Origin of the sequence: Microcoleus sp. MON1_C5 (assembly GCF_036701875.1) — a bacterium.
In the GTDB taxonomy this organism is placed as follows: domain Bacteria; phylum Cyanobacteriota; class Cyanobacteriia; order Cyanobacteriales; family Microcoleaceae; genus Microcoleus.
This window is the reverse complement of record NZ_JAUBRN010000003.1, coordinates 53710-111380: the sequence shown is the minus strand read 5'-3', so window position 1 is coordinate 111380 and position 57671 is coordinate 53710. Positions and strand designations below refer to the sequence as shown.

At 48.4% G+C, this 57671-nt stretch carries 25 protein-coding genes and 1 pseudogene; 9 read left to right on the top strand and 17 right to left on the bottom strand.

Translation table 11 applies throughout. The annotated features are described in order from the left end of the window. Window positions 1–156: 156 nt before the first annotated feature. Both QUA71_RS02620 and QUA71_RS02615 read left to right on the top strand, forming a co-directional pair. Entirely contained in the window at window positions 157–930 is a 774-nt protein-coding gene (locus QUA71_RS02620; protein ID WP_190658091.1) for a BMC domain-containing protein, read from the top strand. 450 nt (window positions 931–1380) lie between these two features. Beyond that, window positions 1381–2421 carry a tetratricopeptide repeat protein gene (locus QUA71_RS02615; protein ID WP_333281827.1) on the top strand — a complete coding sequence of 347 codons (1041 nt, stop codon included), beginning with the start codon at window positions 1381–1383 and terminating at the stop codon, window positions 2419–2421. A gap of 85 nt (window positions 2422–2506) precedes the next feature. Here the strand turns inward: QUA71_RS02615 and QUA71_RS02610 are convergent. The 12 genes and pseudogenes from QUA71_RS02610 to QUA71_RS02555 form a co-directional block, all read right to left on the bottom strand. Further along, window positions 2507–2884: pseudogene (locus QUA71_RS02610) on the bottom strand (IS701 family transposase); the annotation flags it as partial. A 193-nt stretch (window positions 2885–3077) separates the two neighbouring features. Next, entirely contained in the window at window positions 3078–4235 is a 1158-nt protein-coding gene (locus QUA71_RS02605) for an aldo/keto reductase (RefSeq protein ID WP_333281825.1), read from the bottom strand. A gap of 123 nt (window positions 4236–4358) precedes the next feature. Further along, the gene (locus QUA71_RS02600; protein ID WP_333281821.1) at window positions 4359–8732 is read right to left on the bottom strand and encodes an amino acid adenylation domain-containing protein; all 4374 of its coding nucleotides are present in this window, start codon (window positions 8730–8732) and stop codon (window positions 4359–4361) included. Between the two features lie 64 nt (window positions 8733–8796). Next, the gene (locus QUA71_RS02595; RefSeq protein WP_333281818.1) at window positions 8797–14553 is read right to left on the bottom strand and encodes an amino acid adenylation domain-containing protein; all 5757 of its coding nucleotides are present in this window, start codon (window positions 14551–14553) and stop codon (window positions 8797–8799) included. Next, the gene (locus QUA71_RS02590) at window positions 14550–17789 is read right to left on the bottom strand and encodes an amino acid adenylation domain-containing protein (RefSeq protein ID WP_333281815.1); all 3240 of its coding nucleotides are present in this window, start codon (window positions 17787–17789) and stop codon (window positions 14550–14552) included. The genes QUA71_RS02595 and QUA71_RS02590 overlap by 4 nt, the downstream gene beginning before the upstream one ends. 22 nt (window positions 17790–17811) lie before the next feature. Next, on the bottom strand, window positions 17812–18861 hold the full coding sequence (locus QUA71_RS02585; protein ID WP_333281813.1) for a TauD/TfdA family dioxygenase: 1050 nt from the start codon (window positions 18859–18861) through the stop codon (window positions 17812–17814). Window positions 18862–18927: 66 nt separating this feature from the next. Then, window positions 18928–20469, bottom strand: a complete 1542-nt coding sequence (locus QUA71_RS02580) for a condensation domain-containing protein (RefSeq protein ID WP_333281810.1) — start codon at window positions 20467–20469, stop codon at window positions 18928–18930. Next, the gene (panP, locus tag QUA71_RS02575; RefSeq protein ID WP_333281806.1) at window positions 20459–22147 is read right to left on the bottom strand and encodes a pyridoxal-dependent aspartate 1-decarboxylase PanP; all 1689 of its coding nucleotides are present in this window, start codon (window positions 22145–22147) and stop codon (window positions 20459–20461) included. Before panP ends, QUA71_RS02580 begins: the two co-directional genes overlap by 11 nt. Before the next feature lie 97 nt (window positions 22148–22244). Beyond that, the gene (locus QUA71_RS02570) at window positions 22245–25520 is read right to left on the bottom strand and encodes an amino acid adenylation domain-containing protein (protein ID WP_333281803.1); all 3276 of its coding nucleotides are present in this window, start codon (window positions 25518–25520) and stop codon (window positions 22245–22247) included. 1 nt (window position 25521) lies between these two features. After that, entirely contained in the window at window positions 25522–30240 is a 4719-nt protein-coding gene (locus QUA71_RS02565; protein WP_333281800.1) for an amino acid adenylation domain-containing protein, read from the bottom strand. A 37-nt stretch (window positions 30241–30277) separates the two neighbouring features. Further along, window positions 30278–38848 (bottom strand): amino acid adenylation domain-containing protein, encoded by an 8571-nt coding sequence (locus QUA71_RS02560; protein ID WP_333281797.1) that lies wholly within the window; start codon window positions 38846–38848, stop codon window positions 30278–30280. A gap of 498 nt (window positions 38849–39346) precedes the next feature. After that, entirely contained in the window at window positions 39347–39643 is a 297-nt protein-coding gene (locus tag QUA71_RS02555; protein ID WP_333281796.1) for a hypothetical protein, read from the bottom strand. 5 nt (window positions 39644–39648) lie between these two features. Here QUA71_RS02555 and QUA71_RS02550 point away from each other — a divergent pair, with 5 nt between their 5' ends. The 3 genes from QUA71_RS02550 (at window position 39649) to QUA71_RS02540 (ending at window position 45244) form a co-directional block, all read left to right on the top strand. After that, window positions 39649–42438, top strand: coding sequence for a TonB-dependent receptor domain-containing protein (locus QUA71_RS02550; RefSeq protein WP_333281793.1), 2790 nt, complete (start codon window positions 39649–39651; stop codon window positions 42436–42438). Window positions 42439–42709: 271 nt separating this feature from the next. Continuing rightward, window positions 42710–43891 carry a PepSY-associated TM helix domain-containing protein gene (locus tag QUA71_RS02545; RefSeq protein ID WP_333281790.1) on the top strand — a complete coding sequence of 394 codons (1182 nt, stop codon included), beginning with the start codon at window positions 42710–42712 and terminating at the stop codon, window positions 43889–43891. 90 nt (window positions 43892–43981) lie between these two features. After that, entirely contained in the window at window positions 43982–45244 is a 1263-nt protein-coding gene (locus tag QUA71_RS02540; RefSeq protein WP_333281788.1) for an MFS transporter, read from the top strand. Between the two features lie 81 nt (window positions 45245–45325). On the opposite strand, the gene QUA71_RS02535 is transcribed toward QUA71_RS02540, so the two are convergent. From QUA71_RS02535 to QUA71_RS02525, 3 genes are all read right to left on the bottom strand, one after another. Beyond that, window positions 45326–47413: an acylase gene (locus QUA71_RS02535; protein ID WP_333281785.1), complete on the bottom strand. Its 2088-nt coding sequence runs from the start codon at window positions 47411–47413 to the stop codon at window positions 45326–45328. 368 nt (window positions 47414–47781) lie between these two features. Further along, window positions 47782–48855 (bottom strand): hypothetical protein, encoded by a 1074-nt coding sequence (locus QUA71_RS02530; RefSeq protein WP_333281782.1) that lies wholly within the window; start codon window positions 48853–48855, stop codon window positions 47782–47784. Window positions 48856–48957: 102 nt separating this feature from the next. Beyond that, the gene (locus QUA71_RS02525) at window positions 48958–50532 is read right to left on the bottom strand and encodes a TonB family protein (RefSeq protein WP_333281779.1); all 1575 of its coding nucleotides are present in this window, start codon (window positions 50530–50532) and stop codon (window positions 48958–48960) included. Window positions 50533–51286: 754 nt separating this feature from the next. Between QUA71_RS02525 and QUA71_RS02520 the strand changes: the two genes are divergently transcribed. Together QUA71_RS02520 and QUA71_RS02515 are read left to right on the top strand one after the other, a co-directional pair. Further along, the gene (locus QUA71_RS02520; RefSeq protein ID WP_190732534.1) at window positions 51287–51946 is read left to right on the top strand and encodes a MotA/TolQ/ExbB proton channel family protein; all 660 of its coding nucleotides are present in this window, start codon (window positions 51287–51289) and stop codon (window positions 51944–51946) included. After that, window positions 51930–52331 carry a biopolymer transporter ExbD gene (locus QUA71_RS02515; protein WP_333281776.1) on the top strand — a complete coding sequence of 134 codons (402 nt, stop codon included), beginning with the start codon at window positions 51930–51932 and terminating at the stop codon, window positions 52329–52331. Before QUA71_RS02520 ends, QUA71_RS02515 begins: the two co-directional genes overlap by 17 nt. A gap of 237 nt (window positions 52332–52568) precedes the next feature. Here QUA71_RS02515 and hemL read toward each other — a convergent pair whose 3' ends face one another. Next, a complete protein-coding gene (gene hemL / locus QUA71_RS02510) occupies window positions 52569–53867 on the bottom strand; it encodes a glutamate-1-semialdehyde 2,1-aminomutase (protein WP_333281773.1) in 1299 nt (432 codons plus the stop codon). 356 nt (window positions 53868–54223) lie between these two features. Between hemL and hisIE the strand changes: the two genes are divergently transcribed. Next, the gene (hisIE, locus tag QUA71_RS02505) at window positions 54224–54874 is read left to right on the top strand and encodes a bifunctional phosphoribosyl-AMP cyclohydrolase/phosphoribosyl-ATP diphosphatase HisIE (RefSeq protein ID WP_333281770.1); all 651 of its coding nucleotides are present in this window, start codon (window positions 54224–54226) and stop codon (window positions 54872–54874) included. 175 nt (window positions 54875–55049) lie between these two features. Here hisIE and QUA71_RS02500 read toward each other — a convergent pair whose 3' ends face one another. Continuing rightward, complete coding sequence (locus tag QUA71_RS02500) at window positions 55050–56306, bottom strand: MFS transporter (RefSeq protein WP_333281767.1); 1257 nt, start codon at window positions 56304–56306, stop codon at window positions 55050–55052. Window positions 56307–56628: 322 nt separating this feature from the next. Here QUA71_RS02500 and QUA71_RS02495 point away from each other — a divergent pair, with 322 nt between their 5' ends. After that, window positions 56629–57135 (top strand): hypothetical protein, encoded by a 507-nt coding sequence (locus tag QUA71_RS02495; protein ID WP_333281766.1) that lies wholly within the window; start codon window positions 56629–56631, stop codon window positions 57133–57135. Window positions 57136–57671 lie beyond the last annotated feature (536 nt).

Sequence of the window (57671 nt, the reverse complement as noted above, 5' to 3'; positions counted from 1 at the left end):
TAAATAGGTAATCTCATATTATTGGTAGCTCAGCAATTTGTCAGGCCTTGCAGCAGCAATCAGTGTATTGTAGCTCGTGCAGTCTGTCTTCTCATCTGAGAAACTATAAACTATCAACAAATTTTTATTTTGGGAAGTTTCTAAGGGTAATAGAAGATGGACGGACAAACAGATCGTAACAGTCACGAAGAGCGATCGCAGCGCCAGGAATACTTCAAAGACACTGCTTTGGGTTTGGTATCCACCAAGAGTTTTCCGGCAATTGTGGGGACTGCTGACATGATGCTGAAGTCGGCAGGGGTGATTTTAGTAGGATACGAAAAAATTGGTTCCGGTCACTGTACGGCGATCGTCCGGGGCAGAATTTCGGATGTGCGTTTGGCTGTGGAAGCTGGAGCTCAAACTGCCGAACAGTTCGGGCAGTTTGTTTCTAAGTTGGTGATTGCTAGACCTTTGGCTAATTTGGAAGTGGTTTTGCCGATCGGCTTTCGCCTGACTCAACTGTCGGAAAAAGGCAGTTATTCTCGGCTTAGCAATCAGGCGATCGGTTTGCTCGAAACCCGGGGATTTCCGGCAATGGTCGGCGCTTGCGACGCTATGCTCAAATCCGCAGACGTACACTTGGCAGCTTACGAGAAAATAGGCGCCGGTTTGTGTACGGCAATTATTCGCGGTGCAGTAGCAGATGTAGCAGTAGCCGTAGAGGCCGGGATGTACGAAGCTGAGCGAATTGGCGAGTTGAACGCGGTGATGGTAATTCCGAGGCCTTTGGAAGATTTGGAACAAACTTTACCGCTGGCGAGTTGCTGGATCGAGCAGCGTCAACCTGTGATGATGCCCGTGTCGGTTAAGGAAAAGGAACAAGAATTGATCGAACTTCCAGATTTGGAGAAATTGACTGTTTATGTGGAAGAGGAAATCAATCGGTAATTGGTAATTAGGCAACAAAAGTTTGTAGAGACGTACTACCGCAAATACTGAGACGAAGTTTGTCAAAAAAATATAGAGTTTACTCGGTAGGACTGCTGGCAACAATTTATACTGAGTAGCGGTATCAAACTTAATTTGCCGATCGAGCCGATCGCCGCCGCATCAAGAGACACAGAACACCAAGTAAAACTAGACTTTTGAGATCAAGTCGATCGTCGGGTAAACAATCGAACTGACTAAGTAAATCCAGGCGAGGTGCAGATCCTTTCAACAGGATTTAACTACTGTTAAAATAAACCAAAAAGCCTGTTTAGGGTAGATTGCCGGGAATTATTTAAGAGTTACTCTGACCGCAGGTGGCTGCTCTTTCAACAGATTAACGGCTGTCGAACTCAAAACTGACTGTACAGGAATCAACCCCCAGCATCAAGCAATCCTGAAAGTTGACCTATGAACCTCAAACAATTTTACAAGCGCGGTTTGCACAGCGCCAAGAAAGGAAACTATGAAGCGGCACTTGAGGACTTCGATCAGATACTGCAAGTCAATCCCGCCGATGCCAAAGCCTATAACAATCGCGGCTTGGTTTACTATTACATGAAAGACTACCAAAAAGCGATCGCAGACCTCAGCCAAGCCCTAGATATCAATCCTAATTTCTTCGAGGCTTACTTGAATCGAGGCAATGCTTGGCGTCATCTCGGAGAACACGAAAAAGCAATTGATGATCTAAACTGTGCTTTAGCAAATAAGCCTAACAGCCACGCTATCTACAACAACCGGGGACTTGTACTTGCTAATTTAGGAAATTACGAAGAAGCAATAGAAGACTACAATCGAGCTCTATCTCTCAATTCCCACAATTATAAAACCTATTACAACCGGGGGCGCGCTTACTACCTTTTGGGAGAAAAAGAGGCAGCAACGGAAAACTTTAACGAAACGCTGCGGTTGAACCCTAAATATATCAAAGCTTACATAAATCGAGGTCTCTGTTACCACCAATTAGGAGACAATACGCAGGCGATCGCCGATTACAACACTGCACTCGGCATCGATCCACAAAATGTTTATGCCTATTATAACAGAGGTTGTGTTCGCTATAAATTAAAACAAATGCAGCTTGCAATTGAAGACTTTGACAAAGCAGTAAAACTCGATCCCAACTATGTTAAAGCTTATCTCAACCGGGGTTTAGCGCTGTATAAACTTGGAGATGTTACCGCAGCAAATCGAGATTTTTACCACGTAATGTGCATTAATGCTGAAGCTTATTTATACTACCAGGCCCAGCGGTGCACGCCTGATATTAATTCATACTTCAAGGAAGCGCCACAGGTAGAACTTAATAATGGTGCCGAATACTACAACACAACCTTAAATACGATGTCAACTTCCTTAAGTTCCGCAGCATTAAACGCGGTCTGGAATCAAGAAGATTTGGAGAACCGAGACTCGATTATCTGTGAAAGTGAATTTATCAATAATTGAATTAGTCAGTAATCAGGGTTCTTCCGTACTTAATGGGCTAAAATGTTACAATAATATCCAATTATAGCACACTAAGTACGGAAGAACCATAAACATTAACTGAAACTATTCCATTATCTACTTTTCCTACACTTCCCAGATATTGTGTAGCTACATAGTCAGTTTTCCCCCCTTTTTTTTATTTATCTCCTGTTTCATTAATTACTAGGGGAATTTTCTTGCCCTTTAATTATTTGAGAATTTTTATTAATCTTTTTGGCTTCATTTCAATTACCGACCCAGGTGATTTGGTAATAAAATGATGCAACCAATGTGCAGATTTTATTGCTACTACTTTACCTATTGAGGGTAAGGGTTTTCTTTCGAGGGGTGCAATTATTCCTAAATGTAAATAGTTACAACTTTCATAATTTCTTACTTCTTTAAATATGTCTTTATACTGTGCACAATAGTCCTCTATCACTCTCGTTGTTGATTATGCGTCTCTCGCCAAATGTTTGAGAACTTGTAACCCTACATCCATTGCTAGGCCTCATTTGTAGCGTTTTTATCTTTTCACACTTTTATTTTAATACTCGGAGAGTGACAGAAGAGGGGTAAGGTTCGGTAACGCCATTCAAGATTTTAAGTTCAGCCGTTCTCCGGCAAGGAGAACTTCAATTTCCGTTTAACACTTGAACAATTGAATCAGTAAGTTCCTGAAAGCTTGCTCTCCCAAGCTGCGGGACAGCAGCGAGGGCTAAGTTCTCTTCTATATGTTTTGGCGCTTTCATCCCTACAAGGGCACTCAAGAGGCCAGGGGCGCTGCGGGTATATTGGAGCGCCCGCTGGCAGTCTGTCCGCAAGCGATCGCCAAAGGCAGAAGCAATCTTTTCTGGGATCTGACCAATAACCTGCGCTTCACAGATCGACCTACTGGCGATCGCGGAAATGCCTAAGCGATCGGCAGCTTCCAATACAGAGACTTGTTCTCCTTTGATTGTTTGAGTTGGGGTTAGCACCGCTTCCGGCATCCCCATATTCAAAGGAAGCTGGATAAACCGAAACCGATCTTCTCTGTTCCCAGCTACTTCCCGAGCAATGGACTTCGCGCGCGCCAGATCGATATGGTTTCTTTCAGTTGGAGGTACGCGGAAAGCATTCCAAGTTGCCAGACCGTAATTGGCAATTTTCCCAGCTAAAACTGCCTTTTCAAATACCTCAAAAACCTCTCGCAACCGATTGTAAAAAGTATTGGGTTCAACTTGCGAAAGTAGCTTTTCTGGATTGTGAAGATAGTAGACATCGATTGTCTCAATGCCGAGGTTGGCGAGGCTCCAATTAAGCTGATCTTGAATGTATTCTGGGTGGATGCAGTAACGCTCCTGGGCCAAATCTGCCATGCTGACAGTAGAGTTGTTTGGCTCGACGTACTGCTGATAAAACCACTCTACATGGTTGGGAGTTGGATGCGGAACAACGCCGCCTTTCGTGCAGATAATTAGTTCATCTCTTGAGGCTTCTCCCGATTCCAGGAGACGCCGGATAGCCTTTCCGACACTCCGCTCTCCGTACTGGTAGCGGTAGTTGATTGCTGAGTCAATTACGTTGGCACCCCGCCGAACCGATTCAACTACAGCGGACGCCACAAGAGTGTCAGTATACTCATCTGGTTCGCCAAGGTAGGTGCCAATTCCAATCGAGCTGGCAACGAGCGAACCAGTTTCTCGGAAGTGATCGGCTGCACAATTTTTGTTGTGCCGTTCCCTGTAACGCCGCGTTCCTTCTGCGGTAGCTCTGCCTGCGATCGCGATCGCATTACTACTTCCTAACATAAAAATCTTTTGCCTTCTGTTAAATAAACTAATCAGGAATTCCGCAAGTCTAAGTGATGCTTGATTTACAATTCTCCTCAAAGTGAGCAAGGTAGAAACGCGAGCGATCGCGCCTCTACATTTTTAGACCAGATGTTTGGGAGCCTCTATTAACTGGCGATCGACGAGATAGGAAAAATAAGTCCGAAACAAACTCGCATCCGCTTGCGGGCAGATAATGTCCGTGCCAGAAAGTCCCTTCAACGCATTCTGGCAATCGAATTGCAGCGTGGCAGATTTAGCCATTTCTGCTTCCGAAACTTTTTCGGAGAAAAGACCGACAAGCGGATACAACGCATTTTCTGGAGAATATCCAGCGCGATTGATTATTTCTGCTTGCCAAGTCTCAGAAGAAACTCGTTTGATTGGATAACCCATTGAGCAAATCCAGCCAAGCAATTCACTCATCTGAAAGGACTGAGGGTTGACTAAATGAAAAGTCTTTCCGAGCAATTCTTTTTGGCTCGAAAGATGAACGATCGCTCGGCTCACATAGTCAACAGGCGCTACATTCATCAGCTTATCGTCATCGGGCGCACATCCAAGTTGCACGCAACCAGCGATTAACCTGTACAGCAAGTCGCTGGGATTGCAGGCCCCTGTTTGGCTGTCCCCAGAAATGCGGCCTGGCCTGTAAATGCTAACAGGAATTCCGCGATCGCGCGCGACCTCTACTAACTTTTCTGCCACCCACTTAGTCTGAGTGTAAGCGCCTTTTAGATCCTCTCCCGGAGTGAGTTCATCCTCCTCTCGCACGAGCTTAATCCCAGATTCTCCCATTGCCGAGAAAACGGAAATCGTAGAAATTAAATGGACTGGTTTTAGCTTACTTTGACTCGCCAATCTCAGAACTTCCTGCGTCCCCAAAACGTTAGCGGGTTTGAGAACCGAGTAGGGATAAGTAAACTTGACAAACGCGCCATTGTGGTAAATGACATCAATTTTACTGGCTAAAACTCGGAACTGCTCCTCGGAAAGCCCCAAAAGCGGTTGAGACAAATCTCCAGCAATTGGGATAATGCGATCGCTGCTGCTTTCATCCCAAATTAAATAGGATTCGAGGCTGCTTTGAATCCGCTTTTTAGCTGATTCTGCATCGGCAGAACGGACTAGGCAATAAATTTCTGCTTGAGTTTGTTGCAAGAGGTCGCGGAGTAAAAAGGCTCCCAAAAAGCCCGTCGCCCCTGTTAAGAAAATGCAAGCTGGTTCAGTTTTTGGCTCGCTCAATGGAGTTGCAGGGCGAATTGCCGGGTCTAAAACAACTTCAGCGTTAATATCGAAACTTGCAGTGCGATCGCCCGCAGAATCCGCCCCATGCTTCACCTCAATATTCTTTGCTAAAGCAGCGATGGTAGGCGCTTCAAAGAAACGGCGCAAGGGCAATTCCTTTTGGAAAGAATCTCTTACCTTTGCTAGCAACTGAGTAATCAGTAATGAATGTCCCCCCAAATCAAAGAAATTGTCATAAATTCCCACTTTTTCCAGCCCTAGCAGCTCAGCCCAAATCTCAGCAAGCATTTTCTCAATGGGAGTGCTAGGAGCGACAAAAGTATCTGCTAAATCGGCTCTCGCCGCCTCCGGCGCTGGCAGCGCCCGCCGGTCTATTTTTCCATTAGCCGTGAGGGGCAATGCTTTCAGTACGACAAAAGCAGAAGGAACCATGTAGTCGGGCAGTTTTTCTTTTACAAATGACCGCAGCTCGTTAATAGCGATCGCTGATTCCCTCGCGGGTACAACATAGGCCACTAAACGCTGATTCCCCGGTTCATTTTCCAGTAGCAAAACTACTGCTTCGCGCACAGCGGAATGTTGAGATAGCGCTGCTTCTATTTCCCCCAATTCAATGCGGAACCCTCGCAGTTTAACTTGGCTGTCGATCCGCCCTAAAAACTCAATATTTCCGTCCGGCAAATACCGAGCCAAATCTCCTGTTTTATAAAGGCGATTTGAAGGTATAGCTAAGGAATCAGAAGGAAGAATGCCTTCGGCATTTCTCAAAGGGTTGATGATGAATTTTTCTTCTGTTAATTGGGGTTGGTTTAGATAGCCGCGAGCTAAAGAAGCACCGCCGATGTATAACTCGCCGGACACGCCAATGGCAACTGGCTGCAAGTGCGAATCAAGTAAATAAATCTGCGCGTTATTGATAGGGCGACCGAGAGGAACTGTCTCAGAAATGTAATTTTCTCGGTCTTCGATGGGATAAGCCAGCACGCCTACGGTTGCTTCTGTGGGCCCGTAATGGTTGAAGACTGAACAGTCTGGGGCGTATTTCTGAATAGTTTCGAGCAAATTCCAACTTAAGGCCTCGCCGCCAAGGATTAATCGCTTTTTCGGCAAAACCTGCGCCGGATTAGAAGCAGTTAATAAAGCTTTTAGATGGGAGGGAACGATTTTGAGACAGTCAATGGAATGCTGCTGAAAGTAAGCAGCGATCGCCTCTGGATCGGTGGCGCGTTCCTGGGAAATTATGTGAAGGCTTCCTCCGGTACATAAAGCTGGAAAAATTACTGTATTTCCTAAGTCTGCTGCCAAGGTAGAAACGGTTGCGAAACTGGCACCTGATGGCAGGTTTAGCCGTTCCTGAATGCTGTAGAGGTAATTGACGAGCGATCGGTGTTCAATTGCCACTCCCTTTGGCGTGCCAGTGGAACCGGAAGTGTAAATGACATAAGCTAAATTTTCACCAGAGAGAGGGGGAGAGGGAGAGGGGGAGACAGAGGGAATTTCTGCGTCTAAGCAAACGATTTTTGCCTGAGTTTTTGGCAATTTTTCGATTAGCTGTTGTTGCGTTAATAGCACTGCCACTCCGGCATCCTGCAACATCAAGGCGAGGCGCTCTTTTGGCATAGCCGGATCGAGTGGCAAGTACGCGCCGCCTGCTTTGAGAATGCCTAGAATTCCAGCGATCGCCTCTAAAGAGCGATCGACGCAAATGCCGACAATCACCTCTGGCTTGACACCTAATTGCTGCAAGTAATGGGCGATTTGGTTAGCGCGGGCGTTGAGTTCGCTGTAGGTAATTTGCTGATTTTCACAAACAGCAGCTATACGGTTGGGCGATCGCTCTGCTTGTTCTTCAAATAGCTGGTGCACGCACTTATCGAGCGGGTAATCTGCTTTGGTGCTGTTGAATTCTAGTAATAATTGATCTCGGGCGCGATCGCTCAGCATTTCGAGCTTGCCGATTGCGGTTTGTGGGTTGCTGGCTACACTTTGCACCAAGGCGTAAAATTGCTCTGCCAAGCACCGGATACTGTTGTCTGCAAGGAAGATAGGATCGTAGTGAAACTCAGCAGCGAGCGAGTCTTTTTGGCGGTGGCAAGAGAGTTTAACTTTGAAGCGATCGCAGCACGCATACTGCTTGTAAATCGAAAAAAATACGCCACTAGCCGAATGCTTTTCGAGCTGTTCCTCAAACTCGAAACCAAATGGAAAGCCGGAAGAGTTGCCTAGATATTCGGGGGAGAAATATTCTTGATACTTGTATGCTTCGCGTTCTTCCTGCTGAATTTGCTGCAAGGTTTCCGCGAAGGAAAAGTTTTCTGTTAGTTGGCCCCGCAGCGGTAAAAATTTGGCAAACAGCCCAAGCGCTGGCTCTAGTTCTTCGTATTTTCGACCGTCGAATGCCACGCCAACAGCGATCTCTGATTGGCCAATCAGCCGCCAGAGCAAAATTTTCCAGCAAGCGAGCAAGAATGTAGAAAGTGAGGTGTTGTACTGGCGGGCGATCGCTTCCACTTGAACCAGCAACGCTAACTCTAATTTGACCTCAAAAGCTTGGGGAGTAAATTGAGCTGGCGCGTTAATTAATCTATTTTCAAACGGCAACCTTAAACTCGCTAGCGCTGAATAATTATGCCCAGTCCAGTATTCTTTGCCCTCCGCCGCTTCCTCATCTTCGAGCAATTCATTTTGCCATTCGGAAAATTGAATGTATTGCACAACTTCATCGGTAATTTCTTCGCCGTGAAGGCAGGCGGCATAGCACTGGCTGATTTCTTGAACCAGATTTTTTAGTGTGCGACTATCGGCGCACAGTGCGGGCAAACTAACCAGTAAAATATGCCTCTCAGATGAAAGTGTAATTAAAGACAAGTGCCAAACAGGATTGCGATCGAAGTTGAATAAAGCGCTCTTTTCTTGCTGAAAAATATCTTCGAGTTTGGCTTCTTGCTCCTGGGGAGTCGCTTCACTTAAGTTAACGCAGTTCCACGAAACAGAGCTATGTTCGGAGATAACTTGTATAGGAATTTTTAGCCCGGCCTTTCGCTGAAAGCTTGTCCGGATAATTTCGTGGCGATCGCTAACTTTTTCTAAAGCTTTCTTTAGGCGATCGGTTTGAAGACTTCCCTCGATCAAAATAGCAGATTGAACGCGATAAGCAGAGCTGTCTTGCTGCAACAGCCACAGATATTTTTGCTGGGGTGAAATCCGAAATCCATTAATTGTTTGCATTGTTCCTCTTTATCAAAGCACTATTTTATTCTCGTTACCTTTGCCTGGAAGAGATGAGAGGGAATTAAATTACTGATTCAGGAATCATTTCGCCCATCGCTACAACAATTTTTCTCGAACCGATAAATGGATTGCGACTGTGAGCGACAAGCATATTATCTAGCATTAAGATGTCTCCTGCTTGCCAGGGAAAACTAACAGCAGCTTCCCTGTACACTGCCTGAATTTCTTCCATTACCGAGTCTTCAATAGGAGTGCCGTCACCGTAATAGACATTGCGGGGGAGGTTCTCTTCTCCAAAAACAGAGAGCAAGGAAGCGCGGGTTGCCGCATCTAAGCAGGAAATGTGGTGCAAGGGAAGTTGGTTAAAAAATACCATCTCTTGGGTTTTTGGGTGCTTGGCAATTGCGGGGCGAATTTTGCGAGTTCTCAAATTATTTCCTGCTTTCCACTCAAATTCCATCCCAGCTTGCCGGCAGTATTCCTCAACCACGGATTTGTCTTCCGTTTTGAAAAAATCTTTCCAGCTTACATCTAGTCCGTCTGTGTAGTTACGAACGTACATAATTTGCTTTTGGGCAAATTTTTCTCTGAGTTTCGGGTCTAGCAACTGGTAAATTTTACGGCAGTCAACAATCGGCGTTTCTCCGCCTTGTGGCGCTGGCTGAACGCAGAAAAACCAGATTTTCATCGGCCAGCGGTGCAGGTGCGAACTCTCGCTGTGAAATAAGATAGCTTTATCTGCTGGGTAAGGAGTTGAACCGTAAACTTTTCCGCTAACTCCTTCGCGTGGCAAATCCCCGTACTCCCCAAATAATTCCGAACAAATTGAGAGAGCAAACTCCTCGAATGCGGCAACCACAGGGTCGATGAACCCTCGAAAAAGAATCCCTCCATGCTGTAGCAATTTTGCTTCTATAAATTCGCGGTTATTTTTCGCCCAGTCTGCGAGATCGACATCGGCTACTGCGGGTTTTGCCACTAAAGGAAAGAGTTCGTCGGGGTGCAGGTACTCGGTTTTTATTAATTCGCCCTGCGGCAAAGCCACTACTTTCGGCTTGACGCTTTTGAACTTACTAAAATTGCTTTTTTCACGCTTTAATTCTTGCATGGCTTGTTTCTGCTTCTGGGCTTCTGTGAGAATTTCTAAAGTGTTCAAACGACTGTCAGGCTGCGCCGCAATGCTGCCTAGGAGGGTTTCAAAGCGATTTGACATTTGAGCGATCGTCTCTCTGTCAAATAGGTCGGAATTATACTTCCAACTGCCGACAATTCCTCTCTCTGTTTCCGACACAAATAGCGCCAAATCAAATTTAGCCGTACCGCTATCAATGGCAACCGGGATTAAAGTTAAACCCGCCATTTCTAAAGCCGGCATAGGCGCATTTTGCATGACGAATAAAACTTGAAATAGCGGTGTTTGACTCAGGGTGCGATCGGGACGCAGTTCTTCTACCAGTTTGTCGAAGGGCAAATCTTGGTGAGTGTAAGCTTTTAATGTCACCTCGCGGACGCGATCGAGCAGTTGGCGGAATGTAGGATTGCCGCGCATATCGGTTCGCAAGACGAGGATATTGACAAAGAAACCAATTAAAGCTTCAGTCTCAACTTGTGTGCGGTTTGCCAAATCAGTACCGACGACAATATCTTCTTGATTTGTGTAGCGATAAAGCAGCGTTTGAAGTGCTGCCAACAAGGTCATAAATAAGGTGACATTTTGTTGCCGACTGAGTGCGTTTAGGGCTTCGGAAAGTTGCCCAGAAAGCTGGAATTCTTGAATCTCAGCTTGATTGCTAGAAACAGCAGAACGCGGTTGTTTTGCTGGCAATTGCAGCGGGGGCAAAATTTGACCCAACTGCTGCTTCCAGTCAGCGAGTTTTGCTTCGAGAACTTCGCCTTGCAGCCAATTTGTTTGCCAAACAGCATAGTCTGCGTACTGTACAGAAAGTTCGGGTAGGGGAGAAGGTTTGCCACTGCCGAAAGCTTCATAAAGCGCCGCCACTTCCCGCACGAGTACCCCCATCGACCACCCATCAGCTACGATGTGGTGTACTGTCAGTAACAGCAGGTATTCTGTGTCGTCAAGATGTAACAAAGTGACGCGCAGTAACGGCCATTTTGTTAGGTCAAAAGGCTGTCGCGCTTCTTCAGCGGCGAGTCGCATTGCCTCGGCTTCTCGTTCAGCTTGCGATAACTCTCTTAAGTTTACGCTCGGCAATGTGAAATTAAAAGATGAAATAATAACCTGAGCGGGTCGTCCTTCCACCGAATTAAAAGTTGTCCGCAATGCTTCGTGTCGCTTGATAATCTCCTGAAAAGTTTGCTCTAGAACCGCTACATTGAGCGCCCCCTTCAAGCGCACGGCTGCTGGGATATTATAGGCAGGATTCCCCGGCTGCAATTGGTCGAGAAACCACAGCCGTTGTTGTGCAAAAGAAAGGGGCAATTCTCCCTGCCTTGACGCCCGCTTGATGGGGGGTGCTTTCAGTTTTTGCTCGGCGCGATATTGCAAGAGGCTTTCGGTGACTGTTGCGACGGTAGGCGATTCAAAAAGAGAGCGCAAGGGTAATTCAACTTGAAAAGCTTCTCGCAGGCGAGAAATCGCCTGAGTAGCCAGCAATGAATGGCCTCCCAATTCAAAGAAGTTATCGTGAATTCCAACTCGCTCTAAACCGAGAACTTCAGCCCAAATTTCTGCTATTAATTGCTCGTCGGGAGTTCGAGGCTCGGCAAAATTGCTCTCGAATTCTGCTGTCTTTGTGTCAGGTGCAGGTAGCGATCGCCGATCAATCTTTCCGTTAGGCGTTAAAGGCATTGCTTCCAGCAGCACAAACGCTGACGGCATCATGTACTGCGGCAGTTTTTGTTTGAGAAAGACGCGCAAGTGATTAATAAATTCTGAATGCGTAGGAGTAGTGTCTCCGTGTCCGCCCCGGAGTTCTGAGTTAGCAACGATATAAGCTACTAAACGCTTGTCGCCCGGATTGTCCTCTCGAACCAGTGCGATCGCTTCTCGCACGGCTGGGTATTGGCTGAGTACCGCTTCTATTTCGCCTAATTCGATGCGAAATCCGCGAACTTTCACCTGGTGGTCGCTGCGCCCCATAAATTCAATGTTTCCATCTGGGAGATAGCGAGCCAAGTCCCCGGTTTTATAGAGGCGTTCTGAAAGAATAAACGATGAAGGATGAAGGATGAATGAAGCATGAATTCCGTCCTCTGCAAAGGGGTTAGGAATAAACTTCTCTGCGGTCAGTTCCGGTCGGTTTAGGTAGCCTCTAGATAAGCCGGCACCGCCGATGTGCAGTTCGCCAAATACGCCAACGGGCACCGGCATTAAATAGCGGTCTAATATGAAAATTTGAGTGTTAGCAATCGGGCGACCGATGGAAACTGATTCATCTTTGCAATCAACCTGATAGAGAGTAGACCAGATAGTGGTTTCTGTAGGGCCGTATAAATTCCACACAGAAGCGCCGCGCAAAAGCAACTGATTGGCGAGCTGTCGGGGTAAAGCTTCTCCCCCGCACAGTATTTTTAATTGATTGTTTCCCTGCCATCCTGCTGCTAAAAGCATTTTCCAACTGGCTGGAGTAGCTTGCATGACTGTCGCGCCAGAATTTGTTAATGTTTCTAAAAGCTTTTCCCCGTTAGATGCCACTTCTCGGCTGGCTACAACAACGCGAGAACCTGTTGTAATAGGCAGGAACAGTTCCAGCGCTGCAATGTCAAAAGATAAGGATGTTACTGCTAGCCAAACATCTCGGTCTGCGATCGCGAGTTGTTGGCGCATAGAACTCAAGAAGTTAACGGCAGAGGCGTGGGAAATTTGCACTCCTTTGGGTTTACCTGTTGAGCCTGAAGTATAGATGACATAGGCTAAATTGGACGAATTTTGTAAACCCACGACTGGCTCGTCGCAGCTCGATATGCCTTCCCCATCTGCATCCAGAAACACGAGGGAGGCGCTATTTGTGGGCAGGGTTTCTAATAGCTTTTTCTGAGTGAGTAACACTGAAATTTTCGCGTCTTCCAGCATGAATGCAAGGCGCTCTGGTGGATACGCTGGATCGAGGGGAACATAAGCACCACCGGCTTTGAGAATGCCGAGAAGCCCTACCATCATTTCTAGGGAACGCTCGACATAAATTCCCACCAAAAATTCTGGGTTGACACCGATTTGTTGCAAGTAACTTGCGAGATTATTTGCTTTTTGGTTCAGTTCCCGGTAAGTCAGATATTCATTTTTAAAGACGACAGCGATCGCATCCGGCGTCCGCTCTGCCTGCGCTTCAAATAATTCGTGTACGCACTGATTTTTAGGAATTTCCGATTGAGTATTGTTCCACTCGAATAGTAGTTGCTGCTGTTCAGGTTTCGTCAACATTGGCAAACTTGAAAGGCCCTGTTCGGGATTAGCAGCTATACTTTCTAGTAAGGTTAGAAAATGTCCGGCTATCCGTCGTGCAGTGCTAGCGTCAAACAAATCTTCGCTATACTCAAGCGTTGCATTAATACCCTCTAATCCTTCCTCCAGGTCAAGCGCTAAATCAAATCTCGCCGTTTTCTGTTCTATTTCCAAACTGCTCAACGTCACTCCTGGCAATTTTATCTGCGGCGTCCGAACATTTCGCAGAGAAAACAATACCTGAAATAGCGGATTATGGCTTAAATCTCGTTCGTGGTGGATGATTTCTACCAGTTTCTCGAAGGGCAAATCCTGGTGGTTATACGCGCCGAGAGCTACTTCTCGCACGCGACCCAGTAACTCTTTAAAAGTCGGGTTGCTCGATAGATTCGTGCGGAAAACTAAGGTGTTAGCAAATAAGCCAATTAAGTCCTCGATTTCGCGTCGGTTGCGGTTAGCAATGGGGGAGCCGACTAAAATATCTTCTTGCCCGGTGTAGCGATAGAGCAACGTTTTAAACGCTGCCAGCAGGGTCATAAATAAAGTAGCTTTTTCCCGCTGGCTTAATTGGGCGATTTCCTCTGCGATTGCCTTGGGAATGGTGAATTTATGCACCGCACCTCGGAAGGTTTGTACTGCCGAGCGGGGGCGATCGGTTGGCAAATTTAGTACAGGGAGATTGCCTCCAAGCTGTTTTTTCCAGTAAGCAAGCTGCGTCTCTAAAACTTCTCCCTGCAACCACTGGCGCTGCCAACTTGCAAAGTCTGCGTACTGTACCGACAGTTCGGGAAGCGGACAAGGTTTGCCAGTGCAAAAGGCTTGATAAAACGTGGCGAGTTCCTGGATGAATATTCCCATTGACCAGGCATCGGAAATGATGTGGTGCGTACTTAATAGCAGCACCCAGTTTGAATCGCTCAAGTGCAGCAATTTGGCACGCAATAAGGGTGCTTGTGACAAATCGAAAGCAAGCTTTGCTTCTGCGGCGATTAACCGTTCAACTTCGCGAGATCGTTCAGTTTCAGGAAGCGATCGCAAATCTATTTCTAAAATTTTCAATTCCAGATTGGAAGCGAGCGCCTGAACGGGTTGCCCGTTTATTGTCTTAAAAGCCGTTCGCAAAACTTCATGACGCTTGACAAGTTCGTTGAGACTGCGATCGAGAGATCTCGCGTCGAGTGTTCCCGTCAAACGCACGCCGGCGAGGATGTGATAGGTAAAGTTGCCTGGAGTTAGTTGCTCAAAAAACCACAACCGCTGTTGAGCAAACGATAGAGGAAAAGTGTTAGACTCTCGACTTTGAGGCAGAATTTTTTCTAGCGAAACGCTTTCTTTTTTCTGGTTTAGTCGCTGCAACAGCAACTCGCGCTTTTCAGGAGAAAGAGCCGCGATGCGTTCGATTAAATCACTCATTTGCTGACTCCTTGCTGGGCGAGAATTTCCTGAATTTGTGCTTCTGACAGTTGTTCGAGGTCTGCTAACACCTGAGCGAGCATTTCATTGTCTGTTTGTTCGACTTGCTTTTGCGCGATCGCTACTGCAAAATCGGCGACAGTGGCCGACTCAAATAAACGGTGCAAAGGCAACTCGACCTGAAATGCTTGGCGCACTCGGGAAATTACTTGAGTTGCTAATAGGGAATGCCCTCCTAATTCAAAAAAGTTGTCGTAAATGCCGACTTTTTCAATTTTGAGAACTTCAGCCCAGATAGCGGCTAAAACTTCCTCGATATTTGTGCGAGGCGCGACAAAGTTTCCTGTCAACTCCGGTCGCATTTCGTCAGGTGCGGGCAGCGCTCGTCGGTCTACTTTTCCGTTAGAAGTTAAAGGCAAACTTTTGAGTATCACAAAAGCAGAAGGCACCATGTACTCCGGCAATTTTGACGTTAAAAAATTGCGAATTTCCTTGTGGGTAGGTGCTTGTTTCTGCTCGGAAACCAAATAAGCCACGAGACGCTTTTGTGCCATCTCGTCTTCCCGCGCCACAACTACAGCCTGCGCGATATCTGGATGTTGCCCCAGCACCGCCTCAATTTCTCCCAATTCAATGCGGAAACCGCGAATTTTTACTTGGCCGTCAATTCGCCCGATAAATTCGATGTTTCCGTCTGGCAAATAGCGAGCCAAGTCGCCGGTTTTGTACAGTCGCGTCTTTGCTTGCGTGTCAAATGGATTGGGAATAAATTTTTCTGCGGTTAATTCAGGGCGGTTAAGATATCCGCGTCCCAAATTATCACCGCCGATGTACAGTTCACCAGGTACGCCTATCGGTACCAACTGCAAGTAAGAATCCAAGATATAAATCTGAGTGTTGGCAATCGGATGACCGAGTGGAACTGTGTCAAAATCGCACCCTATTTTATCAAATTCGACTTGATAAGTCAGGACACCTACAGTTGTTTCTGTTGGCCCGTAGTGATTGAATACTGAGCAACTGGGAGCAAGATTGCGAAGTGTTTTAATTAAGCTCCAGTTGGCAGATTCACCTCCTAAAATAAGCCTTTTACCAGGCAAAATTGACTTGGGTTGAGAGGAATTTAAAAGGGCGGCTAGGTGAGAGGGAACTATTTTGAGGCAGTCGATGGGATTGCGGCCGAAATATTCACCCAGTGCCTCTGGATCGGTGGCGCGTTCTTGGGAGATAATATGCAGGCAACCGCCGAAACAAAGGGCGGGAAAAATCACTGTGTTTCCTAAGTCTGCGGCGAAGGTGGAAACAGTGGCGAAACTGGCACCTGATGGCAGGTTTAATTTTTCCTGAATACTGTGTAGGTAATTGAGGAGTTGCCGGTGTTCGATCGCTACTCCCTTGGGCGTGCCAGTGGAACCGGAAGTATAGATGACGTAAGCTAAATTGTCAGAAGAGCCGCGAGGCGTGTAAGAGGCAGAAACAGTGGGAATGTCTGTATCGATGCAAACAATATTTGCCTGAGTTTTCGGCAAGCTTTCGATGAGCCGCTGTTGTACCAGCAAAACCTTCACCTGGGCGTCTTCTAGCATTAGCGCCTGGCGCTTTATTGGGGTCGTTGGATCGATCGGTAAATAGGCACCACCGGCTTTGAGTACGCCCAGCATTCCTACGATTGTTTCTAAAGAGCGATCGAGGCAAATGCCAACAACGACCTCTGGTTCAACTCCCAAGTTTTGCAGGTGATTGGCGAGTTGATTGGCGCGATCGTTAAGTTCTCGGTAGGTGATTTGTTCACTTTCAAAGACAACCGCAATGTTTTCTGGGTTGCGTTCTGCTTGTTCTTCAAAAAGCTGATGAACGCATTTATTTTTCGGATAATCTTTTTGAGTTTGGTTAAAGTCAATGAGAAGCTGCAGCCGATCGCGATCGCTCAGTATGTCTACCTGACTGATAGCGACTTCTGGATTTTTGACTATGCTTTCTAAGAGCGCCTGAAAGTGTTCTGACAAGCGCTTTATATCTGCCGCAGCAAATAAAGCGGAATCGTAGTGAAATTCAGCGCTTAGGGAATTGCAGAGGCGAAGGCAGGAGAGCTTGAGTTTGAATGGCTCTAGGCAGGCATCTTGCCGAACAAGGGAAAATGAAACGCCTGAATTACCATAGTTCTTAGGCTCTCCTTGGAACTCAAAGCAAACGGGCCAAAAGCTGCTGCTTTTTTCGTTTCCTAGGATTTGTTCCCAGTTAAAATATTCTTGCCAGTTGTACATCTCGTTGAGATTAAGCTCAACTTGCTGCCTCGCTTGTGAGAAATTTAACTCGTCTTGCACTTGCCACTGTAGGGGTAAGTATTTGCCCAGCAGCCCCAGAGAGTGTTCTAATTCTTCATATTTTCTGCCGTCAATCGCTACGGCGATTATCAGGTTGGGCTCTCTAGTAAGCCGCCCAATCAGAATTTGCCAGCAAGTCAGCAGAAATGTAGAAATATCGCTCTGGTGTTTTTGCGCGATCGCTTCCAAGCTGTTCAACAAATCACCCCGAATTTCCACCCTTTCTACTAGCGGCTTAAATTCCGTTTCGGAATTCTTCTTTTCCCAAGGAAGCGTTAATAAATCCCAAGATTCAATGTTCAGCTTTCGCCAGTATTCTTGGCCGATTGCCGTTTCTTCTGATTCGAGTAACTCATTTTGCCACTCAGCAATATCAGCATATTGCATTGGCTCATCAGAGAACTCTTCCCCGCACGCGCAGGCTGAGTAGGAAAGACTGAGTTCTCGGGTGAAATTTTTCAGGGTGACGCTATCTGCAATTAAGGCAGAGAAGTTCGCCAGCAATAGGTGCTTGTCTTGGGCGAGAGTGGCTAAAGAGATGTGCCAAAGTGGGCCGCGCTCAAAATCAAAAGGAAGCAGGTTTAGTTGCTGAAAAAGCACTGCGATTTTAGCTTCTTGTTCTTCGGGAGACAAACCGCTGAGATTGTATTCCGAGATAGAAACTTCACCAGTGCTGGCGATCGCTTGCAGGGGTAGTGTCATCCCAGAAAAGCAGTGAAAGCTGGTACGCAGGATTTCGTGCCGATTCACGACATTTTGCAGCGCACTTTTAAGCATCTCTTTGTCGAGATTTCCGGTAATTAAAATTGCACCTCGAACGCGATAAGTCTGTTGGCTTTTATTTTGCTGTAACCCCCACAAATGCCGTTGCTGTGGAGAGATTCTAAACCCTTCGATTGTTTCGTTTTGCATTTCTAAAGATCCTTTAATAAGCCTAAATATCTTGACAGGTAAACGCTTCTGCCATACCTACAACAACCCGACGCGAACCCGAAAATGGCGTGCGTCCGTGCGCGGCTAGCATATTATCTAACAGCAAGACATCTCCTTCTTCCCAAGGGAAAACAATCGTTTCTTGCTGGTAGCAGCGACGAATTTCGTCTAATATAAAATCTTCAATGGGCGAGCCATCGCCGTAATAAGCATTGCGGGGTAAATCTTCCTGTTTAAAAGAAGTTAAAAGCTCTTTGCGAACGGCGGGTTCGAGATTGGAAATGTGGAAGAGGTGAGCTTGATTAAACCACACCATTTCCTGAGTTTTTGGGTGCTGAGCGACGGCTTGACATATTTGCCGAGTTCTCAAGCGATCGCCATTTTTCCATTCTAACTCAATTCCCGCTTTTTTGCAATACTCTTCTACCTCTATTTTGCTATCAGTATTGAAGACATTTTGCCAGGGCAAATCTACGCCACCGCCGTAATTTCGCACATACATAACCTTTTTTTGGGCAAACTTTTCTCTAATCTTTAAATCCAGGCTTTCAAACACTTTGCGACTGTTAGCAATCGGAGTTTCTCCTCCCTCTTCTGCTTTCTTGACGCAGAAAAAAGCGATTTTCAGCGGCCAATTGCGAGAATAAGCCATTTCATTGTGCAGGGGGATGAATTGCTCGGCAGGATACTCGGTGGAAGTGTAGATATTTCCGCTCACCTGACTGCGCGGAGTTGAGCGAAAAGAATATTCCAGCAAGTCGCCAGCAATAGTTTGAATAAACTGCTCGAAACCATTCACCCCGCCGACTTCAAAGCCTCGAAAAAGTATTCCTCCGTGCTTCCATAACTGCGTTTCAATTGATGAGCGATTGTTTTGTGCCCAACCTGCGAGATTTAATTTTTCTACTGTTGGCTGAAGAACTAGAGGTAGAAGGTTTTCGGGCTGGAGGTAGGCGGTTTTGACTAATTCCTCTGAGGACAGGGTGACGGCTTTGCGCCTAACTGATCCTAACTTTTGGGAATTGAGATTCTTTGTTTCTGTATTTGTCATAACTTTTGCTTTGGTGAAATTCTTGCGATTTTTCCCGAAAAAACCTGAGAGATTGAGCCATCATTTTCAACTTTTCAGAACTTTGCGTTTAGCCATTTTTAATTTTTGAATTCCCGAAAGATGAATTTGTTTTTCCTGCTCGATTTGGTGCTGCCTTTCTGCTTCGGCAAGAATTTCTGCCAAGTCGTCGATCCTCATATCTGGCTGGATGACTACCTGGTTGAGGAGGATTTGAAAACCTCTCACCATTCGGGCAATAGTCGCAGCCTCAAATAAGTCTGTTTTGTACTCAAATAAGCCTTGAATTCCTTCTGAAATCTCCCAGAGAGTGAGGCTTAAGTCGTGTCTCGACATACCGACATCGAATTCCAGAATGCTCAAGGTCAAACCAGCTAACTCCAGGGGTGGCATGGGTGCATTCTGGAGAACAAACCACACTTGAAACAGCGGGTTATAGCTGAGATTTCGCTCCGGCTGCAATTCCTCCACCAGCTTTTCAAAAGGGACATCGGGGTGAGCGTAAGCTGCTAACGCTACCTCGCGTGTTCGACCGAGTAGTTCGCCGAAAGTTGGATTACCTGCGGTGTCAATTCGCAGCACTAAAGTATTGACAAAAAATCCAATCAGTTCCTCTAATTCAATGCGGTTGCGATTGGCGATTGGAGAGCCAATAGCGAGGTTGTCCTGCTTTATTTGGCAGGATAGCAAGGATTGAAATGCTGCCAACAACGTCATAAATAGAGTGACATCTTGTTGCTGGGCGAGCGTTTTCAGCCTTTCAGTTAAAGAAGCAGAAATCACAAAAGATTGCTGCGATCCTCGGAAAGTTTGCACGGGAGAGCGCTGCTTATCTGTTGACAACACAGCTAAACCGCCTCCCAATTGCTGTTTCCAATAAGCGAGCTGTTTTTCTAATTTCTCTCCCTGGAAATGCTGCCGCTGCCAACTGGCGAAGTCGGCATACTGTACAGAAAGTTCAGGCAGCCCAGAGGGTTTGTCAGTGGAAAAAGCTTCATAAAGTGCGGCTACTTCTCGCACCAATACCCCCATAGACCAACCGTCAGAAATAATGTGGTGTATCGTCAGCAGCAACACATATTCTGCCGAACCCAGTTCGAGCAGAGTGGCCCGCAGTAAGGGATCTCGCGTTAAGTTAAAGGGGCGTTGGGCTTCTTCAAGAGTACGCTGCTCAATTTCAGCTTGCTGCTCAGTTTCTGGTAAATGTTGCAAGTTTACCACCGACAAAGCGAAATCCAAGGAAGGAGAAATCAGTTGAACAGGTTCCCCGTCTACTTCTGCAAAAGCAGTCCGTAAAACTTCGTGACGCCGGACAATTTCATTGAGTGTTTGTTGCAGTGCCGACAAATTCAATTGTCCTTGCAAACGCACAGCAGCAGGAAGGTTGTAGGCAGGGTTTTCGGGAGACAATCGATCGAGAAACCACAGCCGTTGCTGGGCAAAAGAAAGGGGAGCAGAATTTTGCTGCGATCGCCTGGGAATACGCTTAGATTGCTCAGCCTGTACTGCCTCTTTGCCCAATGCTTTGAGGAGGAGCGCTCGCTTCTGGGGCGAGAGGTTTTTTAGTCGTTCTGAACGATTAGTAGACATGATGATTCACTTCCTCGCAGTGGTCGCTGTTTGTGATAGTTAAGGAAAGCTTTGCTGCTATTTTTAGCTGGTCGTTTAAAACAACGTTGATATCTGCTTCAGTGGTAAGGGGGTTGGCAAGGACGACCCGAAAAGCAACAATGGGAATGGTTTTGCCATAACAGGTGTTTTGCAGGGTTGTTCGCGATACGAAGGTGTGACCGGCTCGCCGCTGGGCCTCCTGAAGGCGCTCGTTAAATTGATTGATGAAGTGGTTGTCTGCTTCGGCTAGTTGTTTTTTGGCTGCTTTTTCCCTGAATGTTTCTGGAATGTAGCGGTATAAAAGAATATTAATTTCTGGTTCTAGCAGCAATTCAAAGGCTGGATTTTCCCGAATTAAATTGGCCAAGTGCTGCGTTTTATCGATGCCTCCATCTATCAAAAACTCATAGCCTTGATGGCCGATGATATTCAACGCGGCTTGCAAGTACAAACTCGCACCGGGTCGAGAGCCTTCGAGAGAGCGCTTGCCTAGATCGATGGAGTCTTTTCGCACCGTGTAGGGCGCGTGTTTTTCAATAACTTTGGCGGTTTGGGGATTGCGGAATAAAACCAGACCGATTCCCATTGGCAAATACATTTGTTTGTGTCCATCTATGGTGACGGAATCTGCTAGTTCAATGCCTGCGAATTTGTGCCGGTGACGTTCGGAAAAAAGCACGGGGCCGCCCCAAGCGGCATCGACGTGAAAGTGAGCGTTTGCTTCTTGGGCGATCGCCGCTATTTCTGGAAGCGGATCGATACTTCCCGAATCGGTGCTGCCTCCAATACCGATAATTGCCAGAATGTGCAGATTGCGATCGCGACATTCGGCTACAGTTTGGCGCAGCGCTGCCAAATCCATGCGGTGATTGGAATCGGTGGGGATTTTTAGGAGATTGCGATCGCCAATGCCTAATAAACCGGCAGCCTTTTCAAAAGAATAGTGCATCAAATTGGAGCCGATTATCACCATTCCCTTGTAGCCGTAAAACTCTAAAGCTGCGTACAAGCCTTCTTTTTCAATGCCACTAAAGTTATTTTTTGGCCCTAAAGAAGCGTTGCGAGCGCACCACAAAGCTGTGATATTAGCTAGGGTGCCACCCGTTGTCATGATACCGAGCGTGCTGTCACTTTTTTGAATGTGCTGGTTATAAAAATCCTCAGAAAAATCGTAAATTAATCGGTGGATCATTGCCAAAGTCTGGCGCTCGCAAGGGCTTAAAACTTTGGCAGTTTCCATCTTGACTAAATTTTGATTCATCGCGGTTAACAGCTTCGCGATCGGGCGCACAAAATAGGGAAGTGCGCTCGTCATGTGACCGATATATCGCGGGGAAGATGTGTGAATGGAATGGGCGACGAGGGTTTGGGTCAAATCATCGATATAATTCCCAACATCTGTAGGAAGGGCGGGAATTTTGTTTTCCCTAAACTCCTGAATAATTAACTCTAAGTCAATATCTGTACTAGCGGTTTTTGCGTACAAAAATTCTTGAACTAGGGCAGAAATTCGCTCCTCCATTGCTTCTTCTGCCAAAAATGACTTTTCTGAAGCACTAAATAGCTCCATTAACTTTTCTTCAAGTGGGGTAACAGAAGCTTTTAAGGGCTGCATTACATCTTGAGAATCTTTGGCTTTTACTGTTAGTTTATTCATCCCGCATCAATCCTGTTAAATGGGCTTTTTTCTCTCCTATTCCCACCGAAGCCTTAAGGAGAAAAGGGCTGTTTGTGCTTTTTTGCCAACCCAATATTTACTCAGTCAGCATCACAGTTTGTGCTGAGTCTCCCTCACTTTTTTCTAAGAGGTCGAGCAATTCATCTATCTGGTTAGAATCGGCGTTTGCCAGAATTTCTTCCTCGATTAGTTCAGCTAAATTCTCAATGGTGGGAGCGGCAAAAAAATCGCACATCGCTAACTCTACCCCAAAGCACGATCGCACTCGCGATATTAACTGTGTTGCCATCAGAGAGTGACCGCCAAGGTCAAAAAAGTTTTGGTTAGTTCCTACTTTTTCTAGCCCTAAAAGAGCAGTCCAAATCTCAGCAATTTCTTTCTCTGTTGGCGTTTGTGGCTCAGTGAAGGCTGTTTCATCAGAAACGTAATCGCACCTTTGAGATAAGGCGAGGCGGTCAATTTTTCCGTTGGGCGTTAATGGCAGCGCATCTAATAGCACAAAAGCTGAAGGCACCATGTAATCGGGCAGTTTGTGCTTCAAGAATGAACGCAGTTCGGAAATAAGTTCTGGGTGCTGATTTATGAGCCCTGAGTTAGGAACTAGGTAAGCGACTAGGCGTTGACTGCCTGGTTCATTTTCTTGAAGCAAAACAGCAGCGGTGGACACAGAAGAATGTTGAGAAAGTGCTGCCTCTATTTCTCCTAGTTCGATGCGGAAACCGCGAATTTTTACTTGGCAATCGCCACGGCCCAGAAATTCTATATTACCATCCGGCAGGTAACAACCGAGATCGCCTGTTTTGAACAAAACTTTTTGATGAGAATTACCGAGAAAATCTAATTTTTCTTGCCCAAACGGGTTAGAAATGAATTTTTCCGAGGTTAAGTCAGGGCGGTTTAAGTAGCCCTGTGCCAATCCATCGCCGCCGACGTAAATCTCGCCGGGAATTCCTATCGAAACGGGTTGCAAATTGCGATCGAGCAGATAAATTTGCGTGTTGGCGATCGGGCGACCGATTGGAACTTTCTCGACACAGTGAGTTGCATCGTACCACGTCACGTCTGCAGCTACTTCAGAAGAGCCATACAGATTGATTAATACCCGCTGGGGCATCTGCTCTCGAAATTGCTGGCAAAGTTCCAGCGGCAGAGTTTCTCCGCTGCAAATCCAATATTTTAATTGAGGCAAACGCCTGTCTAAATCAGGGAAGGAATCTAAGATAGCGCGCAACAAAGAAGGAACCAGCACCAGTCGCGTTACATTTTGCTTTGATAAGGTTTGAAGGAATTGGTTAATATCTTTGACGGATCGATCGGGAATAATCACAGTGGGCAACCCATGCAGCAAAGGAGCAAAAATTTCCCAAACCGAATCGACAAAATTTAAGGAGGTTTTTTGACAGCCAATATCTTGTTCGATAAAAGGGTAGGGGTTCCAAAAACAGCGATTGACTGTGCCTCGGTGGGTGCCGAGTACGCCTTTGGGAGTGCCAGTCGAGCCGGAAGTGTAGAGGACGTAAGCGAGGTTTTCAGCTTCCACTTTAACAGCGGGGTTGCGATCGCTCTGGCGGGAAATTTCCTGCCATTCGGCGTCGATACAGACGACTTTAGCGCTGTGTTCGGGGAGGGTTTCTAGGAGGTTTTTTTGAGTCAAAAGCACCGGAACTTTTGCGTCCGCCAGCATGAAGGAGCGGCGTTCTTGGGGATAAGCAGGATCGACAGGAACGTAAGCGGCACCGACTTTTAAAATGCCCAAAATGGCCACCAGCATTTCCAGCGATCGCTCTAAGCAAATTCCCACCAAAACTTCGGGTTTTACACCTAGAGTTTGCAGGTAATGCGCGATTTGGTTGGCTTTGGCATTCAATTGGCGGTAAGTCAATTGTTCATTTTCGCAAATTGCAGCCACTGCATCTGGGGTTCGCTCTGTTTGCGCTGCAAATAATTCGTGAATTGAGGAATTTTTGGGATAATCCGCTTGGGTGTCGTTCCACTGGACAAGTAATTGCTGGCGTTCGGCGGCGCTCAATAAAGGCAATTCTGACAGTTTCCGCTCAGGATTGGCAGTCATTCCCTCCAGTAAAGTTTGCAGGTGTCCGAGCATCCGCGCGATCGCACTGTCCTCAAAGCGGTTGCTATTGTAACCAATTTTGAGCGCCAACTCCTCACCCGGCACCACCGTCAGCGTTAGAGCATAGTTCGTCTTTTCAAAAGAAAGAACGCTTTCTATTTCCAGGTTCTGAACCCGCTTCTGCAAAGAAGACTCTAAGGGATAGTTCTCAAAAACTACCAGCGTGTCAAACAAAGGCAGCCTGCGCGGCACTTCGCTCCACCGCTGCACCTCTACCAAGGGGCTGTATTCGTACTGCCGCGCCTCTATTTGTCGGTCCTGCAACTGCTTGAGCCAAGACAGCAGCGAGTCTTTTGGGCGAATCTTGACGCGCGCGGGCAGGGTGTTGACGAACAGCCCCACCATCGATTCTACTCCCGCCAACTCTGGTGGACGACCGGAGACAACCGTTCCAAAAATGATGTCTTCCTCGCCGCTGTAGCGGCTTAGAAGCAGCCCCCAGGCTCCTTGCACTAGAGTGTTCAGCGTCAATTGCTGCTGCCGAGCTAACGATCGCAGCGCTGCTGTTGTCGCTACAGGCAGCAGGATTTGCTGTTCCCGATCGCTTTCTTCTCCCGCTGCGGACCCAAAATCCCGCTCAATTGGCAGCGGCGTGGGTGCGGTAAAGCCTTCGAGGCGCTGCCGCCAAAACGACTCAGCCTCAGACAAATTCTGCTGCTGTATCCAAACAATGTAGTCGCGATAGGGGCGCGGGCGCGGCAAGGATAATTGCTCGCCGTTAAGGAAGGCTTGGTAAAAATCAAAGACTTCTGTGAGGATCGTGGGGTTAGACCAGCCATCTAGCAGCAGGTGGTGGTGGCTCCAGATGAAATAATAAGTATCTTTTGCCAGTTTGATGAGAGTCATCCGCATCAACGGCGGTTGCCGCATATCGAAACCCCGATCGCGATCGCTTTTGAGAAAGGTTTCTAGCTGCTGTTGCTGTGCTGCAGGCGCGAGATCTTGCCAGTCGCACTCCTCCCAAGGCAGTTGGACTTGCCGGGACACGACTTGAACGGGTTCTTTGAGGCCTTCCCACACGAAGGAAGTACGCAAGATGGGATGTCGATCGGTCACCTGCTGCCACGCCTGCTTGAATGCCTGCGGGTTCGCCAGTTTGCGAAGCGTGCAAGTTAATTGCTCGAAATAAACTCCCGAGTTGGGAGAGTAGAGGGTGTGAAAGAGCATCCCCTGCTGCATGGGCGAGAGGGGGTAAAAATCTTCAACGTTGCTTTTGCCCATTTCAAACTTTTCCAATTGCTGAAAGAATGTCTTCTAGGTCGTTTTGCGTCCACTGGCTCCACTTGAATTCTGCAAAGTCAGAGGGAGTGCAGCCGACTGCTTCGGGTTCCTGGGAAGCCAGGGCGATCGCTCGCAGGGCTTCGGCAAATTTTTGCGCTAAATTCTCCACCGTAGAACGTCGGTGGATTTCTTCGCTGTAAGTCCAATCCATTCGCAACTGCCCGCCCGCAACAAATCCGTTAATTTCTATCAAATAGCTGCGGTTTCCTTCGGGGCTAAAAGGCTGACCGACGGATTCCCCAGACAGCGCAAATAAAGATGATTCAGGGAGAACTTGGTCGAACTGTCCGAAGTAATTGAAACTCACCTCGGCATCCGGGAGCGAGATCAGTTTCTGGGAAATTTCGCCGCCAGCGAGATATCGCAGCAACCCGTAACCCATACCGCGATTCGGGATGGCGCGCAACTGTTCTTTCACAGCCTTTAAGCCATCTGCGGCAGTGGAAGCCTCGCCGATCGACAGCAGTACCGGAAACACGGAAGTAAACCAACCCACAGTCCGCGAAACGTCTGCATCTGGGAAGATATCTTCCCGCCCGTGCCCCTCTAAATCAACCAGCAGCGTTAGCTCTCGGGTCCACTGGGCAAACGCCCACGCCAGTGCTGCCAGCAGCACGTCGTTAATTTGAGTTCGGTAGACTTTGGGAACTTCGTGCAGCAAGACGTTAGTGTCTTCAGCAGCGATCGCCACCGACACGATGCGCGACTGCGCTACCGCATTGCTTCCCCCAGCGAAATCTACTGGCAGGGGAGAAATCGGCTTTTGCAGGTGTGCCAGCCAGTAATCGAATTCTTGGTGCAACGCTTCTGACTGAGCGTATTCAACCAGCCGCTGTGCCCAATGTTTGAAAGATGTCGTCTTCGGCGGCAGCGAGATTGCAAGACCCCTGCTCAACTGCTCGCAGGCATTCTGCAAGTCTTCGAGCAAAATTCGCCACGATACGCCATCGACAGCTAAGTGGTGGATAACTATTAGCAGGCGCGAAGGTTGCTGCGCCCCCAGATCGAACAGAACAGCGCGCGCGATCGGCCCTTCTGACAGGTTTAAGCTTGCCTGTACTTCATCGGCCTTAGACTCAATAGCACAATTTTGGTCGTTTGTCAATAAATTAGATAAATCTAATTTTTCAAACGGCACGGCTCCCCCCGGTTCGGCATTGAACTGCTGCCAGCCAGATTCGCCGGGCGCAAAGCGCAGGCGCAGGGCGTCGTGGTGCGTCAGAAGTTGCGCGAACGCTCGCTCCAGCAGCACTGCTTCGAGGGGTTGCCGCACTTCTAACATCACGGCTTGATTCCAGTGATGCCCAAAGGCAAAATTTTCTTCAAAGAACCACTGCTGCACGGGAGTCAGCGGCACCGCGCCCGTCACCGGTTTTTGCTCGGCTCGCACAGCCTCGACAGTGCCAGCAGCGGCTGCCAGAAACGCGATCGTCTGGTGCTGGAATAGCAGTTTGGGAGTCAGTTGAATCCCCGCTCGATTGGCTTTGGCGACAATCTGAATGCTGAGAATCGAATCTCCGCCCAACTCGAAAAAGTTGTCGTGTATGCCCACTCGCTCGATTCCGAGAACCTCCATCCAAATACTGGCTAGCTGCTGCTCGATGCTGCTGCAAGGAGCCGCGAAAGTCTCTTCCAATTCGGATCGCGTCAAGTCGGGCGCTGGCAGCGCAGCCCGATCGATCTTGCCGTTAGGCGTTAGAGGCAGTTTCTCCAGCACAACGAAGGCAGACGGCAGCATATAATCGGGCAAGCGTTCTTGCAGGAACTGGCGCAGTTCGCTAGAAGACACTGAGGAATTCTGCTCTCGGGCGTCGGGGACGACGTAAGCCACGAGACGCTTGCGATCGCCTTCTCGCACCAAAACCGCACTTTCCCGCACTGCCGGATGCTGGGAGAGTACCGCCTCTATTTCTCCTAGCTCGATGCGGAACCCCCGCACCTTGACCTGATTGTCAACGCGAGCAACATATTCGATATTTCCATCTGCTCTATAACGAGTTAAGTCTCCCGTTTTGTAGAGGCGCGAACCTGGTTTATTGCTAAAGGGGTTGGGGATAAATTTTTCCTCCGTCAGTTCGGGACGGTTGAGGTATCCCCGCGCTAAACCAGCGCCGCCGACGTGCAACTCACCCGCAATGCCAATGGGTACAGGCTGCCCGTTGCCATCTAGGATGTAGGTTTGTAGGTTCCCAATCGGACGCCCGATCGGCAACTCCCTCAATGTGGCGTCTGCTGCCGATAACTCGCAGATTGTGGCTCCCACAGTGGTTTCTGTCGGACCGTAATTATTCACTAGACGAACTTGCTGTCCCACACACTCCAGCCAAGCTTTCAATCGTTCGGGTAGCGCTTTTTCTCCCCCAATGATAATTAAGCGCAATGATGAAGAAGGGGTAAATTTTTTTGGGTTCAAGAAGGCGGTGAGTTCCTGCCAGTAGGCTGTGGGAAGTGCCAAGACGGTTATTTCCCAATTAAAGCACTTCTGCAGAAATTCCTCGATGGAGTCTAGTATAGAATCGTTACGCAAGACCAATGTTGCGCCAGAAGTTAAGCTGGTATAGATTTCTTCAGCACTGACATCAAAACTAATTGAGGAGAATTGTAGAATGCGATCGCTTTGTGAAATAGCATATTCAGCGATGGCAGCCGTCGTGTAGTTAACTAGCGACCCGTGTTCGATTAAAACGCCTTTGGGTTGGCCTGTAGAGCCTGATGTGTAGATAACGTAAGCCAAGTTTTTTGGCTTTACGCCGCTAGAAGGGTTTTCTTCGCTGTAAGAAGCAATGTCGTCCCAGCCAGAGTCCAAGCAGACAACACGAGCCGAATTTAGAGGAAGTTTCTCGACTAGCTTCTGTTGAGTTAGCAGCACTGGCACTGAGGAATCTTCTAGCATGAAAGCCAAGCGCTCTTTAGGATAGTTTGGATCGAGTGGGACGTAAGCGCCGCCAGCTTTCAAGACGCCCAATAAGCCGATTATTATTAAGGGCGATCGCTCGACGCAAATCCCCACCAGCACTTCTGGCTCCACTCCCAGCGATCGCAGGTGGCGCGCCAACTGGTTTGCTCTGGCGTTCAGCTCCCTATAGCTGAGTTCTTCTCCTTCAAACACCACTGCCACAGCGTCGGGCGATCGCTCAACAGCCTCCTCAAATAACTGATGGATGCACTTATCCTGGGGATACTGGGCCAAAGTATTATTCCACTCCAGCAGTTGCTGGTTTTCGGCTGCAGTCAGCAGGGGCAAGCTGGAGAGGTGCTGCTCTGGATTAGCGGCGATGCCTTCCAACAAGGTTTGCAGGTGTCCGAGCATCCGGGTAATGGTGGCGCGATCGAACAAATCCGTGCTGTATTGCACTGAGGCTTGCAGCCTTTCCCCCACTTCTTCTAAATCCAAGCTCAAATCAAACTGCGTCGTATTCGTTTCGAGATCGAGCAGACTTAAAGTCAATCCGGGCAGATCCAAGGGCGGCATGGGGTTGTTCCGCAACTGGAACATAACCTGAAATACCGGGTTATAACTCAGACTGCGCTCGGGTTGCAGTTCCTCAACCAGTTTCTCAAATGGCAAGTCTTGGTGGGCGTAGGCTCCCAAAGTCACCTCGCGCAAGCGTTGAAGCAATTCTCGAAAAGTAGGATCGCCGGAAACGTCAGTCCGCAACACCAGCGTATTGACGAATACGCCAATGAGCCCTTCAATTTCCGCGCGGTTGCGGTTGGCGATCGGCGAGCCGACTAGCAAGTCTGTCCGCCCTGTATAGCGGTAGAGCAGCGCTTTAAATGCCGCCAGCAGCGTCATAAACAGGGTAACGTCCTCCCGCTGGCTGAGGTTTTTGAGGGCCGCTGTCAGCTCGAAAGACAGCAATACCGACTGGGTGGCGCCTTCGGAGGTCTGAATTGGAGGTCGGGGTCGATCGGCAGGCAGTTCCAGCAAGGGAGGCGCTCCCTCCAACTGTTGCTTCCAGTACGCAAGCTGAGTTTGCAGCACTTCGCCGCAGAGCCAGTTGCGCTGCCAGATCGCAAAGTCGGCATACTGCACGGGAAGCTCTGGAAGCTGCGGTTGGTTTCCGGCGGATAAGGCTTCGTAAATTGCAGCCAGTTCCCGCGCCAGCACTCCTATGGACCAGCCATCTGAAACGATGTGGTGCATCGTCAGCAGCAGGACGTATTCTTCTTCGCTAAGCTGTAGCAAAGATGTCCGCAGCAAGGGGCCTCGTTCTAAGTCAAAGGGCTGTTGCGCTTCCTTTGCAGATAGCTGCTTTACGGCTGCCTCTCGATCGCTCTGGGGCAGTTCTCGCAGGTCTATTACTGGCAGATGCAGGCGAGTTCCAGGAGGAGCAATGACTTGAATTGGCTGTCCCTGAACCTCAGTAAAAGTCGATCGCAAAGCTTCGTGCCGGTTGACGATTTCGTTGAAAGTTTGCTCCAACACGGCGACATTTAATTTGCCTTTGAGCCGGATAGCGCCTGGGAGATTGTAGAAAGATTTTCCCGCCTCGAACTGGTCGAAAAACCACAGCCGTTGCTGGGCGAAAGACAAGGGGATCGAGTCGCCTTCTTTCCTTCTAGGAATTCTGCGATCGCTTGAGGATTCTACCCCCTTTTCTCGCAGCATCACTTCCAGCAATGCGCGTTTTTTTGCAGATAGTTTCAAATAGCTCATTTGACCCTGATTAATAATGTTGACTAGACTGCTGGAATTAATAAGTAGAGGGAGAGGCGATCGCCAATTCCCGATCGAGTAGAGAAGTTTTCTCGGCTAGCATTCGCTCTACTTCTTCATCGGAAAGTTCCGCAAGACTCAGCAGCAATTGAGCGGTATTTTCAACGTTCTCTCGCTGCGCGGGATTTTCCACCAGGGCCGCGGCTTGCTCGGATGCGGTAGGCGACTCGAAGAAAGAGCGCAGGGGAACATCTACCCCGAAGGTGTCGCGCACCGCCGAGATGATTTGCGTTGCTAGTAGGGAGTGCCCTCCTAAATCGATAAAAAAGTTGTCGTGAATGCCGATTTTTTCCACTCCGAGTATTTCAGCCCAGATGCCTGCGAGAACTTTTTCAACCGGGGTGTTAGGCGCGACAAAGGTTTTCGGAAGGAAGGCGGCATCCGGTGCGGGAAGAGCTTTGCGGTCTACTTTTCCATTGGCAGATAGCGGCAGCGCCTCCAGCATGACAAATGCAGACGGCAGCATATATTCGGGCAGCTTTTGGCTCAGAAATTGCCGCAATTCGCAAGTTTCTGGCGCTGCATTTTGTTGGGGAACCACATAGGCTATTAACCGTTTCTGACTGCGATCTTCCCCGAATGCCGTTACTACACACGATCGCACTGCCGGGTGCTGGTTCAAAGCGGCTTCAATTTCTCCGGCCTCGATGCGGTATCCGCGAATTTTGATGCGGAAGTCTTCTCGCCCTAAAAATTCGATGTTGCCGTCAGGGAGGAAGCGCCCTAAATCTCCCGTTCGGTACAAGCGTTCGCCGGTGACGGGGTGAGTGAGGAAGCTGGCGCGAGTTTTTTCTTCATTCCGCCAGTATCCTTTTGTCAGTCCCACTCCGGCACAGCACATCTCGCCGGCAACCCAGACGGGACAGTCTTCTAGCCTTTGATTCAAAATGTAATAGCGGGTGTTGGCGATCGGCGATCCGTAGGGAATGCTGTTCCAAGAAGAATCAACAGTTTCTACCGGATACCAGATATTCCAAAGGGTAGTTTCGGTTGGCCCGCCGACACTGACAACGCGACATTCTTTGACGATCGCCCTTAACCTCTCAGGAAGCGTTATCGGTATCCAGTCTCCGCCGAGAAACGCCCAGCGCAAGCACTCCGGCAACACTTCAGAACGTCCGCCAGCGTAATCGAGCAGCATTTCCATCATCGGCGGAACCGAGTTCCAAAGGGTGACGCGCTCTTTTACCATCAATTGGGCCCAGTGAGCGGGGTCTAGCCGTTGTGCGGCATCGGGAATGACGATCGCTCCTCCGGCCGCTAGGATGCCGAAGATATCGTAAACGGACATATCGTGGTGCAGTGCGGTGACTGCGATCGCGCGATCGCACTCGGCGACATTAAACACTTGGTTGGTCTGAGCGATCGCATTGACTGCACCGCGGTGCGCGATCGCCACGCCTTTCGGCAAGCCAGTTGAGCCAGAAGTGTAAATAACATAAGCTAAATCTTCCGGTTCCTGCACCGACTCCAAAGCTTCGCTGCTTTCGGCCGCCAATTCGTCGGTATCGAGACAAATTCGCCGCACATTTTCCGGCCATTCCAATCGCTGATTTAACTGAGATTGCGTCAAAACAATCTCAACTTCGCCATTTTCCAGCAAATACCACAGCCGCTCTTTTGGTAGCGCCCCATCTACGGGCAAATAAGCTGCCCCGGATGCGAGAATGCCCAGCACACCAACGATTTGTTCCCATCCTTTTTCCATAACCACGGCAACCAACTGGTTGGGGCGAGCTCCCAGCTTCCGCAATCGGTGAGCGACTTGATTCGATCGCAGATATAGTTCCTCGTAGGTGAGGGTGCGATCGCGCGCGATCGCGGCTGCTTGCTGCGATCGCTTGGCTACTTGCTGAGCAAACAACTCGTGCAGCAGTGCGTCGGGAATGGGTGCTTCGATGCTCTTAGCGACGGGTTGCTGCTGCAACTGCGCCTCTTCTTGCCAAGCTGACTCCGAGCTTGCGAGGCGCTGCAACAGGTGGCAGTAGGCGTCAAACATATCGTCGATTAGCCCTTGGGGGAAGAGTTCTTCCACCGCATCCCAGTTCAAGAATAGAGTGCCGCCAGCTTCGCTGTACTGATTGTCTATCCAAACTTGGGGAGTTTGACCGACGACGTAAACAACCTCTCCGATTTCTGCGATCGCGCCGAGTATGGAAGAATCGCTTTGTCCGGGGTTATTCTGCGGATTAGTCGTGAATACCACTGGCATCGGTGCCGCCGATGTCATCCGGTGCAGTTGCGCCAATTCTCGCAAAACGCGCACGCCGCTGACGTACTGGTGCTCTAAATCGTGCCAAAGCTGCTGAGTCAGGCGTTTCGCCCGAACTTCAAAACTTTCTCGGCGCGAGTTGTCTACCTCCAGCAAAGTAAACGAGGCAAACTCGCCGATAATGTCGTTGACTTGCGGGTGCAGTACAAGGCGATTGAAGCGCGGCACGTTGAGGGTAAACCGAGGGCTTTTGCTCCACAGGCCCAGAACTTCGGCATAAGCAGCCAGCAAAACGCCTGTCGGAGAAAGCGCCGATCGCGCGGCTCTGGCTTTAAGTTTTTTCCAGGTTTCCGGCTCTAACTGAGCGCTCCAGCGCTTGAAGCGAGGCTGTGTCAGGGAACTCGGATGCTTGGCTAAGGGGAGTTCGGGCGCTGGCGGCAGAGTGGCGAGGCGATTTTTCCAATACTCTAAAGATTGCTGGAAAAATGAGGAATCTTGGAGCGCGATCGCCGCTAAAACGTAGTCGCGGAATGACAGTTGCAAAGGCGCGATCGCTGCGTTGGGATTGCGGTAAAACGTCACCAAATCTCGGAAGAGAATTTGATAGCTCCAACCGTCAATGCACAAGGCGTCAATGCTGACGTGCAAGCGGATGCGGCGATCGCGTATAAGCGAAGCGCGAATCTCGAAAAGCGGCCAGCGATCGAGCGGCAGCACTTGGTGAGACAGGGATTCGCGAATTGCTTCGAGTTGGGAATTCACCGCCTCTGGGCTTTGTCCGCGCAAATCTAATACTGGAATTGCATAAGCTGGCACTGTTTCTAAAATTTGCTGTTGCCCGTCTGGATGGACGATCGCGCGCAGCATATCGTGGCGTTCCACCACTCGCTGCCACGCGAGGCTAAACCGCTCTAAATCTATATCGTCGCCTTCAATTTCTACATAGCCGTGAATGGCGACATTCCCCATTTCAAAAAAGGTATTTCTCCCGATCCAGTACGCCTGCTGCATTTCATTGAGCGGAAAAGGTTCGCAGCGATTTTGAGGATCGGGGACGATTGCAGGCAGTTGCACAAGGGCGCGGGGTTCGATCGCCTGCTGCGCTTTAGCGATGGCGATCGCTTCTGCCAAACTTTCCACCGTCGGAGACTGAAACAAACTGCGTAGCGGCAACTCTACCTGAAACGCTTCTCGAACTTTAGCAATCAGTTGCGTTGCCAGCAGGGAATGTCCTCCCAACTCGAAGAAATTGTCGTCAATTCCTATTTGTTTGACGCCGAGAACCTTACTCCAAATTTCAGCGAGTAACTGTTCTTCCGGAGTGCGCGGTGCAAAAGCTGCGTTTAATGGGAAGTTTTCTGTATCGGGCGCTCTAAGTGCTTTGCGGTCTACTTTTCCATTCGGCGTCAGCGGCAGCGCCTCTAGCAGCACAAAAGCCGAAGGCAGCATATATTCCGGCAGCTTCTCCTTCAGGAAAGAGCGCAATTCACTTGTGGCGATCGCGCCCTCTTGGCTGAACGCTGCATAAGCCACTAAACATTTATTTCCTAGTTCATCTTCTCGAACCACAACCACAGCTTCTCGAACGTTCGGATGCTGGCTTAATGCCGCCTCAATCTCGCCGATTTCGATGCGGAAGCCCCGCACCTTTATTTGATTGTCCCAGCGACCCAGAAATTCAATATTGCCGTCTGGTAAATAGCAAGCGCGATCGCCCGTTTTGTAAAGCCGCGCATCTGGCTCGCCGCTAAATGGATTAGAAATAAAGGCTCGTGCAGTTAATTCAGGTCGGTTAAAATACCCCCGCGCTAACCCGTCGCCAGCAATATACAATTCTCCAGGTACGCCAATCGGCACTGGCTGCAATTGCGAATCCAGAATATAAACTTGCGTGTTACTAATAGGGCGCCCGATGGCAACCGACTTGACAATTTGACTGGCATCGGTTATCGAATAGCAGCAGGTGAATGTTGTATTTTCCGTGGGGCCATAGCCATTAATAAGCCTGCACCCTTTGGCTTCTCTCAACAGTTTCAAGACGTGGGAAACTGATAAAATATCGCCCCCTGCTAGCAGTTGTTGCACCTGCTTTAAATCCTCTAGCTGTTCGTCTACCATCTGGTGAAATAATCCAGCAGTCAGCCACAGCGTTGTTATTTGGTTTTGCCGAATTGCCCGTCCCAATTCTTGCAAAGAGGGGGTATGGGCAGGCATGACAACTAATCGCGCCCCGTTCAAAAGGCTGCCCCAAATCTCAAAAGTTGCAGCATCAAAGGAAATGGGAGCGAGTTGCAGGAAGACTTCTTCCGCGCTCAAATTGGCATAATTACTTCCTTTGACTAACCGCACGACTGCGCGCTGCGTGACGCTTGCACCTTTGGGCTTTCCAGTCGATCCGGAGGTGTACATTATATAAGCCAGATTGCTAGAAGTCACTAACGGCGCTGGGTTTTCTTCACCGTGCTGCGCGATAATTTCCCAATCTGAATCTAAGCAAATAAGATGCGCCTGATGTGCGGGAAGAGACTCGGCTAAATGTGCTTGAGTCAGCAGCACGGACACTTGAGTTTCTTCTAACATGAAGCTCAAGCGTTCTTTGGGATAAGTTGGATCGAGCGGTACATAAGCGCCGCCCGCTTTGAGAATGCCCAGCAAACCGACAATCGCGTCTAGCGATCGCTCGGTACAAATTCCCACCAAAACTTCTGGTTTGACGCCGAGTTTTTGTAAGTAGTGCGCCAGTTGATTCGCTTTTTGGTTTAACTCTTTATAAGTCAGTTGTTGGTTTTCAAACACCACCGCAACGGCATCCGGCGTTTGCTCTACCTGCGCTTCAAATAACTGGTGAATGGTGAAATTTTTCGGATAATCGACTTGCGTATTATTCCACTCAACTAGCAGTTGATGCCGATCGCGATCGCTCAACAATGGCAACTCGTCCAGGCGCCGATCGGCATTGGCGATAATTCCTTCGAGCAAAATCTGAAAATGCCCGTGCATCCGCGCGATCGTGCTGGGTTGGAACAGGTTCGTGCTGTACTCCCACGTCGCCGTCAACCCCCGCTCGGTTTCTTCCAGAAATAGCGTCAAGTCAAAGTTAGCGGTTTCGGTGTCAATTTCATTAAAATTTAAAGTCAGCCCTGGCAATTCTAAAGTCTGCGTCAAGCCGTTTTGCAAGGCAAACGCCACTTGAAACAGTGGCGAGTAGCTCAAATCTCGCTCTGGCTGCAACTCCTCGACAAGCTTCTCAATCGGTACATCTTGATGCGCGTAAGCGCCTAATGCCACTTCTCGCACATTCCTTAGCAACTCTCGAAAAGTCTGATTTCCATTTAAGTCAGACCGCAGCACTAAAGTATTGACAAAAAATCCAATTAATGCTTCTATTTCGCTGCGATTGCGGTTGGCGATGGGAGAGCCAACTAAAATATCTGTCTGCCCCGTGTAGCGATAAAGCAGCGTCTTGAAGGCTGCCAGCAACGTCATAAATAGGGTGGCTTTTTCTTGCTGGCCCAATTGGGTCAGCGCCAAGCTCAAATCTTTGGGCAACTCCCAAGTTTGTCTCGCACCCTGGAACGTTTGAACGGCGGGGCGAGGAAAGTCTGTTGGTAAATTTAGAACCGGCAAGCTGCCGCTTAACTGCTGCTTCCAGTAAGCCACTTGCGTCTCTAATATTTCTCCTTGCAACTGCTGGCGCTGCCATGCGGCAAAGTCGGCGTATTGAATTGGCAGCGGGGAAAGCAAGGGTAAATCATTGCTAGAAAAAGCTTGATAAAATTCTGCCAACTCCCGGAGAAATACGCCCAGGGACCAACCATCAAAAACAATATGATGCACGGTTAGAAGTAAGACGTGCTCTGTTTCGTCGAGGCGCAGCAGTTTGGCGCGCAGCAGAGAGCTTTGCCCCAAGTCAAAGGGATCTCGCGCTTCTTCCGCAGACAGCCTTTGTACCTGGGCCTCGCGATCGTCTGGGGAGCGATCGCTCAAATCTATCAGCGGCAGCGTCCAATCGCCCGCAGCAGCGACAACCTGTATCGGTTGCCCTTCCACAGCAGCAAATGCAGTTCTCAAAACCTCGTGCCGATCGATAATTGTCTCAATACTTTGCCTGAGTGCTTCTGCATTAAGTTGTCCTGTGATCCGAACTGCACCGCAGAGGTTATAAAAGGGGTTTCCTGGTTCCAATTGGTCAAAGAACCATAAGCGCTCTTGAGCAAAAGACAGGGGGATGTTTTGTAGGCGAGCAACTGCCTGAATAGACGCAATTTTCGGGGCTTCTGCCAATTTTTCTAAAATTTTTGCAGCCAGTTGAGCAAGGCTTAATTCCAGGAATAAGTCTTCTATTGATAAAGCTATTTTTAGATCGCTTTCGATCTGATTTTTAAATTCAAATACCGCCAATGAATCCAAACCCAAGTTACTAAAACCCTGTGCCGATTGGATTTGAGAAATGCTGACTTTCAGCACCCTCGCTACCTGCTGTCGCAAATAGGTTTCTAACTGTGCCTGCTGTTCGGCTAACTCGGCTGTCAGCAGATTTTCTCGCGTGAGGCGATTCTCTATTTCAACAAAATCAGATATCTCTAAAACGCTACTGGCGACCACTTCCAATTTGTTAGCTAGAAAGTCAGCATAGGCGGCGCGACGTTGAATTTTACCGCTGGTCGTTTTCGGAATGCTTCCGGGCTTAATCAGCACTACTCCATAAACTTGCACTTCATATTCTTGAGCAATGCTGGAGCGGATGGCGCTGATAATTTCCTCGCTATTATCCGGCGCTTTACGAGATTGTAATTCTTGCACGATAACGAGCTGTTCTTCGCCTGCGACTTCCACCGAGAATGCCGCGATCGCCCCCTGCCGCAAACTGGGATGGCTGCGCTCTGCCGTTCTTTCTATATCTTGGGGGTAAAGATTGCGACCTCGCATGATAATCAAATCTTTGAGTCGCCCTGTAATAAACAGTTCTCCGTCGCGTAAAAAGCCTAAATCTCCTGTTCGCAAAAATGGCCCTTCGCTGGTATCTGAAAGATATGCTTGGAAAGTTTTTTCTGTCTCTTCTGGGCGATTCCAATAGCCTCGCGTCACTGTTTCGCCAGCTACCCAAATTTCTCCGACTTCGTGCGGCTGGCATTGCGTCAGAGATTCGGGATTGACGATCGCAACTAGAGTGCCAAATTCAGGGAAACCGCAGCCGACTAAAGTTCTCGCGCCACGATCGCCTTCGACAACTTCTACAATGTGATTATTTTCCAGCGCCCCAGCGTCAACAGGTAAGAAAGTCGGTGTTGCCCCGCTGCGAACCGTGGCAATTTTTAGCGTGGTTTCTGCCATTCCGTAAGCAGGACAAAAGGCATCCGCCCGAAAACCGCAGGGCTCAAAAGCTTTGGTAAATCGCTCTAGGGTTTCTTTGTGGATGGGTTCTGCGCCGTTATACGCGACGCGCCAACTATTCAAGTCGAGCATTTCTTGGCGATCGCCCAAGATTTTGCTTATTTTGCTAGCACACAAGTCGTAAGCAAAATTTGGCCCGCCGCTGTGGGTAGCTTTGTAGCGTGAAATCGCTTCCAACCAGCACATCGGGTTCTGAATAAACGCCGCTGGCGGCATGAAGTAAGAGGGAATTCCCAGATACAAAGGTTTGAGCAATCCGTCAATTAACCCCATGTCGTGAAAGGGGGGAAGCCACGTTACGGCAACGCTTTCGGAATCGTGGTCAAAGCCTCGGTGAATGTATTCGATGTTGTACAAAACGTTGGCGTGGCTCACCATTACGCCTTTGGGGGTGGAGGTTGAGCCGGAAGTGTACTGAAGATAAGCCACTTCGTCGGGATCGATGGGTGGCTGCTGCCACTTTTCCCCGTCATCGGCAAGCGCCTCTGCAGTCAGCCAGTGCAGCCCTTTGAGTTCCGGCGCTTGCTCGCATAGCTGCTCTAAATTTTCCAAGTGTCGCGCGGGAGCGATCGCAAATGTTGCTCCTGCGTCTTTGGCGATCGCACTAATTTTCGCTAAATTCCGCTTCAACTTCGGCGGATAGAGGGGAACCGGGATCACTTTGGCGTACAAACATCCAAAAAAGGCGGCGAGATAGTCCAATCCTGGTGGGAAAAGCAGTAAGGCTCGTTCGCCAGTGACTCCCAATGTCTGAAGTCGCACGGCGTGCGATCGGGCGATCGCGTCTAACTCTCGATAAGTCAAACTGGCGGTTTCAGTTTTTCCGTCTAACAGAAAAGTATATTTCTGATCTGGTTGGTGTAATGCTCTGTTTTGCAGGAGTTCTACTAAATTGGTAGAACTTTCGGTGAGTTGGTGTCCCTTAATGCTTGCGTCACTCATCGATTCTTTTTACCTATAAATCTTGTTTGCAGTACGCCAACCAGTTCCGCCAAATTCTTTCCACATAGACTTTCTGTGAACAGTTGTCGGGCGTTACGAGTCTCCCATCAGCGCGTTTTAGTCTTCAATCCGGGTATTAGCGCTTGTTTTGAGGTTTTGTTGTCGATCGCGCTGTTCGGCAATGGCTCCGGGGCGATTTCAGTCCGAGCCAGCTTCGATATCAGCTTCAGGGGCTTTACGGCTATCGACTTTAAGCATAGTAGGCTAGATGATATTTATTGTCAAGAGTCGTTTAGTAAATTTGTTGACTCCTATCATTTCCTATGTGACAATCTTTTCTAACTCTTGCCATAGCATTTTAGGCGATCGTTTGTCTAGCCCTTACCGCAACCATAATAGGTAAGTGGTGCACAACTAAGTAGAGGGGTCAGACCCCCTATATTAAAATGCAATTAGTTTTCATTAGTTAACTCTTGACAGATGTAAGTGCTGTGTTATCTAATTAAGGCACTTTCTCATTAAGCGTCCAGCGACTACTTCCTTTAACCGAGGAAAATGCCCACCGTGGGCGATCGTCCAGAGCGCCACCGGACAGAGGCTTTCGCCCTCACACGCTTCCTGCCAGACAAAGGCTGCTAGCGACGGGAGAATCGGATCGAAGTGCGCCCGACAACTAGGTCGTATTTTCCGCAGGTCAGTTTCACTCCTGCCCACAAGAGCAGCAACGCTGCCACAAATCATGTTGTGCAAACAACGCAAACCACATATCCGAAGTTCTATCAATTGTTGATTCAAGACTAATGAACATATCGCAGAAATTATTAAGTAGCCTTGGGCTGGCAGGAGTCGTGTCGGCGGTAGTCGCTCAGTCGGCGTGCGCTTCCAACATCGCGCAGGTGACGGGCGTTCGCCTCAACCCCACGTCAGAAGGTATTGAAATCATCCTAGACACTGAAGATGGAAGACCCCTGCAAGTCTTCACCACCACCTTTGGCGAAACTTTACAAATTGATGCCATCACCGCTCAACTGCGATTGCCGGGGGGAAATGAGTTTCGTCAAGACAAACCGGCTGCGGGAATTGCTTCTGTCACCGTTACTCCTTTAGATAACAACAGCATCCGAATCAGAGTCATTGGCGAGAGGGGCCAACCAGTGGCACGGGTGATTCCTAACGCTGCGGGTCTGATTCTCAGCTTACAACCCACCTCGCAGATGACTGCTCGCCCGCCTGCACCGGCTCCTACAACACAGCGGCCGGGGACACCCGCAGAACCCTTGCCACCGACAGGGCAGCAGGTAGAGATACCCGCAGAACCTTTGCCACCGACAGCGCAGCCACCAGGAACGCCCGGAGAACCCTTACCGCCTACAGCGCAGCCACCAGGAACGCCCGGAGAACCCTTACCGCCTACAGCACAGCCGCCTGGAACGCCCGGAGAACCCTTGCCGCCGACAGCGCAGCCGCCAGGAACACCGACACAGCCACCCGGAACGCCACAGGTGGGGAGAAACCCGATTGAAATCGTCGTCACTGCAACACGAACCGCAGAAAGAGTGACAAACGTGCCGCGCTCTATAACGGTGGTAGACTCACAAGAAATTCAGCAGCAGGTAGGGCAATCGAGAAATGTCGGGGAAACTCTGGCAAATCAGGTTCCCGGTTTTGCGGCCCCGACTCAAACTACTGCCACTTATGGGCAAACTTTGCGGGGTCGCAACGTTTCCGTTCTGATTGACGGCGTGCCGCAAACGACCAATCTTCAATCTTTTGGCAGAGAATTCAGAAACATCGATCCCAGCGCGATCGAACGCATTGAAGTAGTGCGGGGGTCTACCGCAATCTACGGCGCTCAGGCTACAGGTGGCGTGGTTAATATTATTACTCGTCGGCCAACTGAGGAAAGGCTAGCTGCTGTTACTGAAGTGGGCGTCAGTAGCGCTTTAACAAACACACAAGATGCTCTAGGCTTTAACGCTCAGCAGACGATTTCTGGCCGAAGTGGCAATTTCGATATGACGGGCACTGTCTCGCTCTCTAGAAGTGGAGCTTTTTACGATGCCAAAGGCGATCGCATTCCCTTGTTTGAAATCGGCGGAGATAGCAGCACGCTCTTCAACGTCATGGGCAAAGTCGGGGTAGATTTGGACACCAACCAGCGGCTGCAACTAACGGTCAATCACTATCGGGAAACCCAAGATCCCAATGTAATTCAAGACTTTAGTGTTGACGACCAGGAAGGACGGCAAAAAGCCCGCGCCATCCGAACCGGAAATTTGGATATCGACGGGGAAACACCGGGAAATAAAAGTACACAGCTCAACCTAAGTTACACCAACCAAAACCTTTTTGGCAGCAGCCTTCAAAGTCAAATCTACTATCGAACGAATTCCAATGTAGGTGTTCCTTTAGATTACCGCACGTCCGAGTTCTTTGGGCCGTTTGTCGGTGTTACTCGTTCGCGAGCCGAGAACGAACAGATAGGAGGTAGACTGGCGATCACCACTCCTTTATCCCGTGCCGAAAATCTTCGATTAACTTGGGGTTCTGACTATATTACTGAAGATAGCAGACAGCGTTTCGACCTGTACGACCCGGAGAGATTTGACGCAAGTGGCCGCCGGGTTTACCGGAAAATCTCGGAGCGTCCTTTCGTCCCTCCTTACACTTACGACAGCCTTGGCTTTTTCGGTCAAATGGAATGGAATATTGACGATATCGTCATTTTAAGTGGTGGGATACGTCACGAACGCCTCGGGTTAAACGTCAATGATTATACCACTTTTAATGAGCGCCAGATCGAAGGAGGCGAGCGCAAATTTAACGCCACCCTATTTAATACAGGGGCTGTCTATAAAATTAATGACACCTTCAACATATTTGGCAACTTTTCTCAAGGTTTCTCAGTTCCAGATTTCGGCCGCATCCTCCGCCAACCCCCCGAGGATTTTGTCGGAATTGAATCTTCGTTAGAAGTAACTCAACCGCAAAAAGTCAACAGCTACGAAATTGGCATTCGAGGAGGGTGGCAATCCGTGCAAATGTCGCTTGCCGCTTTTTACAATACCTCGGATCTAGGAGTCCGTTTTGAACCAGTTGGCAACACAGGCCGCCTGGAACTACAGCGCGCCCCAGAACGCATTTACGGCTTAGAAGGAACTGTGGATTGGCAACCTGGACGAACATGGTCGATCGGCGGGACTGCTACTTATATTCAAGGCAAATATGAGGAGGAAAACCGTTACATCGCCCTCGATAGCAGCCGAATTCCACCGCTCAAGCTAACAGCTTATGTTCAAAACGAAACTTTGCCGGGATGGAACAATCGGTTACAGTTATTATATTCTGGAAATCGCGATCAAGCCTTCAAAGACGGCTCGGATGGCGGCCCGATTAGCAGCTATCTCACACTGGATTACGTCAGCGCGGTTAAAATTGGCTCGGGGCTGCTACAAGTCAAAGTCGAGAATTTATTGAATAATCAATATTTTCCCGTGATCTCCCAATACAACGCTGGATTTGAATTGGACAGCTCTAATTATGCAGGCAGAGGTTTGACTCTCAGTGTTAATTACCGCCTTAACTGGTAATTACAGCAGATTGCAGGTTTATGAGGTAGATTCAATATCCCCGTAGGGACACTCCAAGAACCCATTGGTGTCAATTTAAGCTGTTAGTCCGCTAGTCCTCGCGGCCACCCGCTAGTCCGCCAGTCCGCCAGGGGTTGAAACCCCTGTCTAATAGCTAAAGTCCTCTCAAGAGGACTAATGAGTTGAAAAGTGTTTTTCTCAGTCCTCATAGCGAGGACTTTAGCTTTGAGACAGGGAATTCATTGCCTGTCGGACTATCGGTTTTACCTTAATGAGAACAGTTAACGGCTTTGAGAAAAATTTCGAGATGAAGTTCCGCAAACTCGCATTCAAACTGCACTTGTATTTGGGGTTGGTGGTAGGAATATTTCTAGCAGTAATTGCTTTAACAGGTAGCTTGCTAATTTTTGGGCCCGAAATCGAGCGGTTCTTCAATCCTCAACTCCTGCAAGTTATTCCTCAAGCCGAACGGATACCGCTGGAAAATGTCCTGCAGATTGTCGAAAAAGCTTATCCCCAAAATCAAGCTCTTAGTATCTTGCTGCCACGATCAGCGAAGGATGTTTGCCAAGTTTCCATGCTGTCAAAGAGTGAAGAAATAGTTAGCGTTTATGTCAACCCTTACAGTGGAAAAATTACGGGTGGGCGCCTTTGGAAAGAAACTTTTACAGGTTTTATTTTTACGTTACACGCGGAATTAGCGGGAGGAGAATTCGGTCATCTTGTTGTCGGTAGTTGCGGTCTAGTAATGCTAGGACTAACTTTTACGGGTTTGGTATTGTGGACGGGCTGGCGCAATTTGGGTCGCGGATTTTCTATTAATTGGAAAGCTCACTGGCAGCGGACTGTCTTTGATTTACATAACGTTTCTGGCATTGTATCGGTCGCTTTTCTCATACTCATCTCCGCTACAGGGACAGCGATAATTTTTTACGCGCCGGTTCAATCGACGCTGTATTGGCTAACGAATGAAAAGCCACAGCCCGCATTGACTTCTCATCCCCAGTCTAGCAGTTCGAGGCAAAACCTTGACGAAATATTACACCAAGTTAATACCGTTTGGCCGGAAGCTAAAACCACTTTTATTTCTCTGCCTTTGAAGCCTGAAGCAATTTTTAAGGTACGGAAAAAATTTCCCAATGAGCCGCACCCAAACGGGATTAGCACCATTTATCTCGACCAATACAGTGGCAAAATATTGCAGGCTGACAGTGTAAATTCAGCTTCGGTAGCAAATCGAATTCTCAACTCGCTTTATCCGCTACATATTGGCAGCTATGGCGGAATTTACTTGCGGGTGGCACACGCGATCGCAGGATTAGCAGCGATTGTACTGTTTGTTACGGGCGTAATGATGTGGCGGCAGCGGCATTTGGCGAAATTTTACCGCAAGGAGGCGAGACAGCAATATGAAGAATTATCTCCACTTAGCCAGCAATGGCCTTGGTTTTAAGGAGAGCGGCGTGCGGTGGGATGCGGGTGCCATTCTCCTGCCTAAAAACCCCGATTCTCTGAATTTTAAATCCTATCAATCGCTTCTTTAATGCAAAAATTTATTCAACTCTGGCTCGGACAAACTGCTTCGATGATTGGCAGCGCTATGTCCGCGTTTGCGCTGACTATTTGGATTTGGGAGTCCACCAGTCAAGTGACGGCTTTGGCTTTGTTGAGTTTTTTTATTCAATTGCCGCGCATCTTGCTTGCTCCGGTTGCTGGCATTCTCGTCGATCGCTGGAATCGAAAATTTTTGATGGGGAGCGGTGATGCGGTTTCAGCTTTGTTAACGCTCACTATCCTATTACTTTATATCAGCCAAAACCTGCAAATATGGCATATATATGTAGCGGCTGCGATTAACGGAATTTTTGACCAACTTCAGCAGTTAGCTTACTCCGCAGCGATCGCGACAATGATGCCAGAAAAGCATTACAGCCGCGCTAGCAGTTTAAGTTTTTTGGCAAAATACGGCGCGAGTATTATTGCTCCGACGCTGGCGGGGATTCTCTATTCTGCGATCGGGTTGAGCGGGATTTTTACGATCGACCTGGCAACTTTTACAATCGCGATCGCCACGCTAATATCTGTCAAAATACCCCAGCCCGCGATCGCCTCCAATTCCCAGCCGACTCGCCCCCACCTATTGCAAGAACTCAGCTTCGGATTCCGCTACATCGTGCAGCGTCCCAGCCTGCTTGCCTTGCTGGTGTCGGTTTCGCTATTCTGGTTCGCTCACGACATCGGCGCGGCCCTCTACTCACCGATGATTCTGGCACGCACCGGCAACAATGCCAGAATCCTCGGTACGATCCTTTCAGCCGCCGGCGCAGGCGGCGTTTTAGGAGCATCGATCGTCAGTATTTGGGGCGGCCCCAAGCGCCGAATCCGGGGCTTTCTGCTCGGCATGGCAGGCGCGGGTTTGAGTAAAATAGTCTTTGCTTTCGGTCAGGCCCTTTCCATCTGGATTCCCGCTCAATTTTGTTCGTCTTTCAATTTCCCCATCCTCGGCAGTTCCAACGAGGCGATATGGCTGGCGAAAGTCGCACCAGAGGTGCAGGGGCGCGTTTTTGCTACCAGAGCAGTGATCGTGCAATTGGCGTCAGCGCTCGGTTTATTGATCGCAGGGCCACTTGCCGATCGCGTCTTTGAACCCGCCATGCAACCGGGAGGTTTTTTAGCAGCTATTTTTGGCGGAATTCTGGGGACAGGTGCCGGTGCTGGCATGGCTTTGTTATACGCTATCTCCGCCCTAGGCTTATTCCTCGTTGCAGTCGGTGGGTATGCTTGCCGGCTGCTGCGCGATGCGTAAAGGGGACACGGAGAGAAGTCTTTTAACTTCTTCCTCCTTCCTTCTTCCTTCTTCCTCCTTCCTTCTTCCTCCTTCCTTCTTCTATAGTTTCTGGCGCGAACTCAGGTGAGCTTCAATTTCCGATCGCGATCGCCATACAGGGCGCAATTCCTTCCGAGCAAATAGCTGCAACTGATCGCCGGCGTGGGGCGAACCAGGTTGACTGGCGTTGCCGTAACTGTTTAGCGCCATCGCTTTCACCGGATTCGAGAACTCAATCGCAGCCACAAAAGAATCGCCCGCCACCGCTTGAAAGCGATTGTCTTTCCCAGGAGCGAACCATACTGAGCGAAATACACCCAAAGCACCGTCAGCTCCATTTGCCGGCAGATTCGCCTCCCCAGGCAATCGGAAGACTTCCCCCCATGCCACATCTAACGCGCCATAAGTTACCTCAACTTTGGTTGCTGTCGCTTCCAGCACCCGCACCGCCTCCGCAGGATTTGCCAACCCGTCTGGCGTCGTTAGCGGCGCATCTTCGCTCCAAGGTTTAGCGAATAACCGATCGGCATCCATCGCTTTTTTCCAAAAGGCAAACAGCACCGCACCGCGACTGTCAGCATCGACTTTCCGATCCCAAGTGGCGAGAACTTCCGCAGCGCGGCGCGCTTTTTCACTGCCTTGCCGTGCGGCGGGAATTAAATCATCGAGGAGGCGATCGGCTAGTTCTACCTGAGTGGAATGTTTGTATTGCATCAATTCATCGAAAGAGATTTTGTCATCTTCTAAGAGCATTTTTGCCGATCGCTGCGAGCGCAAATCCATCGGGCCGCGCGGTGCCATGTATGCGGGATATTTATCCGGTGCGATCGGGCTGGGAAACGTCGTTGTCCAAGGCGGATCGTTGGTATTTTGCAACCAACCGCTGGGCGGATCGACAACGCGCGGCAAATCCGCATAGGGATGATTTTTGCTCCACAAAGTCTCTGACGTATTGCCTGCGATCGTGCCTGACCAGTATTTAAAATCTCCTTTTTTGCGTATGGGGACTTGACCGTTAAACAAGTGCATGATCTGCCCCTCACGATCGGCATACATGACGGTAAACATGGGAATTTCCAAGCGCTTTAAAGCGGCTTCAAATTCAGAAAAATTCTTTGAGCGTCCCATATCCCACCATTGCTGAAGCGCTGCTGGTTTATCGAGTCCGACAACGCGCAGGGCGATCGCTTTGCCCTGTTTTTCTGTGAGAATCGGCCCGTGAACAGAACGCCGCACTACTAGAGATTCCGAGCGCAAATTCCCATTCTTTTCTTTGACTTTTAAAACCTTCTCTTCTCTGTCAAATTTTCGGACTTCGCCATCGAAGCGATAGCCATCGTTAGCGAGGGGCAATTCATAGGCATCCCAGCCATCGTGAGTGTTGACAGTATGAGTCCATCCCAAGTTGTCATTAAAGGCGATCGTTAATACAGGAAATCCGACAAGAGTCGCTCCGTAAGCGTTAATTTCTGGGCCAACCAGTTGTGCTTCGTACCATAAATATAAATCCGACCAAGGAAGGTGAGGATTTGCCAATAACATGGCATTGCCGCTTTCAGAGCGCGAAGGAGCGATCGCCCAACCATTAGAGCCTTTGGGGGTATCATTGTCAGCGATATCTTCAAGGTCCTCTGGATCGACTACAAAAGTAAAATTGATGACGCGTTGCGCGTGTGCCAATACATCTACCGGTTTGATGGGCAATGCTACCTTTAATTCTTGGGTGAGCGCCTCTGGGTGTTCTTTTGCATAGGCATTCATTCCGCCAACAAAAGCATCGATATAGTTGCGAAAAATGGGATTTTGTGATTCATACCACGCATTGGCACGATTAGGAATTCCCATCGTTTGCACCCAGCGATCGGATTCCAGATAATCTTCGCCCCAAAATTCGGCAGCTTGCCCGCGAGCTTGCCCGTAAAGACGCAAAATCAGATTACCGTGACTTTGCATTTGCGCCCACCCAAAAGCGTAGAAAAGGCTTTTAGTATTCTCTCCATAAATGTGTGGAATTCCATAGGTATCCCAAAGAATTTGAGTGCCGATTTCAGGCGAGGATTGAACCCCATTATTTAGAAGCAAAACTAAAATAAAACTCATCAATAACGAGACAATCCGGCGACCTTGTTTTTTTAGTTGTAGAAACACTGGAAATTAATTGGCTAGGGTTAAACTGAGACATAACAGCATTTTCAACAAGCTGCACGAACAAAACGCCGAGGATTTAAATTCCTTTTATGGAGAACAATGGAGAAAATTATACAAATCCGATGCCCAAAAACGTAATTTATCTACGTCTATCTGCCTCCATCTGCTGTTAAAAAAATAACACCTCTTCGAGACATCCAGAAAATCCGAAAAAACACCCTGTGTAAATCGGATGTGAAATTAAAAGCCCTCCGCTACGCTCACCAACTTGAAAAGCGCTATAAAACGCCCGTGTGTCGGCCCTAAAGCGCATTAATGCCATTGGTGAGGAGGAGGGGTAAACAAGTAGGGCGAGATAGGTTATAAGGTTATTTTTTAAGCTGCCCCTGTTGCCAAGTTCCCTCTACTTTCGTTCCATCTGCATATAGATAAGAACCTTGCCCGTGTTTCTGGCCGTTGAGGAATTCACCTTGATAGCGATCGCCATTGGCGTAAATACAGGTACCTTTGCCGTTGAACTGACCATCGCTAAATTCGCCTTCGCAGCGATCGCCATTAGCAAAAATAAAAACTCCTTTCCCGCTCATCTTACCCTTGACGAAAGTGCCTTTATAGCTATTCCCATTGGCGAACTCACGGACACCTTCACCACTAAATTCTCCATTGTCAAACGGCCCTTGATAACGTCCCCCTTCTTTAAAAGTAAGCACCCCCTGACCTTGAGTGTTGCCCTTGACAAACTCTCCTTCATAGCGGTTGCCGTTCTGATATTCGCGAACCCCTTTACCGTGAAACTGCCCTTCACTAAATTGCCCCTCATAACGACCTCCTTCAGCAAAGGTATAAATTCCCTGCCCGTGAGGCACATTATTCAGCAACTCTCCTTCGTAGCGGTTCTTATTAGCATATTGACACACGCCTTTGCCGTTAACTTTTCCTTCTTTAATATCTCCTTCGCATCGAGTGCCATTACTGAACGTAAAAGCCCCGCGACCGCTGGGAGAACCATTGGTAAAAGAGCCTTCGTAACGAATGCCGTTAGTTGAGGTAAAAGTTCCTGTACCGTCGAACTCACCGTTTTTAAAAGTGCCTTCGTAGCGGTTGCCGTTAGCAAATTCGCGGACACCTTGACCGTTGAATTCCCCATCCCCAAATTCTCCTTGGTATCGACCTTCTTCTTTAAAGGTATAGATGCCTTGACCGTGAGGTTTGCCGTTGAGAAATTGGCCTTCGTAGCGATCGCCGTTGGCATATTGACAACTGCCGGGGCCGCTGAGTTTTCCCTCACTCAATTCTCCCTCGCAACGTCCGCCATCGGGTAAAGTAATTACTCCTGCCATTGCGCTGCGAGGGTTGGCAAATAACAAAGCAATTCCCAAGTTGGAACCAAGTAATAGAGCGAGTCCAACTCGCTGAAGTTTACTTAATATTGGTGACGACATTCCCAAATTCATAATTCACAAAAAATTCAACTTTTAACTTTGCTATTCCTTGGACGGTGCTATAGAATTTCCAGCCAAATTGCTAGAGTCTCAAAAAAATCCCTAGTCAGTGAGCAGGAAGGTAATGGTTATTCTTTCTCCTTGAATGCCACTCTCTGATGGGGCATATTTCCTTTCTTCTACTGTTTTCATCGCTGCGCGATTCAAGTCGTTGTATTTGCTAGGAGTCAAGATCTTGATGTTGACTGTCTTACCGTTGGGGTCAATGTCACAAATGAGTTCCACTTGGCCTTGGCGCCCTTCTTCTCTGGCTGCGCTCGGATAGTTAGGTTTACCGCAGCCACTAATGCAAGTGCCTCCAGGCGTGCCGGGAGCGCGCGAAGGACTCCCCCCTCTTCCTGGATTTGTCGGTTTTTGCCCTGACCCCGAACCGCTTCCAGAGCCTCCGCCTCCACGACCTCCGCCTCCAGAACCTCCGCCTCCAGAACCTCCGCCTCCAGGGCCTCCGCTTCCAGAGCCTCCGCTTCCAGAGCCTCCGCTTCCAGAGCCTCCGCCTCCAGGGCCTCCGCCTCCAGAACCTGGTAAGCCAGCCGTCGCCGATCTTCCCAATCGCCCCGAACCATCCCCAAATGGCTCTGAGGAAGGTAGGTCGCCATTTTCGCTGGCGCCAGATAGTGAGTTCGACGCACTTCCTCCTGGGCTTCCACCTCCTGGGCTTCCGCCTCCTGGGCCACCAGAGGCAATGTTTCCTAAACCTCCGATCCCATTTCCAGAATTGCCACCGCCTCCTGGTCTAGTAGCTGTGACTGGCGACCCAGCCCCGGGCGATCGCTGTATGGGCCCGGAAGAAGGATTTAATGGCTCTGAGGAAGGTTCCCCGCTACCCGCCGAAGCAGATGGTGAGAGCGGGTTATTTTTTTCGGGGCTGTCGGAGGAGTTGGGATTTGCAGCATCTTTTGTAAAGTCTGTGGAACTTCCAGCACCCTTGGGGCGGGATGCGGTAACGGGTGGTTCGCTTTTTGGAGGATCGGGCGAAGGGGTTTCGGGTTCCTTGGCGATCGGGGTTTTAGGAGTTTCTGGGGAATTGAAATCCTGTTGAGGTGGGGGGGAAGGCTCGATAGGAGTTGGTGGCGGAGTTTCCGTTAAGGGCAGCTCTTTCTTAATCTCTGGTGGTGGCGTTACCGCTACGGGTGGCTCCTCTGGAATTGGCGGTGGCGTTACCGCTACGGGTGGCTCCTTAATCGGCGGTGGCGTTACCGCTACGGGTGGCTCCTCTGGAATCGGCGGGGGCGTTACCGCTACGGGTGGCTCCTCTGGAATCGGCGGGGGCGTTACCGCTACCGGCTGCTCCTCTGGAATCGGCGGTGGCGTTACCGCTACGGGTGGCTCCTCTGCGGGACTTGGCTCTGCTGGCGGTTCTGGTTTGAACGTCTCAGGTGGGGGAGATACCTTTTCTGGAATAGTCGGCTCTGGCTGGGTTTCCTCTACTTTGGGTTCATCAAGCACAACAACTTCAATGGGTTCCTCTGCAAATTCAGCAGGTTCGACCAAGTTGAGGCTCAACGGCAGCGCGACACCGTGCAGTAAGCTTGAGGCTAATAGACTGATCGCCAGAACTTTTTTGAGAGCTTCTTCTTGTTGTTCTCTTTGCGTCGCCGAAATATTTGAAAAACTCATGCCTTACGAATCTCCTTGATGGATGGGTTGGCAACGTCCTCGCTGGCTCCCCCACATAACCCGAAACAAGCTACCAACTGCGGGTTGAGCTTGCTATCACTGATGAACCTACCCATCCTATAAGAAGACTGTCACCCTGTTCAAGACTCTTGCAATTAATTTTCATTATTTTATTTTGATATAGCAAGTAGACGCTACCAATCAGCATTTCCTTTGGGTGCGCCTACGTCGCTCTCGTGGGTGCTGTCAATTTTCTGATTCTGGCAGGGCAAGGTTTCAAAATGCCTTAAATGCAATACTGTAGCCCGTAATCTACCAACAAATTTCAACATTCTCAAGCTTTTCACAGGTGATTTTACATAAGCAATAAAAAACAATAAGCTTATCTTAAATAAGAAAATATTATTGAATATTGTAAATGATGGCTTGACAAACACTGATATTTGTGGAAACCTAGTTGAGAATCTTTTAAATTATTGAAGATTATTGTCAAGTCCTAAGGCAAATCTTTAGCAAGCAAGCACTGGGAGAAAAATCGGTCGAGATCGCAGTAGAAGCATTTTGGGTAAAGACGAAGATAGTCACATACAGGTAATGCGTTTGTGCGATCGCGCGATCGCCTTTGAGTGAAACAATTCGCAGTCTGAATCACTTGTGCCGACTTGACGCAGAAACTCTACCAGCCTTCGATCGGGCTAATTGCACCATTAGGCAGCTTGCGATCACTCAACACAGCTAACGAGAATACAAACTAATGGATAATTTCATTTACATTTTTCGCGCTGGGGGCATTGTTTCTTGGCCGCTGCTTGCCTCGTCAATCGCAGCAGTCGCACTGATTTTAGAGCGTCTTGTCTTTTGGTTTAAAGTGAATCGGCGACAGCGGCGGGTGGTGCGGGAAGTGCTAAGACTTTACGGTCAAAACCCGGATTCCGCCATCAAAAAGTTACAAGTAAACGCTGATTTGCCGTTAGCCAGAATTTTTTTGGAAGCATTAGAATTAGACTCGCCCAACATCGAAGAATTTCGTTTGGTCTTAGAGAGTGCAGCTCAGGCAGAAATCCCCGTTTTGAAGCGATTCAATACAATATTTGACACCATTATCACCCTCTCCCCGCTATTTGGGTTGCTCGGAACAGTTTTGGGCTTAATTACTACCTTTGACTCCCTCAAACTGGGAGATGCTGCAGGCACCAATGCCGCGGGCGTTACCGGGGGGATTAGCGAAGCCCTCGTTTCTACGGCAATGGGGTTAGTGGTGGCAATCTTTACGCTCGTCTTTGCTAATATGTTTCGTGGGTTTTACTTACAGCAGATAGCTTTTATGCAGGAAGCCGGAGGCCAGCTAGAGCTATTGTACCGTCACCACTACGAAAAACTACCAAGAGAATCTAACTATGCGCCTACCCGATGAACCTGATAGTATTCCCCAGATCAACATCGTGCCACTGATTGATGTAACCTTCGCCATATTGACGTTTTTCATTGTTTCCTCTTTGTCTTTATCCAAATCCGAGGGTCTACCCGTAAATTTACCGAAAGCATCAACCTCTCAAGTTCAGGACTCGCCTGCTAAAATTACCGTCACCATTGATCCTCAGGGAAAATTAATGGTTGATAAAAAGTCAGTCAACTTAGAGCAGATTGAGAGTACAGTGCGACAGGTAATGGGGTCAAATCCGAACTCATTAATTGTGCTGAATGCGGATAAAAGCGTCAATCACGGAAATGTTGTGGAAGTTATGGATCGATTACGCCGAATTAAGGGAGCTAAGTTAGGGATTGCTACGGTAAAGTAGAGAGTTCCTATAATTACTAATTTGTAATTCCCTCACACCATTAAACAGGAATTACCCGGTGAAAATTTACTAAAAAAAGCCTGTAAGCCTGATTAAAAGGTAGTCCAGAATAGTCTCTACGATTCAGGACTTTATTTGATAAAGCAGTTAAAAATTAAAGTCCTTACTGCCAACAAACAGCAAGGACTTTAATTATTTATTCCTGAGTTTTAAGGACGAACATCCTTACTACACACGTTAAATACTTGCCATCACTTCACGCGCTGCAGCCAAAGTTCGATCGATATCTTCGTCAGTATGAGCCAAAGAAGTAAATCCCGCCTCAAACTGCGAAGGAGCAAGATAAATTCCGTGCTCCAACATTCCCCGGTGAAAGCGGCTGAACTTCGTCAAATCCGACTTCTTGGCATCCTCGTAATTGTGAACCGGGCCAGCCGCAAAAAACAAGCCAAACATCCCGCTAATTTGCCCGCCCCAAACCGCGTGTCCGGTTTCCTTAGCAATTTTTAGCAATCCGTCGGACAGTTTTTTGGTAATCTTATCCAACTGTTCGTAAGTGCCGGGTTTTTGTAGCAATTCCAAAGTCTTAATCCCAGCAGTCATCGCCAAAGGATTTCCCGACAGCGTACCCGCTTGATACATCGGGCCAGCAGGAGCCACCATCCCCATAATATCCCGCCTTCCCCCGTAAGCTCCCACCGGCAAACCGCCACCGATAACTTTACCTAAAGTAGTCAAATCCGGGGTGACACCGAATCTTTCCTGAGCTCCGCCGTAGGCGATGCGGAAACCGGTCATTACTTCATCAAAAACTAACAAAGCACCGTTATCTTTAGTAATTTCCCGCAAACCTTCGAGAAAACCTGCATCCGGGGTAATAAAACCGGCATTCCCCACCACTGGTTCGAGAATTACGCCTGCTATTTCGCCGGGATTTGCGGCAAATAAAGCTTTGACTGCTTCTAAGTCATTGTAGGGAGCGTTGAGGGTATTGGCAGTAGTGGATTTCGGGACGCCCGGAGAGTCGGGAAGGCCCAGAGTTGCAACGCCGGAACCGGCTTTTACCAAGAACATATCGGCGTGCCCGTGATAGCAGCCTTCAAATTTAATCAGTTTATCGCGTCCGGTAAAAGCTCGCATCAGCCGCAAAACGGCCATACAGGCTTCGGTGCCAGAGTTGACAAATCGCACCATTTCAATGCTGGGAACGGCATCGATGACCATTTCGGCCAGTACGTTTTCCAACACCGATGGTGCGCCGAAACTCGTACCTTTTTCTAAAGATTCGTGCAGCGCTTTGATGACTTCCGGGTGGGCGTGGCCGCAGATGGCCGGGCCCCAAGTACCTACGTAGTCAATGTATTGGTTTTCGTCAACGTCCCAAACATAGGCTCCTTTGACTCGATCGAATACAATGGGCTGTCCGCCTACAGATTTGAAGGCGCGGACGGGGGAACTGACGCCACCTGGCATCAACTTTTGGGCAGCGGCGAAAATTTCTTCGGATTTGGTCGTTTTCAAGGTTGTGGAAACCAATGTTTTCTCCTTAGTGAAGGTCTGTTGTTGGTAGGATACTTTTATAGCGACTTCAGGATAATGGTTAGGTCGATTCAAGGAAACTATGTTAATAGATTTTAAGGTACAAACCAATGAGTAGCAATAGTAGCTTGGGTTTTTCAGGCTTTGTAGCACCCGCATCGTGAAGCGAAGCTATCCCGTAGGGAATCGCCCTAAAGTGTAATTTTTTGTAAAAGAGTTCTTGACAATTTACCCACCCCTTGCTCAATCTTCTCTCTTCTCTTCCTCTGCGTCCTCTGCGTTCTCTGCGGTTAATAAAAAAACAATCTCCGACAGGAAAGCGTTAATCTATATTACAAAGTTGAAATAAAATTATGTCTACTACTGATTTATCGAGTTTGAGCCGATCGATCCCAATTGAAAAGATTCGTTACGACGATCGCGGTTTAGTGCCTGCGATCGTCCAAGATTATTTGGACGGTACGGTGTTAATGATGGCCTGGATGAATCGGGAGTCGCTGCAAAAAACGCTCTCTACCGGGCAAACTTGGTTCTGGAGTCGTTCTCGTTGCGAATTGTGGCCAAAAGGCGCGACTTCGGGACACGTTCAAAATGTTAAAGGGCTGCGTTACGACTGCGATAGCGATGCTTTGCTAGTGACTGTCGAACAAGTTGGAGATATTGCTTGTCACACGGGAGAAAGAAGTTGTTTTCACCAAGTTGATGGGGAAATTTCACCGCCGCCAGGGGATATGTTATCTCAATTATTTGCGGTAATTTGTGATCGCCGGGACAATCCTAACGAAAGTTCTTATACTTGCAAATTGTTCGAGGGCGGCGACAACAAGATTCTCAAGAAAATTGGCGAAGAGTCGGCGGAAGTTGTGATGGCTTGCAAAGATGACGACAAAGAGGGGATTGCTGGGGAAGTTGCGGATTTATTTTATCACGCTTTGGTTGCTTTGGCTCACCATCAAGTTGATTTGAGAGCAGTTTACCGCAAATTGGGCGATCGACGAAAATAAATTAGTTAGTTGACGGTTAACTGTTGACTGTTGACTGTTAATGCTAACAACTACAGTCTTGGACGCACGCGGGGTCACAAACCCGGTTTCTCTGGAAAATCGTGGTATCAAACCGAGAGATATTGACGCAGAAACCGGGTTTTTTTGGTCTTAGTCCTAAACCAACAACTGAATATTAGATTCTACTTTTCAACATTCGATCGAGCTTTTGCAAAATAAAAATAGCCGCGCCGACACTCAAAGCCAAACCCAACCAAAAATTATCCGCCGCCCATTTACCTCTATCCAAAGCCAAACCGCCCAGCGGCGGCCCGATTAAATAGCCGATCGCCCAACACTGAGAATTAACCGCCAAATACACACCGCGTAAAGACTCTGGCGCTAAATCCACCACCAAAGCAGAAGCAAAAGGCGTATAAGCAACAGTCGCAACCGACAAAAAACTCAAGCCTAAAACAGCTAACAATATATTGCCAGTTGCAGCCATTCCCGTCAAGCCGATCGCAATAAATCCCATTCCCCACAGCAGCGCAGAAATCATCAAAGCTTTTGGATGGGAAAATGGTCTCAAAGCTTTAACAACTGGCAGTTGCAAAGCCACAGTTAAAAACGTGCTAAAAGCAAACAAAACGGTAATTGTACCTGTTGAAAAACCTTTTTCCGTCCCCACCGCGACAAACTTGCTAAAGTACAGCGGCATTGTGGTTTGGATTTGGGAAATATATAATGTGAACAGGGTATTTACTAAAGCATAAACTAGAAGACTGCGATCGCTCAGCGCCACCATCCAACCATTTTCCCGATTTTTTTTTCCTCTCTCCCCTGGATTAGCTGGTTTGTAGGTTTCGGCGATCGCGATCGCCACCACCGCAAACAGCACTAAAAACGAGATACCATCAATAATAAAGAGCGATCGATAATTCCCCGTTAACTCAATCAACAAACCGCCCAAAATAATCCCAACTTGCAAACCCAAATTATCAGCAAGCCGCGTCAAAGCAAAAGCCTCCTGTCGCTGTTCGCCCTCCGTTAAATCCGCCACCATCGTCTCGGTTGGAGGCCAATACAAACCCACCCCAAAACCCATCAGTAAATTGCCCGCAATTAAGCCAACGAAATCATTAGTCGCCGCCAGTACAAAAGAAGCCACAGCACAAATAACTGCCGCCAGCAATAAAGTTCGCCGCCTTCCCCAAAATTTTGAATCGCAAAAAGAACCGCCCAAAACGCGGCCCAAAATTCCCGAAACTGAACCGCTACCCAAACCAATCCCAACAGCAGTAGCAGATAAGCCCACGCGATCGACAAAAAATATCGGCGCGTAAAATAAAGTAAAACCGGTGCCACTTTGGGAGAGGAATCTGCCGGCAGCAAGAATCCAGACTTGAGGGGGGAGACGGGGCAACCAAGAGGATAATTGAAATTTAGGCATATACAGTTGAATTAGGAGTTATTTCTGGACGCAGAAACCGGGTTTTTTATAAAAAAAATACGTTATGGTGTTTAATCAGGGTCAACAACAGATGTCTTTGGCCGCAGTGCATAAGTCCTGTGAGTAATTATTAATTTATTCCGTACTTTTTCCGAATTAGTATTAGTTAACCGAAGTGATGACAAACATAAGTGAGCTTAACAATTATTCAGGCTATGTTACACAAAAGTTACCATTAATTTAAAAATACTTAACAGAATTTTAGAAAAAAGTTAGTTAAACTCTAGAAAAGGCAGAAGAAAATTTTAGAGGGTCGAATTATATGACAGCTATTACAACATCAAGAGTGGAATCAATCAAACCGCGCTGGCAAGCAATTGTCATGGTGGCCCTAATTTTTTGGCTCAGCGTTAGCCTGATTTTGGATCTAGTCATTATGCCCAGTCTCTACGTATCTGGCATGATGACATCTCCCGAGTTTACAACGGCTGGGAATTTAATGTTCTGGGGATTCAACCGGGTTGAGTTAATCTGTTCGGGCCTGGTGGCAACGGGTTTGATGGTTTTGAGCAATTTAGTCGGTGACTTCGGCAAGCGCAGCCGCACAGCAATCTTATTATCATTGGTACTTCTGGCGATCGCCCTGATTGACACCTACGGCCTGACACCCCAAATGAGTGCCCTAGGAATCCAGCTAAATCTGTTCGGTGAGGCAGCAGAAGTGCCCGCCGGGATGAATCTACTGCACCAAGGCTATTTTGCATTGGAAGCGCTGAAGTTGGCTGTCGCCGGTACGCTGCTGGGCTGGTGCTACCAAAACCAAGTTTAATCGACACAATGCTGAGATGTTGAGTGCAGAAAAAAAACTCAACCAGCAGCGGGGGGCGTGAATTCACGCCCCCCGCTAATTTTTTAAATTTTAACGCGATCGTAAACTCGGCTTGAAATGCACCTGCGTTGCATCTGCGGTTTCCCTATCAATCAAACATTTATCCAATAATATGAAATCTGTTAGCATCGTCAGGCGTAAAATCCAGTCAACAGTCAAAAATCACTGACGGTGCAACCGGAATTGATAGAATTCATCTGCGTTAATCTGTGTAAACCTCTCCTCATCGGCGGTTAAAAAAAGAGAAAGTATTAACCGCAGATGACAATGGATTGACGCTAATTCACGCAGAGGTCGAGAAGAGAGATAGGAATCATTCCGATGCTAACAGATTTGATATAACTATACTGTCAAGTTTCCTGACGCGCCCAAAAACGGATACTTGCCAACGACTCCTGTTGTGGAGAACTCAAAATTTTAGACTCTTGTTCAAACTCCCAGATTCATCTGTGGAGTAAATCTAAAATCTAAAATCT

Excerpts from the sequence above, each read along its gene's own strand:
- QUA71_RS02620 (WP_190658091.1), top strand. The coding sequence starts at position 157 with ATGGACGGACAAACAGATCGTAACAGTCACGAAGAGCGATCGCAGCGC.
- QUA71_RS02615 (WP_333281827.1), top strand. The coding sequence starts at position 1,381 with ATGAACCTCAAACAATTTTACAAGCGCGGTTTGCACAGCGCCAAGAAA.
- QUA71_RS02605 (WP_333281825.1), bottom strand. The coding sequence starts at position 4,235 with ATGTTAGGAAGTAGTAATGCGATCGCGATCGCAGGCAGAGCTACCGCA.
- QUA71_RS02600 (WP_333281821.1), bottom strand. The coding sequence starts at position 8,732 with ATGCAAACAATTAATGGATTTCGGATTTCACCCCAGCAAAAATATCTG.
- QUA71_RS02595 (WP_333281818.1), bottom strand. The coding sequence starts at position 14,553 with ATGAGTGATTTAATCGAACGCATCGCGGCTCTTTCTCCTGAAAAGCGC.
- QUA71_RS02590 (WP_333281815.1), bottom strand. The coding sequence starts at position 17,789 with ATGCAAAACGAAACAATCGAAGGGTTTAGAATCTCTCCACAGCAACGG.
- QUA71_RS02585 (WP_333281813.1), bottom strand. The coding sequence starts at position 18,861 with ATGACAAATACAGAAACAAAGAATCTCAATTCCCAAAAGTTAGGATCA.
- QUA71_RS02580 (WP_333281810.1), bottom strand. The coding sequence starts at position 20,469 with ATGTCTACTAATCGTTCAGAACGACTAAAAAACCTCTCGCCCCAGAAG.
- panP (WP_333281806.1), bottom strand. The coding sequence starts at position 22,147 with ATGAATAAACTAACAGTAAAAGCCAAAGATTCTCAAGATGTAATGCAG.
- QUA71_RS02570 (WP_333281803.1), bottom strand. The coding sequence starts at position 25,520 with ATGGGCAAAAGCAACGTTGAAGATTTTTACCCCCTCTCGCCCATGCAG.
- QUA71_RS02565 (WP_333281800.1), bottom strand. The coding sequence starts at position 30,240 with ATGAGCTATTTGAAACTATCTGCAAAAAAACGCGCATTGCTGGAAGTG.
- QUA71_RS02560 (WP_333281797.1), bottom strand. The coding sequence starts at position 38,848 with ATGAGTGACGCAAGCATTAAGGGACACCAACTCACCGAAAGTTCTACC.
- QUA71_RS02550 (WP_333281793.1), top strand. The coding sequence starts at position 39,649 with ATGAACATATCGCAGAAATTATTAAGTAGCCTTGGGCTGGCAGGAGTC.
- QUA71_RS02545 (WP_333281790.1), top strand. The coding sequence starts at position 42,710 with ATGAGAACAGTTAACGGCTTTGAGAAAAATTTCGAGATGAAGTTCCGC.
- QUA71_RS02540 (WP_333281788.1), top strand. The coding sequence starts at position 43,982 with ATGCAAAAATTTATTCAACTCTGGCTCGGACAAACTGCTTCGATGATT.
- QUA71_RS02530 (WP_333281782.1), bottom strand. The coding sequence starts at position 48,855 with ATGTCGTCACCAATATTAAGTAAACTTCAGCGAGTTGGACTCGCTCTA.
- QUA71_RS02525 (WP_333281779.1), bottom strand. The coding sequence starts at position 50,532 with ATGAGTTTTTCAAATATTTCGGCGACGCAAAGAGAACAACAAGAAGAA.
- QUA71_RS02520 (WP_190732534.1), top strand. The coding sequence starts at position 51,287 with ATGGATAATTTCATTTACATTTTTCGCGCTGGGGGCATTGTTTCTTGG.
- QUA71_RS02515 (WP_333281776.1), top strand. The coding sequence starts at position 51,930 with ATGCGCCTACCCGATGAACCTGATAGTATTCCCCAGATCAACATCGTG.
- hisIE (WP_333281770.1), top strand. The coding sequence starts at position 54,224 with ATGTCTACTACTGATTTATCGAGTTTGAGCCGATCGATCCCAATTGAA.
- QUA71_RS02500 (WP_333281767.1), bottom strand. The coding sequence starts at position 56,306 with ATGCCTAAATTTCAATTATCCTCTTGGTTGCCCCGTCTCCCCCCTCAA.
- QUA71_RS02495 (WP_333281766.1), top strand. The coding sequence starts at position 56,629 with ATGACAGCTATTACAACATCAAGAGTGGAATCAATCAAACCGCGCTGG.